We start from the raw sequence: 53782 nt of genomic DNA on the forward strand, positions 1-53782 counted from the left end.
CCACCCTCAACCTCGAAACCCCAGCCAACCGGCTTAACCAGCTGCTACAAGCGGCCTAACCCCCCAGCGTTGCTCCCACCCCTTGACTCCGCCCGCCCAAAACGCGCACTATTGCGACCCAGTTGGGGGAGTGGGCCGGGAGGTCAGCCGCGCGCGGAAGCCTTGAACCGGCGTCGAGAGTTGCTCAAGTGCAGGCGCATCGCTGCGGCGGCAGCGGCGGGGTCTGCCTCGGCGATGGCCTGGTAGATGGAGGAATGCTCGTGGACCACCTGGGCGAAGCGCTCGGGCGAATCGGGCTCGTCGCTGGAGACCAGCCGCGGGCGGGGCATGGTGATCATGGTTTGGCCGAGCGCGGAGATGCAGTCCGAATAAAAGGGATTGCCGGAAGCGGCAGCGATTGCCCGATGGAATTCGAAGTCGGCCTTCATGGCGTGTGCGGGGTGGCCGGAGCTCGCAGTGAACTGTTCCAAGGCTCCCTGGACTGCCTTCAATTGGCGTTCCGAGTGATTCCGCGCAGCCAGTGCTGCCGCTTCGGTTTCCACGCCGATGCGGAAATCAAGCATCTGCAGGCGGTCTTCCATGGTGGCTACGGCACGCGCTCCTGGCGCATGGACGGGCCCGTCATCGGGCGGGGTCAGCGCAAAGCTGCCCCGCCCGCGTTCGGTCTCGACGAGGCCCTCGGCCTGCAAACGCGTCAGGGCGGAGCGGACGACAGTCCGGCTCACCCCGTATTCGCTGATGAGGGTGTTCTCGCTGGGGAGCTTTTCACCTGGCTGGATGGCACCGTCCACAATGCGGTTGCGGAGATCGGCGGCGAGATCCGTAGTCAGGTTGCGGCTCATGGGTTCAAGGTTACGCGCCGAATTCCACGGACTCGGTGGTCCAGGCTCGGGCCTGGTCGCTCAGCGTGACGCCGAGCCCCGGGCGGTCCGGGACGATCATTCGGCCGTTCTTGGTTTCAAGGCGTTCCTCGAACAGCGGGTCCAGCCAGTCGAAGTGCTCTACCCACGGTTCACGCGGGTAGGCGGCGGCGAGGTGAAGGTGGATTTCCATGGCGAAGTGCGGGGCGAGGCCAAGGCCGCGCTCGTCAGCGAGGGCGGCGAGGCGAAGGAATTGCGTGATGCCGCCGACGCGCGGGGCGTCCGGCTGGATGATGTCGCAACTGTTGGCGTTGATGAGGCCCTTGTGCTCGGCCACGGAGGCGAGCATTTCACCGGTAGCGATGGGGGTGTCCAGGACCTGTGCGAGGTGTGCGTGGCCTTCGAAGTCGTAGGCATCCAGTGGTTCTTCGATCCAGATGAGGTTGAACTCCTCCAACTGGCGACCCATGCGCAATGCGGTGGCACGGTCCCACTGCTGGTTTGCGTCTACCATGAGTGGCACGTCCCAGCCGATGTGCTCGCGGATCCCGGCCACGCGGCGGAGGTCCTCCTTGGAATCCGGCAGGCCCACCTTGATCTTGATGCCGCCGATACCTTCCTCGATGGATTGCGTTGCGCGCGCTTTGACTTCGTCCAGGGTGGCGTTGAGGAAGCCGCCGGAGGTGTTGTAGGTCTGCACGGAGTCGCGGTAGGAGCCCAGGAGTTTGGCCAGGGGGAGTCCGGCGCGTTTGGCTTTGAGGTCGTAGAGGGCGATGTCGATGGCTGCCAGTGCCTGCGTTGCCACGCCGGACCGTCCAACAGAGGCTCCGGCCCAGAGGAGCTTGGTGTAGATCTTGCCGATGTCGTTGGGGTCCTCGCCGATGATGCCCTCTGCGACCTCCTTGGCGTGCGCGTATTGTGCGGGGCCGCCGGCTCGCTTGGAGTAGCTGAATCCGATGCCGCTGTGGCCCTGTTCCGTGATGATTTCGGCGAACAGGAACACCACTTCGGTCATCGGCTTCTGCCGGCCGGTGAAGACTTTGGCGTCGCTGATGGGTACGGTCAGGGGCAGTCGGGCTGTGGACAGTTTGACGTGCCGGATGAGGTCTACGGGGCTCAAGGGGTCTCCTAAGTTGTTTTACTTAGGATACAAGTTAGGCACTTGTGCTACAAGAGGATGTGGGACTGTCCCCGTAACAAGCGAGAGGCCGCGACCCGGCGAGGGTCGCGGCCCCTGTATGTAGAGGCCTGCTACTTGATCAGCGCTGCGGCCTGTTCCATGAGGTCGCTGGCCGTGGCAACACCGCTCGCTTCGGCGCCCTTGCCGGAAGCCGTAGCCGAGATCAGTACCCCGTCCTTTATTGCGTAGGCCATGTACGTGGTCTGCTTCGATCCGCTGGCTGAAGACATTTCGGTTTTGTAAGCCACAGTTCCGGGAACCGCGCTGATGCCGTCGAACTTTTCAGTCGAGACATTCATCGATTGACCGGCCATGGAGAGGGTCATTTTCGCGCACTTTTGGGCCTGTGCGCCGCTCTGGTCGATGCTGTCCTGGAGTTTCTGCTTATCGAGTCCGGACGTCAGGGTCACCATGGTCATGACGCCCGATTCAGCATCCAGATCTGCCCCGGCAGCGGTGGTTGAACCGGCCAGTGTCGTATTGCCGCCCAGCGTCGCGAGGTCCTTGCACTCGGCAGGTTCGATCGTGAACATGCTCAGGAGGGCCTTGATGGGATTCTCCTGCGCGAGTTCCTCGCTGGACGCTACCGTCAATTCCTTGCCGGACTTGGGCTTGATCTGCTTGACCAGTCCAATGAGTTCCTCGTTGGTGTACTGCTTGGCAACTGTGGGCGTAGGCGTCGCCGTGGCTTCCGGCGAAGCGGCGTCGGTGGACCCCGTGGACCCCGTGGACCCACTGCAACCGCTCACGGCCATCATGACCAAGGCCGAAATTCCGACGCTCTGCAGCGCAAACTTCTTCATTTCCAAATCCCCCATTGGGTCGTGCTCTTACTGCCAGGCGATTCCCAGCCGAGATAAGACTATCCGTTCCCCCGAGCCGCTAGGCTTGCCACCATGGCGGTCGGGGGAGCGCGCAGTCAGGGAACTGCGCTTTGGGTGGCAGCACTTGGCTTCGTGGTGGTGGTCGCATACGCGGTGGCAGGCGCATTCCAGATCCTTGTTTGGAATCCTTTGGCGGCCGTCCTTGGAATGGCGTTGGCCGACATTTATTCCGCCGTTGATCGGGCCAAGGAGTCCTTGGCGATTCCGCGGGTCCTCGTGTGGAGCGTTGTCGGCATCGCCTCGGGTGCCGCGGTTCTGGTCGCCGCGTTGAGGCGGCCGCTCAGCGTCAGAACCGTTCTGGCGCTGGAGTTGCTTGTGCTGATCCTGGGGGCGCCCAGCCATTGGATGGCGTCCTTTCCGGCAGGCATGGGACTTGCAGACACCTTTGCGATCTCGGGTGGTGACTACTCGCCGTGGGGCCGATTGCTTTATGGGGTGAGTGCCCTGTCCTTGATTTCACTGACGACGCTCGCTTTCCGACGGTCGAGGTCGCGCCGGAAGCCTGAGTGAGGCCGGTTCCCGGAAGGCTGGGGTCTGGCTCCACGGGGCAGCGCGAAGGATAATCCTCACCATGGCCGAACAAAGCGCCCCCATGAACGAAACACCCTTCACCCTGCCCGAGTCCATGAACGGCAAAGCGAGCCCCGCGAAGGCGGCGGTCGGCGATAAGCCGGTGTTCACTTACATCGCCAGCCTTCCGGAGCCCCAGCGCGGCATCGCTGAAGCCATCGATGCCTTGGCCGCAAGAACCCTCCCCAACCTGGAACGCTCCGTCAAATGGGGCATGGCCTACTACGGTGTGGGGGACGGCTGGTGCTTCAGCTCCGGAGGGTTCGCGGGGCACGTCAAGCTGATGTTCATCAACGGTGTGAACCTCAATCCCGTGCCTCCCGTGACGCCGGTGGGAATGGGCAAGGCGACGAGGGGTGTGGAGATCGGGACCCTGGACGATCTCGACGAAAACCAGTTGGCGGACTGGATGAAGCAGGTGGCGTCAGTGCCCGGCGTTGGGGGCAAGAAGCACTAGGAAGGCGTAGCAGGAACGTCGGTGGTGACTGCGGCGTCCGGGCTGCGTCGACCACCCTGCTGGGCCGCGGTCCCCGCCAGCACAACCAACGCGATCCCCACCAACTGCATGGGGGTGGGTGCTTGAGCCAGCACCAACACGCCGATCAACACTCCGAAGGCCGGCTCGATCGACAACAGCGTGCCGAAGGCCGTGTGGGTCATCCGCCGCAACGCAAGCATCTCCAGGCCAAAGGCAATCACCGGTGTGACCAGGGCGATGCCGGCCGCCGCAGGGAGCACCCACCACTCGAAGTGGTGGCCAAGGACTTGCGGAAGTCCTACGGGCAGGGTGGCCAGGGCTGCGACGGGAATGGTGAGCGACAGTCCGCTGATCCCGGAAAAGCGGTCGCCAACGTGTTGTGTCAGGACGTTGTACAGGCCCCAGCAGACGCCGGCGGCCAAGGCAAAACCAACGCCGGCGAAGTCGATCGAGGCTGCCCACGGCTCAGTGAGGAGCACTACGCCGATGAGGGCGAGGAGTGGCCAGACCAGCGCCCGGCGATTCTTGCTCATCACCCCGGCCACGGTGAGGGGTCCCAGGAACTCGATGGCGACGGCGGTCCCCAGCGGGATGCGTTCGACGGCGGCGAGGAAGAATGTGGTCATGAAACCGGTCACCACGCCGAGTGCGATCAACGCCGGCAGGTCGCGCCGACGCAGGGAACGAATGGCCGGACGGCTGATGATCCATAAGAACACCACCCCAAAGCACATACGCAACCAAGCTGTACCCGCCGGGCCGACCTGGTCGATGACGGCAACGGAGAGTGCGTTGGAGAATTGAATGGCCAGCATTGCCGCAACCGCCAGGGACCAGGGTGGGGCCGCGGTGAGCGTCCTACGCATGCGGAGCCTCCGTTCGGTGACCCGCCCCTACGCCCGGCTCGTAGACGGCGAGTGAGAACCGGGTGGGTTCACCGGTGGGGTTTGCGTAGGAATGGGCAACGTCACTGCGGAAGGTGAGTGCGTCGCCGGCTTTAAGTTCATGGCTTTCGGTCCCGACGGCCACCGTGAGGGAACCCATCTGGACCTGCAGCAGCTCACGAGTGCCGGCTGCGTGGGCCTCACTTTCGTGCCGCTCGCCCGGGGCCAGTGTCCAATCCCAGAGCTCGACGACGTCCGGAGACTCGGTGCCTGCGACCAGTACGCCGCGCCCACCGGAAGGCCCGGTCCACAAAACGGCACCTTCGCCGGCCCGGGTGATTTTCGGTGCGCGTGGAGCGGGAGGCTCCACCAGTGCAGGCAGGCCCACGCCCAGGGCATCGCTGAGTCTCAGCAGGGTTCCGATGCTCGGATTCACCCCGCCCTGCTCAACGTTCACGAGCATTCGCCTGCTCACGCCGGCGGCCGCCGCGAGACGGTCGAGGGTCCAGCCCAGGCCATTTCGCTCTTGCCTGACCCGGATCCCAATGGCGCGCGCCAGTGCTTCTGCTCCATCTTCCACGTAGTGCATCATACTGCACTTTTTTGGCACTAAGAAGCTAGTTGATGATCTCCCCGCCCTTGTCACCCAAGAGGACTTTCAGCCGTTCCCGCCACATCTGCAGTGCCTCGGGAGTCAGCCGTGTCCAGTCGTGGACTTCCGCAACCACCTTGAGTGGAGAGCTGCTGCGATAGGAACGAGTGGGGTTGCCTGGGAACTTTTTATCCGTCACGTTCGGATCGTTTTCGAACGGCCCGGTCGGCTCCACGAGGTACACGTGCGGCGTGCCCTCGCCCCCGGCCAGTTCGACGGCGATCTCCGCGGCCAGTCCGGCGCCGTCACGCAGCGCGGTGAAGTAGATATGGTTCATGACCACATCAGGCCGGTAGTTTGACCGAAAGCCGGCGGAAAGGGTTTCCCCCTCCTGCACTTCGGCTCTTGTGCCGTGATAGAAGGGACCGTCTTCCAAAGGTTGGCTCATGAGCACAAGCCTAGGCACACTAGCCGCGCAGTGCCCCGAAACCCGCAATCAGTGCCTCCAGGCCCAGGCTGAACGCAACATCCGTGGGCCGCTCGTGCCTCTCCATGGCCAGCCGGTCCACGGCCGAGGTGAAGTTCGGGACCTGGTCGGCGAGATTGCCGGCGTCGAAAATGTCTTCCGGCGCGGTGACGTCGTACGCAGCCCCGAAAACAAAAGCCTCAAGCGCCACGATCGCGGAGATGATCCGTTCCTCGGGGAAGCCGGCGTCGCGGAAGCCCGCAGTCACGGCCTCGTACATGGCCAGTGTCTTGGGGGCGTTCGCTACGGGGAGTACTGCAATGACAGGAATCAGGGGAGTGTGCTCGGAGAACACGTCCCGGTAGGACCACGCCCAGCGTCGGACCGCGACGTCCCACGGCTCCACGCCGAATGCTGACACATCCACCATTGCCGCCAGATGGTCCTCGAGCAGCAGCAGCACGTCGTCCTTGGATGAAACGTGGTTGTACAGGGCCGACGGGGCAACCCCCAGTGATCGTGCCAACGCCGCCATGGTGAGTCCGTCGTAGCCCTTGGAGCTGATCAACGTGAGCGCCGCCGTCGTAATTCCGTCCTGGTCCAGGACCGCCGCTGTTGGGCGCCCGGCACGCCGCCTTGAGGTGGCGGAGGGGGCTGGTTCGGGTGCGGGCATCGGAGGCCTTTCTGCTGCCTGTGTCCCCAGCATTATTCCATCGGGTCTTCACAGCCGCCGACTTTCGGGCTACTCTGGATATAAATGAATGCCATTCATTTATTGGTCAGCCACCAACGGACGGCCACGGAGAGGACATCATGCAGAATCTTGATCGCGACGTTGTGATCGTCGGTGCCGGGCCGTCAGGGTTGACGGCGGCACGCGAACTGAAAAAGGCCGGACTCAGCGTTGCAGTGCTCGAAGCACGCGACCGCGTTGGGGGCCGGACCTGGACCGACACCATCGACGGCGCCATGCTGGAGATCGGCGGCCAGTGGGTTTCGCCGGACCAGACAGCCCTCATGGCGCTGCTGGACGAGCTCGGCTTGAAAATGTACGCGCGCTACCGTGAAGGTGAATCCGTCTACATCGGTGCAGACGGCAACCCCACCCGCTACACCGGCGATACCTTCCCGGTCAGCGAAACCACCAAGGCCGAAATGGACAAGCTTGTAGCCATCCTTGACGGGCTCGCTGCGGAGATCGGGCCCACCGAACCCTGGGCACACCCCAAGTCCCGCGAACTGGACACCATCTCCTTCCACCACTGGCTCCGCCAGAACTCGAACGATGAAGAAGCCTGCAACAACATTGGCCTCTTCATCGCCGGCGGCATGCTGACCAAGCCCGCCCACGCATTCTCCGCCCTGCAAGCGGTCCTCATGGCGGCTTCGGCCGGCTCGTTCACGCACCTCACGGACGAGGACTTCATCCTGGACAAGCGAGTGATCGGCGGCATGCAGCAGGTCTCGCTGCTCCAGGCAGCTGAGCTGGGCTCCGACGTCGTCCTCAACAGCCCGGTGCGCACCATCAACTGGGACGGCAACAACGTCACCGTGGTTTCCGACGGTGCAACTGTCAACGCCCGTTACGTGATCATGGCCGTTCCGCCGAACCTGTACTCGCGTGTCTCTTTCAACCCGCCACTGCCGCGCCGCCAGCACCAGATGCACCAGCACCAGTCGCTGGGCCTGGTGATCAAGGTGCACGCCGTCTACGAGACGCCGTTCTGGCGTGAAGACGGACTGTCCGGCACGGGCTTCGGCGCCGGTGCCCTGGTCCAGGAGGTCTACGACAACACCAACCACGGCGACACCCGCGGCACCCTGGTGGGCTTCGTGTCCGACGAAAAGGCCGACGCCGTCTTTGAGCTCAGCGCCGAGGACCGCAAGAAGGCCATCCTGGAGTCGATCGCCGGATTCCTGGGTGACAAGGCCCTGACTCCCGAGGTCTACTACGAGTCCGACTGGGGCTCCGAGGAATGGACCCGCGGCGCCTACGCCTCCAGCTACGACCTTGGCGGCCTGCACCGCTACGGCAAGGACCAGCACGCGAATGTTGGCCCCATCTACTGGTCGTCTTCCGACCTCGCGGCGGAGGGCTACCAGCACGTTGACGGTGCCGTCCGCATGGGTCAGGCAACCGCCGCGCGCATCGTCGAAGCCAACAAGCTGGCTTCGGTGGCCGTCTAGCCGCAGAATCAAGCAACCGGCAGTCCGGGGGAAGTGCCGTCCCCCGGACTGCCGGCAGCACTGTTTAAGAATCGAAAGGGAAACCATGCGCTACGTCGTCGGTTACACCGCCAACGCGAGGGGTCGTGACGCCGTCCACCTCGCCATTGCGCTGGCCCGCGGCCAGGACGCCAGCCTGGATCTGGTCCTGGTGGTCCCTGAGGATTCTCCGTTCAACGCGGTCTACCCACCGGAGCCCGGCTACGATTCGATCCTCAACGAGCAGGCGAAGCAGTGGCTCGACGAAGGCCTGGCCTTGGTTCCGGACGACGTTACAGCCCGCGCACACATTCGCCGTGGCGACTCGGAAGCGCAGGCACTGATCGACGCGGCCGTGGAGTTCGACGCTGTCGCCCTGGTAATCGGAGCCACCAACAACGGGCTCTTCAAGCGCTTCACCATCGGCTCGGTAGCGAGTTCGCTGCTGCATTCAGCGCCGCTGCCCGTTGCTTTGGCGCCGCACGGTTACCACCGAACGGACGGCATCACCCGGATCAGCTGCGGTTTCGGCACCAGGCCCGGCGCCGACGAACTGCTCGGAGTTGCTGTCGAGTCTGCGCGGGACCGTCACCTTCCGCTGCGGCTCGTCTCCCTGTTGGCGCTCGACGGCGGTAACTCGCCCGGGCTCGCCGACGCCGCCTGGGTGCATGCCGCCGACCGTCTTGCCGCCGTCGGGGGTTCCGCGTCCGATTCCGGGACCGAGCCCGAAATCGTCGTCGCACAAGGCCGCACCATCGAAGAAGCCGTAGACCGGCTCGAGTGGGAGGACGGCGAAATCCTCCTCATCGGCTCCAGCCGCCTGGCGCAACACCGCGCCACCTTCCTGGGCACCACTGCAAACCGCATCCTGCGTGCCTTGCCAGTACCAATGATCGTGGTTCCCCGCGACTACACGCGACAGCGCTCCTAGCACCCGTCGCCTGAGAGGCAATTCCCATGTCAACTGCACCAAAGACGGTCCAGTCGAAAGATTCGGCCCTGAGTGAGAAGGGGCTGAAAGCCGGATCGGTGGGCCTCATCGGCGCCGTCGTGATTGGCGTTTCCTGCATCGCACCCGCGTACACCCTGACCGCAGCACTCGGTCCGACCGTCTCGGAAGTCGGTGTCCACCTGCCCGCGATCTTCCTGGTGGGCTTCATCCCGATGCTGCTTGTGGCGCTCGGCTACCGCGAGCTCAACAACGCCATGCCCGACGCCGGTACTTCCTTTACGTGGGCCACTCGCGCCTTTGGTCCGTGGATCGGCTGGATGGGTGGCTGGGGTCTGATCGCGGCCACGATCATTGTGCTGTCCAACCTCGCGGCAGTTGCCGTGGACTTCTTCTACTTGATGCTGGGGCAGGTGTTCAGCAACCCGTCGCTGGCTGAACTGAGCAAGATCCTTCCTTTGAACATCGCTACGACGCTGGTCTTTATCGCGGCGGCCTGTTGGATTTCATACCGGGGGATGGAAACCACCAAGGGCGTGCAGTACGTGTTGGTGGCCTTCCAGTTGCTGGTGCTTGGGTGGTTCGCCATTTCCGCATTCGCGCACGTAGCCAACGGCACGGCCTTCGACGCCACGGCCATTTCGCCCGACTGGTTCAACCCGTTCGCCGTCGACTCCTTCACCACCTTCACGGCGGGTGTGTCCCTCTCGATCTTCATCTATTGGGGCTGGGACGTCACCCTGACCATGAATGAAGAAACGAAGAATCCGGAGAAGACACCCGGCCGCGCGGCAACTGTGACCGTGTTGGTGATCGTGATCATCTACATGACCGTTGCCCTGGCCACGTTGTCCTTCGCGGGTGTTGGCGATACCGGCCTCGGTGCAGGGAATCCGGAGAACCAGTCGAGCATCTTCGCCGTGTTGGCCGGTCCGGTGATGGGACCGTTCGCGATCCTCATGTCCTTGGCCATCCTGAGCAGCTCGGCAGCATCCCTGCAGTCCACGTTTGTGTCGCCCGCCCGGACCTTGCTGGCGATGGGCCACTACCGTGCCATCTCGCCCCGGTTCGGCAAGATCAGTCCCACGTACAAGTCGCCGAGCACCGCCACGATCGCCGCCGCCATTGCCGCAGCGGCCTTCTACGTGATCACCCGGACCGTCTCTGAGAACGCCCTCTGGGACACCATCACGGCGCTGGGCATGATGATCTGCTTCTACTACGGCATCACTGCGCTGGCCTGTGTTTGGTACTTCCGTGCAGCCGCCTTCAGCAGTGTCCGGTCGTTCTTCTTCAAGTTCCTGGCCCCACTGCTGGGCGGGGTGATCCTCTTGGTCATGTTCGTGAAAACCGCGATCGACTCCCTGGATCCGGCCTACGGCTCTGGCTCCTCCGTTGGCGGAATCGGCCTGGTGTTCATCCTGGGCATGGGCGTGATCCTGCTGGGCGTGGTGGTCATGCTGGTGATGTACCGGGTGCGTCCCGAGTTCTTCAGGAACTTCTCCCGTACTGGCGCTTCCCGCAGCTAGAACTGCGTTGCGGGGCCCGCTCTGCGCCCTAAAACCACGCGAAGGGGCGCAGAGCGGGCCTCACAACGGGGCTCTCGGGACGCCGGCGGCGCGCTCGGCTTCAGTGAGGGCTTGGGCAAGGCGCTCGACGGCGGCACTGTAGTCGGTGCCGGCGGTCACCTTGCAATATTCCGCTTCGCGCATGGCTTTGGTGAGGGTTGCGGTTTCTGTTACCCGCACGTCCGTCATGGCCGGGTAGTCGATGGTCCGGCCGGGGTCCAATTCGTACTTTCGCCATTGAGCCAGAATGACTTCGTGGTGTGCGGCGTCATCGGCAAAACCTGCACGGCGCCACGGCTCGGCGGCGTGCACGCGCTCAACTTTCCGGGCGGCCGCCAAGGTTCCTGCCGCCGTCGTTCCTGCCAGCGCGACCATCACCAGTCCTGCGGGAGGAGACTGCACGGATGGGACCAGGATGGCCGGCGCGATCACCGCGAGTCCGGCAAACAGGTCCCAAAAGATCGTGTCCGGCTCTGGTCCCCGACCGTGCGTGAGCTTGCGATGCAGGACGAACGTCGTGGCCGCCGTCGCGAGGATGAGGGCCAAACCCCACATGAGCATCGGAGTACCTCCCGGACGCAAAAGGCTGTGTTTTCAGTATGCGTTCCGGTGGGGAGTTTGGGTACAGGGCGATTTCAACATCGTGGACTGGCGTCCCAAATCGGGTAGCTAACTATCGGTACACTCGTGTCAGCGGGCAAAAGCCAGCCGCTTCGTTAAGAACGGAGGACCCGACGGCAATCGGGTCCTGGTTCAGCGCGAAGCGCTCTTTGGTGCGATGTTCAGGGCATACTCCTGAAACCCACACTTCAAGAGTATGCCCCTGCGCGCATCCTGTGCAAGCAGGCTGTGCGGTCGCACCCTGTCTTATGGGAGGGGGTGCACCATGTCTCGACGACTGCAAGGTCCCGAGCCTTGGGGCCGCCTGAACCTGCTGGTCAACATCGCACGCTTTGCGTGGGATGTTGTCCGCACGTTCTGGCGCATGGAACCCTAACGGGTTGGCGACGGCTGCGGGTTTGTCCCGTGGCCGTCGCCGCACACGGCGTTTTGGCTGTCGGTGCTGCGGCGTAGCCTAGGGCCATGAGACTGAAAATGTGCAGCATCCACGTCAAGGACCCCGCGGCCGCCCACACGTTCTACACGGAGACGCTCGGCTTCGACACCCTCATGGCCATGCCCGAGGCGAACCTGTTCATCATCAAGGACCCGGGTGCGGGAGACAGCGTGCCAGGTCTGCTGCTGGAACCCAGCGATAACCCCATCGGTGCGAATTACATGAATGCCGTATACGAAGCCGGGATGCCGGCAGTTGTCCTCGGGGTGCCTGACGTGCGGGCCGAGTATGAGCGTCTTCTCGCCGCCGGCGTGACCTTCAAGGGCGAACCTGCGGAGGATCCGTCGGGTGTCACTGCCGTCTTCGACGACGGCTGTGGCAACTTTGTGATGCTCCACCAGGACTAATTAAAGAGCAGTGGCCGGGACGTTTCCGCCCCGGCCACTGCTCTTGGTTCAGGAGTTGCGCTTGGTTCCCTTGGGGGCCACGCGCTTGGCAGCGGCGTTCTCCCTGGCTTCCTTGGTGGCGGCCTTTTTGCGGGCCTCTTCCTTGACCCGCAAGGTCTCGGCGCGCACAGCAGCGTGGGTGGCGCGCTCAACCACCAGCCACTGCGGGGGAGTTTGCAGCAACTCGGCGATTTCCGCCGTCGTGAGTGGCTCGGTGACGCCACCGCGGGTGAGGCCGCTGATGGAGATGTTGAGCTTCTGGGCCACAACCGGCCGCGGGTGCGGACCGTTGCGGCGCAGTTCGGCGAGCCACTCGGGCGGGTTGGCCTGGAGTTCGGCGTATTCGTCGCGCGTGACGGGTGAGTCCTGGAACTCCTGCGGTGCAGCGGGCAAGTAGATACCGAGTTTCTTGGCAGCTGTTGCCGGCTTCATGGTCTGGGAGTTCTTGGGAGTCATGCTTCAAGGGTATCCGGCCCGGTACTGTGAGTGTGTGCCAGACGCTGAAGAGTCCCCCGAAACACCCGAGCTCCGCTTCGCCTACGTGGCGGGCGTGACGCCCGGAAAGTGGATCCGTCGGTGGGAAGAGCGGATGCCGGATGTTCCGTTGCACGCTTTCATGTCCGACGACGCATCGCAGCTTGCGGTTTTGCGGGACGGTTCCGCTGACCTCAGTTTTGTGCGGTTGCCCGTGGACCGCGACGGCTTGCACGTCATCCCGCTGTACGAGGAACAGCAGGCAGTGGTGGCGCCGAAAGGCCACGAGATCTCGGTCTTCGAAGACGTGGCGTTCGAGGACCTGTCAGAGGAAAACTTCCTGGACGTTGCCGAAATGGGTGGCCCGGACATGGCACTGCAGGTGGTGGCGTCCGGAGCAGGCTTGGTCATCATGCCGATGCCTGTGGCCAGGCACTTGAACAATAAGCAGACTGTGAGCCGGAGACTGTCCGGTGTTCCCGGTACGCAGATCGGCCTCGCGTGGCTTGCGGGCAATGACAGCCCCGTGATCGAGGAGTTCATTGGGATTGTACGTGGGCGGACCGCGCAGAGTTCGCGGCAGCCGTCGGCGCAGCAGAAGAAACCCAAGAAGGCTCCGAAGCCGGACCGGCGGGGCACCGGTGGCGTAAAGAAGCCGGCGGTTTCACAGCGATATGCGCCCAATCCGGACAAGGGCCGTGGGCGGGGTTCGCGGAAGAAGGGGAAGCGCTGACCTATTCGCCGTGGATGGCAGCCTGTTGCTGCTCCGAACGGTTGAGGTAGGCCAAGAGGAGATCGCCGGCCTTGTCCAGTTCGCCATTCTCCAACGCGGAACAGATCTGCTCGTTTTCCGAGAGCCAGTCGACGTAGAAGTGCGCGTTGACCGTGGCCTTGTGGAAGTAGAGGCGCATCTCGGCGAGCACCTGCTTCATGATCGAATTCAGCCTGTTGCTCTCGGCCAGGGCCACGATTGAGCCGTGGAAGTGCTGGTTGGCGCTGCCCAGGCCATCGTTGTCATTGGCGGCTGCGGCCTTCTTCCCCTCCTCGACGGCGGCCCTGACGGCGGCAATGCGCTCGGGTGAACCTCCGGCCCGGATTGAGCTGACCTCGATGGCCCGGCGCACGGTGTAGACGTCGTGGATGTCGCCGGCTTCCAGCGTTGCTACATAAACGCCGCGATTGGGCTGACGGACCAGGAGGCGCTCACTGGCCAGCTCTGCGAAAGCCTCGCGGACGGTGTTGCGGGAGACGCCAAGGTCCTCAGCGATGGTGGCCTCGGTGAGTTTGGCCCCGGGGACAAGGAATCCTTCGGCCAGTTGATAGCGGAGTTCTTCTGCCACCCGCTCTGCCACTGAGGGGACCCGCATGCGCACGCGTGCACGGGCAGTGTCGAAGCCAGCTTGTTCGCTTGCTTGCTGATCTGCACTGGCCATGACACCAAAAGTACACGATTGCCGAAAAGTGGTATCGCTGGATTGTTGAACAATCCCACAACTTGGTGCATCCTTGATGTAACGCACATCACGAGGCAGGGATCACAGCATGGCAATCATTGACCTGAACAGCGACGTCGGAGAGTCATTCGGCCGCTGGACGTTGGGCGACGACACCGCCATGTTCGAATCCGTCTCCAGTGCCAATGTTGCGTGCGGATTCCACGCCGGCGACCCCAGCGTTATCCGTGCCACCAGCGAGAAGGCGGCGAAGGCCGGCGTCGTAATCGGCGCCCACGTCGGGTACCGCGATCTTGCCGGGTTTGGGCGCCGTTTCCTGGACATCGACCCCAAGGAACTCGCGGACGATGTGGTTTACCAGATCGGTGCCCTCCAGGCGTTGGCCGCCGTCTCCGGTACACGCGTCCAGTACGTGAAGCCGCACGGCGGGCTCTACAACGCGATCGTGAAGCACACGGCACAGGCCAAGGCAGTGGTGGAAGCGGTGAAGTCGGTTGACCCCAACCTTCCGATCCTCGGGCTTCCCGGCTCGGAGGTCCTGCGTTTGGCGGAAAAGGCCGGCCTGCGGGCGGTTTCGGAAGCCTTCGCTGACCGCGCGTACAACCCCGACGGCACTTTGGTTTCCCGTTCCCAGCCGGGTGCTGTCCTTCACGATCCCGCTGACGTTGCCCAGCACGTCCTGCGCATGGCAACGGAAGGAACCGTCAAGGCCATTGACGGTTCCACCTTCACCATCCGCGCAGAGAGCATCTGCGTGCACGGAGATTCACCCGGTGCCGTCGCCATGGCCACCGCAGTGAAGTCCGCCCTCACCGATGCCGGTGTCACCATCGGCTCGTTCATCTAGCCAACAGGCCAAGCAGCACCCCTCATCCCCTCCGGAGGAAACCATGACCAGCACCAACAAGGCAGCAAAGGCCGTGACAAGGAAGCCACCGGCCGGCGCCCTCAAGGCATATGTCGCCAGCCTCACCGGAACGTCGCTTGAGTACTACGACTTTGCGATCTACTCGGTGGCGTCGGCCGCGATTTTCCCGAAGATCTTCTTTCCGGCGGGAGACGATTTCGTAGCGCTTATCCTTTCGTTTTCCACGTACGCGGTTGGCTACTTTGCTCGCCCGATCGGTGGCGTCATCTTTGGTCGTTTGGGCGACAGGATCGGCCGCAAGTATGTCTTGGTCTTTACCTTGGTGCTGATCGGCGTTGCTACGGTCCTGATCGGTGCCTTGCCGGACTACTCGGCTATCGGGGCTGCCGCGCCCGCCATATTGGTGCTATTGCGGTTGGCCCAAGGAATCGGTGTGGGCGGTGAGTGGGGCGGCGCGGTGTTGTTGTCCAGCGAATTCGGCGATCCCAACAAGCGCGGTTTCTGGTCTTCTGCTGCTCAGATCGGCCCACCCGCAGGCAACCTGATGGCTAACGGGGTCCTCGCCGTATTGGCTGCTTCCCTGAGCGAAGCTGCTCTCCTTTCCTGGGGTTGGCGCATTGCCTTCTTGTCCTCCGCGCTGCTGGTCATCTTCGGCCTGATTATCCGTTTGAAGCTGGAAGAGACTCCCGTTTTCAAGGCCATCCAGGCGCAGGGCGAACGTCCAAAGGCACCTCTTAAGGAAGTCTTCACCACGCAACCCAAGGCTTTGGTCGCAGCGGCACTCTCCCGCGTTTGCCCGGACATCCTGTATGGGCTCTTCACCGTCTTCCTGTACGTCTACGCCACCAAGGAATTGGGCATGACTACAGGAAACGTGCTGGCCGCGATCCTTATCGGCTCCGCCTTCCAACTGTTCCTTATCCCGCTGGCCGGAGCTCTCACCGACCGCATCAACCGTCGCTTGGTGTACGGAGTTACGGCCGCTGCCACTGCAGTCTTCATCCCGATCTTCTTCTTGATGATCCAAGGAAAATCCACGGTGATGCTGACCATCGGCGTCGTGATTGGCCTGGCGCTGCATGCCTTTATGTACGGTCCGCAGGCCGCCTTCATCACGGAGCAATTCCCGGCAAGGCTCCGGTACGCCGGAAGCTCCCTTGCCTACACCCTGGCAGGTGTCATCGGCGGCGGGTTTGCCCCCATTATCTTCACGGCCCTCTATGGTGCAGCCAACCACGGCTGGTACCTCATCGCCGCCTACCTCCTTCTGGCAGCGGTGGTGACGATCGTGGGAATGCTCATGGGCCGCGACCCTAAGCCGGACGAAGAAGCCCATCTCCTGGAGGGTTCGCACGCCTGACGGCTGGCGAAGTGAATGATGGATACCGTGATGGAAACCGCAACCACCAAGAAGGTCCGCTCCGTGCGGCCCGTGGGCACGCGAGCAGTCCTCGCCGAATTGGACGGACTCCCGGACGTGCTTGCCCTGCAGGCCATGCTCAACAAGTCTCCACTTCCGGGGCAGGTTGACGTACTGGCTGCTGCCGAGACGGTCATGGTGGTGGGCGAATCAGCGTCCGCAACCCGGGCCATCGGGGAGCGGCTGCTGGAGCTGGAGCTCACGACACCGGAGGATACGGATTCCCGACTGGTGGTCATCGAGACCGTTTACGACGGCGAAGACCTCGCCGATGTCGCGGAACTCACCGGCCTGAGCGTAGACGGCGTGATTGCTTCCCACACCGGCCAGATCTGGACCGTCGCCTTTGCCGGCTTCGCTCCCGGCTTTGGCTACATGGTGGGCGAAAACCAGTCATTGACCGTTCCGCGCAGGGCCTCGCCACGTACCGCCGTCCCCGCCGGTTCGGTGGCCTTGGGCGGGCAGTACTCGGCTGTTTATCCGCGGCGTTCGCCTGGAGGCTGGCAGCTCATCGGTCGCACAGGTGCCCGGATGTGGGATTTGGACCGCGCCCAACCGGCGCTGGTTCGGCCTGGCGACAGGGTCCAGTACTGTGCTGTCCGTGAAGTGGTCACCGCCTCCTCGCTCGACTCCGAGTCCGACGCTGAACACCACGCGGCTGCCGGTCTGAGGATCCTCAGCCCCGGAGCGCAGAGCCTCATCGAGGACCTCGGCCGCCGAGGCTACGGCCCCCTGGGTGTGTCCGCCGCCGGTGCCCTGGATCGCGCGTCCCTCCGCCGCGCTAACCGCCTGGTGGGGAACGCGTCGACGTCCGCTGGCATCGAATCCGTCGGAGGCGGGCTCACCGTCGAGGCCGTCGGCGACCAGGTGATTGCCGTGACAGGTGCGCCTACAACGCTGACTGTCCAGTCGCCGTCGTGGGTTGATTCGGACGGACCCGACGGCGGCGAGCAGCCAGGCGCCACACGTTCGGTACCCATGGCCACGCCTTTCGCGCTGCTCGACGGTGAAGTGCTCACGCTGGGCGCGCCAGGTACCGGGTTCCGGAACTATGTGGCCCTCCGCGGTGGGGTCGATGCGCCCCTGGTTCTCGGCAGCCGTTCAGCGGACACCATGTCCGGCATTGGGCCCGCGCCCCTTGTGCCCAGGCAAATACTGCAGGTGGGAACGGAGACGGTGTCCACGGCAGTCGGCAGCCCCGAGCTCCAGCCCGAATTCCCCGGCCAGGGCGTCACTGTCCTTGATGTGGTCGCAGGCCCGCGCGCCGATTGGTTCGATCAGGCTGCCCTTGAATCACTGACCGGCCAGGAATGGGTGGTCACGCCGCAGTCGAACCGTGTGGGAATGCGACTGGACGGCACGCCCCTCGAGCGGAACCGTGAAGGTGAGCTCCCCAGCGAGGGCACCATGGCTGGTGCCCTTCAGATTCCGCCGGCCGGGCTTCCGGTCCTGTTCCTGGCCGACCACCCGATCACCGGTGGGTATCCCGTGATTGGCGTGGTGCGCGACGAGCACTTGGACCTTGCCGCACAGGTCCCCATCGGCGGACGGATCCGCTTCCGCTTCGTCCCCGATTCCCCAGACTTCACCCCGATCCCAGAAAAGTGAGTAATTGATGCGCAAGGTCCTGATTGCGAACCGCGGCGAGATCGCCGTACGCGTCGCCCGAGCGTGCGATGATGCCGGAATCTCCTCGGTAGCCGTTTACGCAGACATCGACGCGGACGCCATGCACGTGGTAGTTGCCGACGAAGCCTTCAGCCTGGGCGGAAACAGCCCGGCTGACACCTACTTGAACATCGGCAAACTGCTCGACGTTGCTTCCCGGTCCGGCGTGGATGCCGTCCACCCGGGGTACGGATTCCTTTCCGAGAATGCGGACTTCGCCCAGGCAGTGCTCGACGCCGGACTGGAGTGGATCGGTCCGTCGCCGGAGTCGATCCGCCAGTTGGGCAACAAAATCACAGCTCGTGAGATCGCCGTGCGGGCCGGTGCCCCACTCGTGGCCGGCAGTGACGGACCCGTGGAGTCTTCGGCCGAAGCCAGGGCTTTCGCCGAGCAGCATGGATTGCCCCTTGCCATCAAGGCAGCCTTCGGGGGTGGCGGTCGTGGCCTCAAAGTGGTCCGCGAGCTCGCCGAAGTGGAGGAAGCGTTCGATTCCGCAGTCCGTGAAGCCGTGGTGGCCTTTGGGCGGGGCGAGTGCTTTGTTGAGCAATACCTGGACCGTCCCCGGCACGTGGAAGCCCAGGTCATTGCGGACAAACACGGCAACGTCGTTGTGGTTGGAACCCGGGACTGCTCGTTGCAGCGCCGCCACCAGAAGCTTGTTGAGGAGGCTCCTGCACCGTTCCTCAGCGAATCCCAACGGCAGCAGATTTACGACGGAGCCAAAGCGATCGTTCGCGAGGCCGGGTACTACGGTGCGGGCACTGTCGAATTCCTTGTCTCAGCCAGCGGGGCCGTGGCCTTCCTTGAGGTCAACACCCGACTGCAGGTGGAGCACCCCATCACCGAAGAAACGGCCGGGGTGGATCTTGTGCAGGAGCAGTTCCGCATAGCCGCCGGGCTGCCCCTGAGCATCACCGAGGACCCCGCGGCACAGGGTCACTCCTTCGAGTTCCGCATCAACGCCGAGGACGTTGGCCGCGGTTTCCTTCCGTCGCCAGGAACCGTTGACTCGGTGGTGGCGCCCACCGGCCCCGGCATCCGCTTGGATTCGGGCGTCCGTGCAGGCTCGATCGTGGCTCCTCAGTTCGACTCCCTGCTCGCTAAATTGGTCGTGACTGGGGCGGACCGCCAGCAGGCCCTGCGCCGGGCGCGCCGGGCCCTGTCGGAGATGAACGTTACGGGGCTGGCCACGGTGCTGCCGTTCCACCGGGCTGTCCTGGAATCGGAGGACTTCACGTCTTCGGAAGGGCTGCGCGTTCATACCCGCTGGATCGAGACCGACTTCGCGGACCAGATCCCTGTTGACCCGGAATACAGTGCGGCGGCTCCGTCCGGTGAGCGGCGGACCATCACCGTGGACGTCGACGGAAAGCGCTTGGCCGTTGGGTTGCCGGCGGACCTCCTGGACGGCTGGGCACGCTCAGGGCAGGGCCTGCCGCCTGTCTCCGGCCTGACCGATACGCCGGGTTCTGTCACCAACGGTGTGGCATCACCTGCCGAGTCGGCCCTCGTAGCAGCAATGTCCGGCACCGTGGTCAAGTGGCTCGTCGAACCCGGAGCCGAGGTTGCCGCGGGGGACCCGTTGGTGGTGCTGGAAGCCATGAAGATGGAAACCCAGGTCCCTGCGCACCGGGCGGGGAAGCTCATGGAAGTGCTGTCAGCACCCGGGGGAGTGGTTACCACCGGCGCAGTCTTGGCTCACATCGAGTAGCACTTCAACGTAATCCAGTCGCCGCAACCCGCGGGCGCCGAGCAGCGCAGGGCGACGGGTGCCGCCGTCGGACGTCTGCGTTCCCTCGTTGCCGGGCAACGGAAGAGCGGGCAACCCGCGGGTTGCCGCGAGCAGCGCAAGGCGACGGGACCGCCGTCGTGCGTTAGTTGCCTGCCGGGGCAGGAACGCCGAGGACGCTGTCCAGCAGCCCGTTCCGGAACTTGCCGGAAGGGTCGTTGGCGTGGACGAGGGCCCGGAAGTCGTCAAAACGCGGGTAGAGGGCAGCGAAGTCGTACAAGCCCGGCGTGAAGAGCTTTCCCCAGTGTGGCCGCGATCCGAAGGGTGCCAACGCCGATTCGAGTTCGGGCAGCACCACTTCCACCTCGGCCTGGAGGGGCTTCCATGTGAAGTGCAGTGCCACGCTTTGCTGCCGGTGGAACGGGCTAAGCCAGAACTCGTCGGCGGCGATCGTGCGGATTTCCGAGATGAAGAGCAGCGGCGCGAGCTTCCCGGAGAGAGCGCGGACCGCCTCGAGTGCGGCTGGAGCTTCACGCAGCGGCAGGATGAACTCGCTCTGCAACTCTTCGCCGTTGCTCGGGGTGAACTCGTGCCGGAAGTGCGGAAGCCGGTCCAGCCACTTACCCGGCTCATCCAGTTGGACGGTGCAGTTCTCGGCCGACATCCCCGGCAACGGATGCAGCGCTGCTGCGGCAGCGGTCGCTCCGAAGAGGTCCGGCAGGGCAGGCTCGGAGTCGAGCGCCTTGAACCAGACCTGGGGGATCGCGTCGCCGGTGTAATCCGTGAAGAAACTGACGCTGTACGCGCTCGACGCAATCGCCTCAAAGTCAACCAGGGCCCGGTCCCACGGCAGGTTGGTGAGGACGCGCTGACACATCTCGAAACTGGGCTGGATTGCCAACTCCAGTCCTGTGACAATTCCCAGGGCACCGAGTCCCACCACGCTGGCGAGGAATTCGTCGTCGTCCCGGGTCAGGGTCACGAGTTCGCCGGAAGGGCGCACCAGGTCGATACCCACGACGGCGGCAGCCAGGGAGGCGTTGTTGACCCCACTGCCGTGCGTCCCGGTTTGGATAGCACCCGCGACGGAGATGTGCGGCAGCGAAGCGAGGTTATGGATGGCGTAGCCGCTCTCTTCCAGAGCCCTGCACAGGGCACCGTAGCTGATGCCGCCGCCCACCTTCACCGTGGTCTTGTCCGCTGAGAGAGCGATGTCCTGGGGGAGGGCGTCCAGCAGGATGTGGGTGCCCTCAGTATCGGCAACGCGGTTGAAGGAGTGACGCGAGCCCAGCGCCTTGATCCGGGTGGCGTCGGCCACCAGTTGCTGGACCTCCTGGACGGAGGTGGGGTGGTAGACATTCGCGGAGGAGTACTCGAGGTTCCCTGCCCAGTTCTTCATCGACTGATCTTCCCATGTTGCTGATGTGTTTAGTTCTGATTGTTAGCGCTAACAACAATGCGCGTCAAGGGACGTCCGCGCTGGGGCGGATAGAGTTCAAGAAATTCGTCCGTTGATCAGGAGCAGCACGTGAGCAAGGCATCCAAGCCCACCATCCGGGATGTGGCCACCGCCGCGAACGTTTCCTTGACCACGGTTTCCTATGTCCTTTCCGGCCGGCACGGCGGAACCACCCGGATCAGCCAGCCCACACAAGAGAGGGTCCTCGCTGCCGTCAAGGATTTGGGCTACGTGCCCAACCAAGCTGCCCGCGGAATGCGCCGCGGAAAGACGGACGTCGTGGCTGTTGCCATTGGAAACCTTGACTGGCCGTGGGACCGCGCCCTTGCCACCGCTGCTGCGAGGATCCTCCCGGACCACGGCTTCCAGCCCGTGATCCTGCTCGGTGACGATTGGCGGAGGTTCGTCATGTCAGGTGGCGCCGACGGTGTCATCATCGGCTTCTTTCCGGAGGCTCGCGAATCGGACCTGACCGTCAGTGAGCTTGCCAGGCGCGGTGTGGCCCAAGTGATCATTTCCGGAAGCCTGAAGCCGGATGGATTCGATGTCCTGGCTCCCGAGCAGGACGCCGGCTTGCAGGAGTGCATTGAGTTCCTCACCGCAGAGCACCGCCGGATCGGGTGCATTCGCAGGGCTGAACCTGAAGGCCGCCCCAAGAGCCGCTTCACCGCGTACGCTGCCGGGCTCGAGAGGGCTGGAATCCGTCTGGATGAATCGCTGGTGCGGACATCGCAGCACCGGCCGCCGATTGCCTACCAATCCGCGCTTGAGCTGCTCCAATTGCCGGACCGGCCCACCGCCATTTTCTGCACCGACGACATGGAAGCCTTGCAGGCGATTCGCGCGGCCTACCGCCTGGGGCTCAGGGTCCCGGAAGATGTCCAGATTGTTGGAGTGGGCAATTCGACTGAGGGCCAGGACTTCGATCCACCCCTCACCACCGTCGGCCCGGAACCGATCTTCGAACAGGTGGTGCGTATGCTGCTGGATCGTTTGGCCGGGAAAGCCCCCGCAGCGGGTGTCCGCGTGGCGAGCCCTTGGAAGCTGCACCGCCGCGGTACTACGCTCGGCTAGCCATCTGCTGCCGTACTTGGGTGGCGCTGCGCCTGCCCCGCTGGGGAGCCTGTGCCGCCGCCACCTACTTTGAGCGCCGCTCTCTCCCACTTCGCGGGTTACTGCGGCGTGCCGCCGAGGCAGTCCGGCCAATGTGGGTCGTGGCGGCCCGCCCAGTGGAAGGGGCGTTAGCCCTTCAGCGGGCGACGAGCCAGCCACGCGGCCACGATCGCCCCGGAGATGTTGTGCCACAGGGAGAACACCGCAGAAGGCAATGCCGCAAGTGGGCTGAAGTGTGCCGTAGCGAGGGTCGCGGCCAGGCCTGAGTTCTGCATGCCAACCTCGAAAGCCAGGGCACGGCGGGCCTTGTCGTCCAGGCGGCCGAGCTTGCCTGCAAGGTAGCCGAGGCCCAGCCCAAAGCCGTTGTGCAGCACCACTGCCAGGAACACGATTCCGCCTGCGGCGACGATCTTGCTTGCGCTGCCGGCCACCACGATCGCAACGATCAGTGAAATCACGACGGCGGACGCCCACGGAAGGGCGGGAAGGACCTTCGCCACCAGCTTGGACAGGAAGAGGCGGGCCAAGAGGCCGGCGATGACGGGAAGCAAGACGGTCTTGACGATGTCCAAAACCATGGCGCCGGCGTCGATGTGGAGGAAGGATCCGGCCAGGAGCAGGGTGAGCGCCGGGGTAACCAGTGGTGCGATCAAGGTGGACACCGAAGCAACCGCAACGGACAGTGCCACGTCACCCTTGGCCAGGAACGCCATGACGTTGGACGCGGTTCCGGACGGAGCGCATCCCACCAGGATCAGGCCCACGGCGAGCTCAGGCGGCAGTTGGAGCAAGACGGCGATGAGCCAGCCGGCGCCGGGCATGATCACGTAGTGCGCAACGATTCCCAACGCCACAGCCCACGGCCGGCGCGCCACGGAAGCGAAGTCCGGCGGCGTCAGGGTGAGGCCCATGCAGAACATGATGACGCCCAGGAGGTAGGGAACGCTGACGCCGAGGGGCTTGAACAGGTCCGGAAGAAGGAAGCCAAGAACGCCAGCAACTACCACCAGGATCGGGAAGATCGTGACCGCGATGCGCGCGATCTTGGCCTCCGCGGCGAGGGCTGCGTTGGCCGGCGTGGTGGTTTCGGAGGGAGAATTCGTTGCCTCAAGCATTCATCCATGCTCACACCCGCGGGTCGGAGAGGGCGAGTTCGTTACTTGCAGCGAGCCGTATATGTCAGACATCCGTCATCCCCACCCAACTGGGTCGCAATAGTGCGCGTTTTGAACGTCCAAAACGCGCACTATTGCGACTCAGATGGGTTAGGAGTTGAGTTTGCCCGCAAGGCGTTCACGCATGCGGATGCTGGCCTCGTTGAGCCCGATGAACTCGACCTCGCGGCCATGATTCCGGTACTTCTCGGTGACGGAATCCAGCACGGCAATGGTGGACGCGTCCCAGAGATGGGAGGCGTGCAGGTCGATGACCACGCGATCTATGCCTTCTGCGGAATCTTTCGCGTAGTCGAACTGCGTGTAGAGATCGTTGGAAGACGCAAAGAAGAGCTCTCCGTTCACGGTGTACGTCGCCACGGTATCGCCGTTCAGCTCCAGTTCGGTCCGCTCCACCGTGGCGAAGTGCGCCACCCGCCGCGCGAACAGCACGCTTGCCGTCAAAACCCCGACGCCGACACCCACCGCGAGGTTGTGCGTCGCCACCACTGCGGCAACAGTGAGCACCATGACCGCGGTCTCGGACTTGGGCAGGCGCTTCAAGGTGGACGGCCGGATGGAGTGCCAGTCGAAGGTAATCAGGGAAACGAAGATCATGACGGCAACCAGGGCTGCCATGGGGATCATGCCCACCACGTCGCCCAGCACCACAACCAGGATGAGCAGGAACACGCCGGCCAGGAAGGTCGAGAGACGACTCCGTGCGCCAGACCCCTTGACGTTGATCATGGTCTGCCCAATCACTGCGCAACCGCCCAGGCCGCCCAGGAAACCGGTGACGATATTCGCGGCACCCTGGCCCCAGGAAACCCGCGTCTTGTTGGAGCGGGTATCCGTGATGTCGTCCACGAGTTTGGCGGTCATGAGGGATTCCAACAGCCCAACAAGCGCCATGGAGAGGGAGAAGGGCGCGATGATCTGGAAGGTCTCCAGGTTCAGCGGCACATGGGGCAAGAAGAAACCGGGCAGGCTGTGGGGCAGTTCGCCCTTGTCGCTGACGGTGGGCACATCGATGCCACCCAACACCGTGACCAGGGTGATCAGCACAATCGCCACCAACGGAGCCGGAACAGCCTTGGTTAACCGCGGCAAGAGATACACGATGGCCAGGCCGACGGCAACGATCGGATAGACCATCCAGGGAACGTTGAAGAGCTCCGGCATCTGCGACATGAACACCAGGATGGCCAGCGCGTTGACGAAGCCGATCATCACGGAGCGAGGAATGAACCGCATAAGCCGGGTCACACCGAGGGCGGCGAGGATGATCTGGAAGACTCCGGCCAGGATAATCGTGGCAATCAAGTAGTCGAGGCCGTGTTCCTTCATGACCGGAGCGATCACCAACGCGACGGCGCCGGTCGCCGCCGAAATCATCGCAGGACGCCCGCCCACAATGGCCGTCACCACACCCATGGTGAAGGAAGCAAACAAGCCGATGCGGGGATCCACTCCGGCGATCACCGAGAACGCGATGGCCTCCGGGATGAGCGCCAAAGCAACCACGAGTCCGGCAAGGGATTCCGTCAGGAGGCGGCGGGGTGAACGGAAGGTCACCCGCAGTGACATGAGTTGCTCGGGAGTCATGGGTCCTTAAAGTGCAGCCTGTTACAGGGCAGTCTGGCGGTAACGCTCAATCTGCTTAAGGCGCCGCTGGAGGCTGTCGCGCCGCGGGTGCGGAACGACGTCGGGTGCCTCGGCAGTGAGATCAATGTGTTCGGTTCCGTACTGCCACAGCAGGAGGTCGTCCAGGAGGCGGTCGGGGCCGGGGGAGTAGCGGTGGTCCAGGGCCTTGCGGACCTCGGTGATCCGGTTGGCACTGAGCAGTCCGGCAAGTTCCACGGTCTTGGTCAGTCCGTGGGCCGCGAGGAGTTCGGCTGCCCATCCCCAGTCATCATCTACTTTACGGTCAACGTGGGGCAGCAGGGTACGCCAAACGTCACGAACGCGGTTGGGAGTGAGCGGCGAGCCACCTTCGCCTTCCAGGTCCCAGTAGCCCCGGACTTCTTCATAGCGCTCGTGGAGATCGGCAAATGCGCTTTCCACGGTCTCCAGCATCGCGGCCGTGGCTGTGAACTGCCGGTCGAAGTGCGGAGTCCATGCACGGGGATCCTCGGCCTTGAAGCGGATGTCGTGCTCGATCTCGCTCCAGGCGTGGGCGAAGACCGTACGGATCTGGCACTCAAAGAAGTAGCTGCCGTTGGCCGGGAGATCAGGGTTGAAGACCTGTTGGTACTCCTTCACGGTCTCGTTCTGGATGGTGCGCAGAATGAGGTGCCGGCTGGAGTAGCCGTAGGTTCCGGATTCGATGGAGCCGATGTCCTTCTCCCGGTCCCCGCGGCAGTCGAAGAGTTGGCGCTGGCGCTTGATGATGTTGGCCACCGCGGCATTCTCGGCAGGGAGCTTGGTGATGACGCGGATTCCCACCATGTCATTCAGGGTCCGGAAGGGGTCCGGAAATTTGAGGACACGCGGGCCGCCGGGCTCGATGGGATCATCCGTGCGCGAGATCTTTTCGCGGAACGAATCCACGGTTTTGGTGCGTCCGGTGACGAACAAAGGCGTCACTTCTGCGTCGTTAAGCATGTCCCGCAACGTCAGCAAAACATCCCGGGTAACCCGCTTGAGGGCAGGGCGGACCCGCTCGTAGAGTGCTACGTTCGCCTCTACCGCTTTGCGCTGATCCGGATCCAGGCTGTCCCAGTTGCTTGCCATGCCCCCAGCTTACGGTGCAGGTCCGACACCGAAGCCGGACACTCCGCCGTCTAAATGCATCTAGCCAAACCAGCGGAACCTCGCGATAGGCTCGGTACAAAGGAGGGCGCAATGTTGCGGCACAAGTACAGCTACGGCGAACACCCCAGTCAGTGGGGCGAACTCTTCATACCTGAACCAAGCAACGGAAACCATCGTGGTCCGGCGTCGATTTCCGGCGGCGTGGCGGTGGTTATCCATGGCGGATACTGGCGCTCACAGTACGGTGCCGAGCTGGGCGAGCCCCTGGCCCGTGACCTGGCGGCCCATGGAATTACCGCTTGGAACCTTGAATACCGCAGGGCCGGCAACGGGGGTGGTTGGCCCCATACCTTCGAAGACATCCTGGCCGGCATTGACCACCTGGCCGAGATTGCCGGCGACCACGAATTGCAGTTGGGCAAAGTGGTGGCCTTGGGGCACTCCGCGGGTGGCCACTTGGCAGTGTGGGCCGCCGGGCGCGAACGGCTTTCGTCGATGGGTAATCCCGACGCCGACCGCCAACTTGTGCGGGGACCGGAGGAGAACGCCGTGCACCTGACGGGCGTGGTCAGCCAGTCCGGTCTGCTGAACCTGGCGGCCGCTGAGCGCCTGAACCTCAGCAACGGAGCGGTCTGCAACCTCATGGGTGGTGACTCAGCCAGATACCCGAAACGGCATAAATATGCAGACCCCATGACATCGCTGCCCATCGATGTTCCGGTATATGCCGTTCACGCCATGGAAGATGAGGACGTCCCGGCCAGCCAGTCGGAGGCCTACGTCGCGGCGAGCAACGCTTCCGGCGGGGCTGCCCAGCTTTTGAGGGTCCCGGGAGACCACTTCGATCTCATCGACCCCAAGGCTGTGGCGTACAAGAAGTGCCGCGAACTCATTCAGAGGCTCCTCTCCTGAGTGCTGGTCGCGGCGGGTCTGCTCTGGCAGAGTAATCCCATGCTGACTGTGATTGGCGAGGCCCTTGTTGACGTCGTCCAGCGCCCCACCGGGATCGAAGCGCATGTTGGCGGGAGCCCGCTCAACGTTGCCGTGGGCCTGGCGCGGCTGGACCACCCCGTGCAGTTCCTGGGACGGTTCGGCCAGGACGCCTACGGCGATTCCGTCGGCGCCCACTTACGGTCCAGTTCAGTGATGGTGCCGATTCCGCCGGACAACAAACCAACCAGCGTGGCCACCGCCCTGATCGACGACGACGGCGCCGCCACCTACACCTTCGATCTCGCCTGGGAATTGCCCGGACTCAGCGCCCGGTTGCCGCTCATGCTGCAGGGCGCCACTTTGCTGCATACGGGTTCGATTGCCACCGCCTTGGAGCCTGGAGCTGCCGAGGTGCTGGCCGCCGTCGAGCATGCCCATCCGAGCAGTACCATCAGTTTCGATCCGAACTGCCGCCCGTCCATCATTACCGATCAGGAATATGCGCGGACGCAGGCCGAACGCTTTGTTGTCCTGGCCGACGTCGTCAAAGCCTCCGACGAGGACCTGGAGTGGCTGTATCCCGGTGTGGATCCTTTGGAATCGGCGCGTCGTTGGCTGTCCTTGGGTGGAAGTGAGGGGCCTGCGCTGGTGGTGGTGACTCGCGGCGTCAAAGGTCCCTGGGGCATTACCAAGGCAGGCGAGGCCGAGGTTCCCGCACCCAAGGTCGATGTAGTGGACACAGTGGGTGCCGGGGATTCCTTCATGGCGGGGCTCCTCTCCGCGATCGTGGACCGGGGACTGGACGGCGCGCAGAACAGGGAGGAATTGCGGGCCATGCCGGCCGAGACTTTGGCTGCGATCATGCAGCACGCAGCGAGGGCAGCGGCCGTCACGGTGTCACGCCCCGGAGCCAATCCGCCGTCGAGGGCTGAACTCAACCACGGTTAGAACGTCAGTGGGCTCCGTGACCGGGTGCCACTTCCTCTCCGGTCTTGACCGGTCCGGGAGGTGTTCCGTCGCCGAAAGGCCGGCCGCCCATCGACTCGCGGCCATGCGGAGTCAGCCATCCTGACAGGTCCGGGCCGGCAGGGATGATCTGTGTGGGATTGATGTCCTCGTGGACCACGTAGTAGTGCTTCTTGATCTGCACGAAGTCGATGGTGTCCCCGAACCCGGGCGTCTGGAACAAGTCCCTTGCGTAGGCCCAGAGCGCTGGCATTTCGGTGAGCTTGTTCCGGTTGCACTTGAAATGGCCGTGGTACACCGCGTCAAAGCGGGCCAGCGTGGTGAACAGCCGGACGTCCGCCTCGGTGATGGTCTCGCCAACCAGGAACCGTTGGGCTGAGAGCCGTTCCTCAAGCCAGTCCATGGCAGTCCAGAGGCGGGAGTAGGCAGCGTCATAGGCCTCCTGCGAACCTGCGAAACCACAGCGGTACACGCCGTTGTTGACCTCGGTAAAGACGCGCTTGTTGACCTCGTCGATCTCGGCGCGAAGGTGCTCCGGGTACAGTTCCGGAGCACCCGGCCGATGGAACTCCGTCCACTCCGTGGAGAAATCCAGGGTGATCTGCGGGTAATTGTTGGTGACCACTGCTCCACTGGGAATATCCACCAGGGCTGGAACCGTGATTCCGCGGGGATAGTCCGGGAAGCGCTGGAAGTAGGCCTCCTGCAGGCGTTCGATTCCCAGGACGGGATCCTTGCCGTCCTGGTCCAGGTCAAAGGTCCATGACCGGGCGTCGTGGGTAGGTCCGGGCTGGCCGAGGCTGATGGCGTCCTCGAGGCCCAACAGCCGCCGGACAATGACGGAACGGTTGGCCCACGGACACGCCCGCGCCGCGATGAGCCTGTAACGTCCGGGCTCCACGGCCCATCCGGGTTCACCGTTCGGTCCCGGAGTTCCATTGCGAGTGATGCGGTCTTCGATGTAGTTGGTGTCCCGGTTGAATTCTCCGCCTGTAACGTATGCGCCTTTGGTGCTGTGCTCTTCCTTCGTCTTTTCACTCATGGACCCACACTATGGCGGACTCCCTGCGGGCCGCGAGGGCCTGCGCCCGAACCCGCTCCGATACCACCCACGTAGACTGGCATCATGCGGCTCGTAGCAAGTGACATAGACGGAACCATCCTCGGCCATGACGGAAAAATCAGCGCCAGGACCATCAAGGCGTTCCAGGACTGCCGCGATGCCGGGGTGGAACTCGTGTTCGTCACGGGCAGGCCGCCGCGGTGGTTGTACCCGCTCCAGGAACAGTTGGGGCACAGCGGGATCGTCATTTGTTCCAACGGCGCCGTGGTGTGGGACCTTGCAACAGAGAAGCCGATCTCGTCCACCGGCCTGGATCTGGCGTCCGTCCTCGAAGCACGCCGCATCATCAAGTCGATCCGTCCAGATGCCTTGTTCGGCGCCGAGACGCTCTTCGGATTCCACCTCGAGCCGGGCTTCATCGAAAACGAAACCAGCGAGCTGCTCGCCGAATTTACCCCCGCACCGCTGTACCAGACGCTCACTGCGGACGACGCCGTCGTGAAGTTCCTGGCGATTACCCGCAATGGCACGCCGGATGAGTTCCTGGCCGAAGTGGCTCCGGCTGTCTCCCACCTGGTGTCCACCACCCACTCGGCGCCGCGGACTGCCCTGCTGGAAATGTCGGTGCCCGGCATCAACAAGGCCGTCACGTTGGCGAAGTACGCGGAGTCGCTGGGGATCGAGGCTGCGGACGTGGTTGCTTTCGGGGATATGCCCAATGACATCGAGATGCTCCGTTGGGCCGGCCACGGGTATGCCATGGCCAGTGGGCACCCCGAGGCCATCCTCGCGGCCGGGCAGCAGGCTCCGCATTTCGATGATGACGGAGTGGCCCAGATCCTCGAGGCGAAGCTGACCGGGCAGACCGTCTAAAGACTTATGGGTGCCGCACGCCTTCTCCGGCCAGGATGGCGCGGTACCCCTCTGTGTAGCTGGGAAACGTGAACTGGAAACCGGTGGACCTGAGGCGCCGGTTGGAACAGCGTTTGTCGCCCGCACCGCCGTCGGACGCCGGCCCCACGGGCGGTTCCGGAAGCCGGAGTTCAGCGGCGAGGAAACGCAAAACGTCGCCCAACTCTGCCGACTCGTCATCCACGCCGAGATACACGGGTCCGGGGTCCGGGGACATGGTGGCGAGGTGGACGATCATGGCTGCAGCGTCGTCGCGGTGGATGCGGTTGGTGTGCTTCGGCTGACCGGGAATCACCGCCTTGCCCGAGCGGACCTGGTCGATCAACCGCGTGCGTCCAGGGCCATAGATCCCGCCGAGCCGCACCACGGTGGCGTGCGGGTGACGTGAGAAGAACAATTCCTCAGCCTCCAGCAGGATCCTTCCACTGAACCTGTCCGGCTCGGCGGGGGTGGATTCGTCCACTACCGCGCCGCCGGCATCCTTGTACACAGCGGTGGAGGACACGAAGATGATCCGCTTCGGCGCCACCTGTTGGCGACCGACGGCGTCCAGCACGTTCCGCAGGCCGTCCACGTACGCGGCGCGGTAAGCCTCCTCGGTGGAAGCATCAGCGGCCAGGGCCACGACCACGATGTCGGCGTCGGGCACCTCCGGAACGTCGATGGCCACGTCAGCCTTCACCCCGCGGATTTCCGGCGGCAGCTTCTCCGGAGACCGCCGTATCCCGTACACCTGGTGGCCCGCCGCAGCGAATCGCAGGCCGGCTTCGGTTCCCAAGTCGCCGCAGCCGGCAATCAACACAGTCATTCCCTTAGTTTGCCAGCCGCGCAGCCGTCACCGACTTCCCAGACTCCATACAACCGCCGTTCAACTTGTGCCCATAGGCTTCCAGCCAAGGACCCGTTCGCATCGCGTCCCAGCAGTTGGAATCCAGGGGGCAACCATGGCCAAGCGCCGAATCAACGACTTCACTTCCGCGCCGGTTCGTCGCATCGAGCCGGACCACCATTGGCGTTCACTCCGCCGCGGCGATCGAGTCAGCGTCACGCTGACCCCCGGTTTCGCGGAACACGGCGTGGTGGACGACGTCACGGGGGATGCCACTGCAGTTTGGGTGGAGCTCGACGGCGGTCGCGGCCGGACGCTGGTGCACGTCAGCGACGGCGTGGCGATCGTCCCGCAGGAGTCCTGAGCACGCTCTCCCGACTGGAGCAGTCAGTTACGCTACGGGTGTGACGCTGCCCTACTTCCTGCGCAAAGACGGCTCGGCTGGGCCCTTGGCCTTTGCCCACCGGGGCTTCTCCCTGGACGGCCTGGAAAATTCGATGGCAGCGTTCCGCGCAGCCGTTGAGCTGGGAACCGTCCACCTTGAAACGGACGTCCACACCACAAAGGACGGCGTCCTGTTGGTCTTCCACGATGAGTCCCTGGACCGGGTGACCGATTCCACAGGGCGTATCGCTGAGCTGACGGCGGGCGAGGTCTCCGCAGCCCGTATTGGAGGGCGTGAGCCGGTACCCACGTTCGATGAGCTCGTTGTGGCCTTCCCGCAGGCCAGGTTGAACCTGGACGTGAAGGACTGGAATTCAGTGGTTCCCTTGGCGGAGGCCATCGAGCGCCACGGTATCCACGGGCGCGTGCTGGTGACGAGCTTCTCCGAGCGTCGTCGCAGGGCGGTGTTGAAGAAGCTCAGCGAGAGGACAGCCTCTTCGGCGGGGAGCACCCTCACGGCGCTGTTCGTCTTCATTGGCCCTGTCCTTCCCGCGCCGTTGGCACGCAGGCTGCTTGCCGGCGTCGACGCTTTCCAGGTGCCTGCCCGCTACGGCCGGTTCCCGGTAGTCACCCGGGGCTTCGTCCGCCGGGCTCATCGCGTGGGCCGGCAGGTCCATGTGTGGACCATCAACGAACCCGGTGAGATGAACCGTTTGCTGGACCTTGGCGTGGACGGACTGGTTTCCGACCGGCTGGACCTGCTCAAAGAAGTCCTCATCAATCGACGCCAGTGGGTTTAGCGCGGGAGCGCTAAACCGCGCCGGTGAGAGAGCGTTTGCCTGAAGGGGCGATTCCGTGAGAGAGGATCGGACGCTCTCTCACGGAATCGCCCTTTCTGCCGGACGCTCTCTCACGGAATCACCCTTTCTGCCGGACGCTTTCTCACGGAATCGCCCTTTCTGCCGGACGCTCTCTCACGGAATCGCCCTTTCCGCCGGACGCTCTCTCACGGAATCGCCCTTTCCCCCGGACGCTCTCTCACGGAATCGCCCTTTCTGCCGGACGCTCTCTCACGTAATCGCCCTTTCCGCCGGACGCTCTCGCAGCTACTCCCTCTCGATGGCCGCCCGGCGCTGCTGTACCGCCCTGATCCGGGACAGGTCCAGTTTGGCGGAGCGATCGAAGGTGAAGATCCCGTTCTTTTCCTGGAATACATCAGTGAGCTGCGTGTAGCAGTAGCCGAACATCTCCGGGTTATCCAGCAGAACGCCGCAGAGGCCTTCGAACCGCTCGTAGAACTCCTCCTCGCTGGCGACGCGCTGACCATAGCCCCAGGACGTTTCGACGTCGTTGCCCGCGGCTGCCGCTTGCCGGGCCTCAGCCTCGTTCCACCAAATGCCGCCGAACTCGGAGACAAAGAAAGGCTGCCCGTTGTAGGGAACGGAGTACTCCACTCCATCATGCGCGCGGTTTACGAAGGGCTTGCCACCGGCCAGGCCCGCCTGCTCCACGCGGAAGGTGTCCGGGTCCTGCTCATACGAATGCGAGTCGTAGATGTCCGTCTCCCGGACCCGGTGGGAGTATCCGGAGGCGTCGATGACGGGCCGCGTTGGATCGGCGAGCTTGGCGGCCAGGAACATGGCCTGGGTGACGTCGTCCAGCACCGTGATCCTGTCATGCAGATGCTGGTGGGTTTCATTGAGCGGGCACCAGCCGATGATGCTCGGGTGGTTGTAGTCGCGCTGGAGGACTTCCAGCCACTGCGCCACAAAGCTTGCTGTGGGCTGTTGGTTGTGGCCAAGGGTGCCACCGCCGGAGACACCCCAATCGCCGAACTCGCCCCAGACCAAGTAGCCCAAGCGGTCCGCGTGGTAAAGGAACCGCTCTTCGAAGACCTTCTGGTGGAGCCGTGCGCCGTTGAAACCAGCAGATTTGGCCAGTTCGATGTCCATGACGAGCGCGGCATCATCCGGCGCGGTCATGAGGGACCCGGGCCAATAGCCTTGATCGAGAACCAGGCGCTGGAACACGGCCTTCCCATTGATGCGGACCACCTTGCCGTCCAAGGCTATGGAACGGACTGCCGCATAGCTGCTGACTTCATCCACTGTTTGCCCCACGTCGTTCTTGAGTGTGACCTGGAGGTCATACAGGAACGGGTCCTCGTGGGACCACGGACGGAGCTGCGCTTCAGGGATCTCGAACCGAAGCGCGGGGGAAAGGTCGACGTCGGCCCTCGCCGATGCCTCCATCCGCACCTTGGATTGGGGGTTGGTGAGGACGGCTTCGACGGTGTGGCCTGTGCGGTTCCGGGAGACGGGCACCTCAAGTGTCAGGCTGGAATCGGCCAGGCCAGGGGTCATGCGAAGGCGCTTGATGTGGACATCCGGAACTGCTTCCAGCCACACCGTCTGCCAGATGCCCGTGGTGCGCGTGTACTGGCAATGCGTGTTGTTGTACCAGGTGGCTTGCTTGCCCCTGGCCTGCATGTCGTGACGGGAATCGCGTGCCCGCACCACGATGTCGGCGGCAGCGCCGGGTTCGGTGACTTCGCTGAGGTCGGCGGTGAAGGGAGTGAATCCGCCCCTGTGCCGGGCAACTTCCACGCCGTTGACCCATACCGTTGCGTCGTGGTCCACGGCTCCGAAGTGCAGCAGGACTTTGAGGCCTTCCCAATCCCGCGGAATGCCCACGCTCTTCCGGTACCAGACGGCCTCCATGAAATCGACGTTCTCCACTCCGGAGAGCGCAGATTCCGGCGCAAACGGGACCAGAATTTCCCCGGCGAGTTCACGCGTCAGGAGGCCTCGCTCCAGACCTGAGTCTCCGGCGTCGATCTCGAAACCCCACGTGCCGTTGAGGTTGAGCCAGGTGTCGCGGACCAGTTGGGGGCGGGGGTGTTCGGGCTTGGGGAGGGCGGTCTCGGTCAAGATATCTCCTTCTGAAGCGGAAAGAATCATCATTTACAACGTTAGAATCTTCGGCGTTCCGATTCCAAGGGTTCTTTCAATACAGCTTTGACTGAATACATGATTGGCTGTACTTTGAGGCAATGGAAACGCTCACGCAAGCTCCCGTGTTGGCCCGTTTCGGGTACGCCGTATCAGACCCCACCCGTGCCCGGATCCTCCTGGCCTTGTCCGAGACGCCGGCCTACCCTTCCGATCTGGCAGACACTTTGGGCGTTTCGCGGCAGAGCATGTCCAACCACCTGACCTGCCTGCGTGGCTGCGGACTGGTGGTTGCCGTGCCCGACGGGCGCAGGAGCCGCTACGAACTCGCGGACGCGCGGCTCGGCCACGCCATCCGGGACCTGCTGGGAGTGGTCCTGGCGGTGGACCCGTCCTGCTGCGCGCCGAACGGAGAGTGCTTCGCGTGACACTTGCTGCTCTTAGCGTGGACCGACGCATTGTCCTGACCCGACGGATCAGGCTCTTCGCCGCCGCCACCATCACTTACAACGTCATTGAGGCCGTCGCAGCACTGTGGGCCGGTGGAGTGGCCGACTCCTCCGCGCTCCTGGGCTTTGGATTGGATTCCGTCATTGAGGTGACCTCGGCGCTCGCGTTGTCCTGGCAATTTTCCGCCAAGGATCCTGAGCGGCGCGAGCACCTGACCCTGCGGATCATCGGCATTTCCTTCTTCGCTCTGGCTGCCTTCGTCACAGTGGATGCGGCCAGATCGCTGTTGGGGGCGGGGGAGGCCCAGCACTCGACGGCAGGACTCGTGATCGCAGCGTTGAGTCTCGCGATCATGCCCGTGCTGTCCTGGGCGCAGCGCCGCGCCGGCAGGGAATTAGGTTCCCGGACCGCCGTCGCCGATTCGAAACAGACGCTCCTCTGCACGTACCTGTCCGCTGTCCTGCTGGTGGGCTTGCTGCTGAACAGCACGCTTGGCTGGTGGTGGTCGGACGCCATGGCGGCGCTGGTGATCGCAGGCATCGCCGTTCGTGAAGGCTTCAATGCGTGGAAGGGCGATGTGTGCTGTGCGGTGCCGGCCGGCCGCCAGGGAGACGTTGTGGCTCAGAGCGTGCCGGACGCTTGCTGTGACGACTGCTCCAATGACCAGCCAAGCAACGTGTCAGTGACCCTCGGCAGCAAGCCGGCTGACCGATGAGCGTGGCCGTAACGGGCCGGCGCGTCCGCCTTGCCATCTGGATCCTCCTGGCAGCGGTGATTGGGGTCGGAGCCGTCTCCTATGCCGTCATCACGTCCAGCAAGCCGGAGCCGCTCGCGGCAGCGGACGCGCAGCTCGTCCGGGCCGACAGCCACCGCGTCACCAGTCCGCCCGCCGAGAAGGCCCAGCTGGTGGAGTTCCTGGATTTCGAGTGCGAATCCTGCCGTGCCGCCGAACCCTTGCTGGCTGAGTTGAAGAAGGAGTACGGGGACCGGATCTCGTTCATCCACCGCTATTACCCGCTCCCTGGCCACAGTAACTCCGGGACGGCTGCCGTCGCTGTCGAAGCGGCTGCGCAACAGGGGAAGTACCAGGAAATGGCCGCCAAGCTGTTCCAAACACAGCCGCAGTGGGGTGAGAAAACGGACTCCCAGGCAGGGCTGTTCAGGACATACGCACAGCAACTCGGCCTGGACATGGCGCGCTACGATGCTGCCCTCGCCGACCCCTCGGTGAAGGACAGGATCAGTCGCGATGTCGCCGACGGCCGGGCGCTTGGCGTTACAGGCACGCCCACGTTCTTCCTCAACGGCAAGAAACTCACCCTGGACACGGAGGAGCAGTTCCGGCAGTTGCTGGACGAGGCCATCCAGGACTAGCCCGCCGTGAGAGGCTGGACCTACGCGTCCAGCCTGCGAGCCAAGGAGATTCACGTGACCCAGTACCGTTTGGCCATCCTTGACGACTACCAGCAGGTCTCCGGCGACTACGCGCCGTGGGAGTCACTGCTCGACGACGGCGTGAAAGTCACGGTTTTCAGTGCACCTTTCGTTTCGGAGGAGCAGGCTGTGGCCGCCTTGGCGCCCTTCGACATCATCGTGGCCATGCGTGAGCGGACGCGTTTCCCGCGGCGCGTCCTTGATTCACTGGTCAATCTGAAGCTCCTGGTCACCACCGGCATGGCGAATGCTGCCATCGACATGGAAGCCGCCTCCGAGCGGGGCGTTGTTGTGTGCGGCACCGGCGGATCACCGGCGGCTGCGCCCGAGATGACCTGGGCATTGCTGCTGGCCTTCGCCCGGAACCTGGTGGTAGAGGAGAACTCGTTGCGCGCAGGCGAGTGGCAATCCGCCGTCGGATTTGAACTGGAAGGCAAGACCCTCGGGATTGTCGGCTTGGGAAAGATCGGTTCGCGCATGGCGCGGTATGCCCAGGCATTCGGCATGGAGGTGCTCGCCTGGAGCCAGAACCTCACGGCCGAGGCCGCATCGGCGGCCGGCGCGCGCAAGGTCACCAAGGAGGAGCTCTTCCGGGAGTCCGACGTCGTCACTCTCCACGTGCGTTTGTCGGAGCGGACCGAGGGCATTGTGGGAGCGAACGAATTGCGGCTCCTTGGCCCGGAAGGACTCCTCGTGAACACCGCCCGGGGCCCCTTGGTGGATGAGGCTGCGCTCATACGTGCCTTGGACGAGGGCTGGATCCGCGGCGCTGCATTGGATGTCTACGACGAGGAACCGCTGCCAGCCGGACACGCTTTGCTGCGTTCGCGGCGGACAGTGCTTTCCCCGCACATCGGCTATGTAACGCATGAGAGCTACCGGCAGTTCTACGGCGGAGCATACGAGGATGTGACGGAGTGGCTAGCGGGCTCGCCGGTGCGGGTGCTGAACGGCTGACCCCGGCATCACGGAGGGCACCTGTCCGCGCCGCATGCACCCGTTCTGCTCAGGCGGCGCACCTGTTCGCGCTGTGTGCTCCCGGTGTTACGGGTGCGCTTGGCGGAAACGGTAGCGACGCCCTCATGCTTTGGGGCAGGGCTACCGTTAGCGCCGCATGCACCCGTTCGCGCCGCGCGCACCCCTTGTGCTCAGGGGGCGCACCCGTTCGCACTGGGTGCTCCCGGTGTTACGGGTGCGCTTGGCGGAAACGGTAGCGACGCCCTCATGCTTTGGGGCAGGGCTACCGTTAGCGCCGCATGCACCCCTTCGCGCCGCGCGCACCCTTGTGGCCAGACGGCGCACCCGTTCGCACTGGGTGCTCCCGGTGTTACGGGTGCGCTTGGCGGAAACGGTAGCGACGCCCTCATTCTTTGGGGCAGGGCTACCGTTAGCGCCGCATGCACCCCTTCACGCCGCGCGCACCCCTTCTGGTCAGGCGGCGCACCCGTTCGCGCCACACGCCCCCGGTGTTACGGGTGCGCTTGGCGGAAACGGTAGCGACGCCCCCAGCCCCCATGAACCCATCGCCCGAGGACGGAACATTACGCGCTCGGCAAGCGCTTTCCCACGCTAGCTGGCATGATATATCTCATGCGTATCCTCATTGCCCCTGACAAGTTCAAGGGATCCCTGACCGCCGCCGAAGCCGCGTCAGCCATGGCCGAAGGCGCCCTCCGTGTCTACCCCGATGCCGTAACCACCCAGTTCCCCGTGGCGGACGGCGGCGAGGGCACCCTCGACGCCGCCATCGCCGCAGGCTTCGAGGAAAGGAACAACGCCGTTGTTGGTCCCATCCTCAAGCCGGTTGGAGCGTCCTGGGCGCTCAAGAAGGAGTCCGGCGGGACCACCGCCGTCATCGAAACCGCCCAGGCATCCGGCCTGGCCCACATGGAACCCACCCCGGAGAACTCCCTTCGCGCGCACAGTTACGGTTGCGGCCAGTTGATCGCCGCGGCGCTCGACGCTGGTGCTACCGAAATCGTCTTGGGCCTTGGCGGTTCTGCCATGTCCGACGGCGGTAGTGGTGCCCTGCGTGCGTTGGGGCTCAAACCCCTCGATGCCGCGGGAAACGTCGCGCCGTTGGGCGGAGGCTCCCTGATCGATGTCGTTTCCCTCGATGTCTCCGAGCTGGATCCGCGCCTTTCGGGCGTGAAGTTCCGCATCGCCGTCGACGTCCGGAACCCGCTGTACGGCGCGGAAGGTGCCGCGCATGTCTTCGGCCCGCAGAAGGGCGCCGATGAGGATGCGGTGGAAAAGCTCGACGCCGGTCTACGCAACTGGGCGTCGCTCCTTCGGGAAGCCACCGGCCGTGACGTCAACGTGCCGGGAGCCGGAGCGGCAGGCGGGTTCCCGGCGTCGTTCCTTGCCTTCACCGATTCCGCGCTGGAAGGTGGCTTCGCCTTGGTCGCCGGCCTGACCGGGCTTGCCAAACACTTGGGCGAAGCTGACTTGGTGATCACGGGCGAGGGTTCCATGGACGAGCAGTCGCTTACGGGCAAGGCGCCCATCGCTCTCGCTGATGCCGCAAGCGTCCACGGGATTCCGGTGGTGGCTGTTGCCGGCCGGATCACCGTAACGCCGGAAGACCTGGCGAAGCACGGGATCGTGGCGGCTGCCCAGTTGCTGGACGTAGCCCAGCGCAAGGACGGTGTCCCGGACATTGCCGACGCGGTTGCCAACGCCGGCAAGTACGTGGCGTGGGCCACCAGCCAGGTCCTCGAGGGCGCGTAACGCCTATTGCCGGTAGCCCTCGACTTCGCTGACGGGACGGGCTTCGGCGTCATCAGGGTTTTCGCCGGCGTCGCGCTTGGCGCGGCGTTGGCGGAGCAGGTCCCAGCATTGATCAAGCTGGGCTTCCACCTGTGCCAGCCGGGCTTTGCCGTCCTCCGGAGTGGAGGCATCGCGGAGCTGGTGCTCCTCTTCCACCAGTGACTGGATGCGTTCCAGGATGTCCTGATTGTCCATGCTTCTGACTCCTACGCTTGGTGGGACGGTTATGTTTGAACGTAGTCCTGCTTAAGTTGCACGTCTACCGGCATACTGGGCACATGGAGTTCACCACCACCATCGTTGGCGATGGCAACAAGGCCGGCATCGTCGTACCCGAGGAAATCGTCGAGGCGCTGGGCGCAGGCAAACGGCCGCCTGTGGTGGTGACGATGAATGGCCAAAGCTATCGCAGCAGCATCGCGGTGATGGGCGGAAAGTACATGGTGGGCGTCAGTTCGGCCAACCGCGAGCTGACCGGTGTCTCGTCCGGGGACACGCTCGAGGTGGGCCTCGAAGTCGACACCCAGCCCCGCGTCGTCGAAGTTCCGGAGGACCTCGCTGCCGCCCTGGATAGCGAGCCTGACGCCAAGGCCTTCTATGGAACCCTCAATTACAGCGCGCAGCGGCGTTATGTTGAGCCGATCGGGGACGCCAAGACCCCCGAGACGCGGGCACGCCGCATAGCGAAGGTCGTGGCGGACCTGAAAGCCGGGAAGAAGTAGTCCGTCCCGGGGCCTTTATTCTTTCCGCAGGCTGTACGTGGTCACTACGTTGCCCTTGCTGGTGGCGTATTGGTCCTCAAGCACCAGCCGGTGTACGGGGTCGCCCTCTTCGAAAATGCGGCGCCCGCTGCCGGCAATCACTGGATGCGTCATGAGCGTCAGCTCGTCAAGGACGCCGGCGAAGAACAGTTGACGGACCAGGGAGATACTGCCGCAGACTGCGATCTCGCCGCCGTCACGCGACTTGAGGTCGGACACGAACTCCTCCACATCGCCCTCGATCAGATGGGAGTTCTCCCATTCGAGGGGTCCATCGAGGGATCGTGAGGCCACGAACTTTTCGACGGGGTTGATGAACGCCGCGAAATCCTCGTCCCGGGAGGCGTTCGGCCAATACTGCGCCCATTCCTGGTAGCTCACTCGGCCAAGCACCACAGTGTCCACGGTGTTGATCATCTTGGTCAGGCCCTTGCCCAGGTCCTCGTCGAAGCTGTCGAACTGGAATTTGAACGGATCCTGAACCACGCCATCCACGGAGTGAAAGAGTCCGGCAGTGACTTTGCGCATGTGTAGCCTCCAAATCGATTGTCAGGAGTCACGTTAGGCGGCGGGGAGGGATGAAGGAAGACCTCGGACGTTTGACCAGGCGTTTTCCGGTGCGGAACCCCCGCTGATGGCGCAGTAACTAAGCCGCCCGGCCTGCTGTGGCAAGGTGGCGACTCGGCAGCGCTGTGACGTTGTCGAGTTCCGGCAGGCGGAGGGGCACTTCGTAGAGCTCTGAGTAGACCTGCAGTTCATTCAAGGCGTCCGCATCAACGATTGCCTCGGACAGGTCCATCTCCACATCCAGTCCGCCACCCAGGCTCTTGGTGCGCTGAACCACCGGGTAGAGCCCTTGGATGCTCGACGTCGTCACGTGACCGGTTGCTGCGATCTGGATTTGTTCGCCGTCTACATCCACTCGAACAACTACGGAGAGCTTCTCGCTGGCCAATGTGTTGCCTTTCCTTGGTGTGCTGCCACGCTGCAGCGTCCCCCAGCCTAGGCATCTAATGTGATCTACGCAACATTACGACGGTGTAATTTTGCTGGGTTGCTTGTTTGGTGGGTCGGGTGCGCAAGGCGGGTGCCGCCGTCGTGCTTTACGGGAAAGTACGACGGCGGCACCCGCCTTGCGATGCTGTGGTGCGGTGACCGCTACGCGGTCTGGCAAGCATGCTGGCCCTCGGAGATTTCCTCGACGACCTTGCTGTTGAAGGCCGGGAGATCGTCCGGGTTGCGGCTGGTGACGAGGCCTTGATCCACCACCACTTCCTGGTCGCTCCAGTTGGCGCTGGCATTCCGAAGGTCCGTTTGGAGCGTGTGGTACGACGTGACGTTGCGGCCCTTGATCACGCCGGCTTCGATCAGGATCCACGGCCCGTGGCAGATCGACGCCACGGGCTTGTGCTGCTCGAAGAAGGCCCGCGTGAAGTTCTGGGCGTCCTTGTCGACGCGCAGGTGGTCTGCATTCACGACGCCGCCCGGCAGAACCAGTGCGTCGAAGTCCGAGGCGTTGGCGTCGGCGACGGCCAGCGTTGCGTCGAAGGTGTCACCCTTGTCCACGCCGTTGAAGCCCTGGATCTTGCCTTTTTCGGGCGCAATAAGGGTGGGCTCGCCGCCGGCTTCCTCCACGGCTTGCCATGGGCTGGTCAGCTCTACCTGCTCCACGCCATCGGTCAACAGGAAGGCGACTTTCTTGCCTGCGATACTGTGCTCTGACACTGTTCCTCCTCCTTGTGCGGCCGGCTTTTTGGGCGCGTGCCGCTGCTGCGAGAGTTGTTTGTCTGACGCGATCCAGCCTAGGGATAGCGGAGTTAGTAAGCAAGCTGACTAATTTCCACATGGGGAAGCGCGAACTATTTATATCGATTAACGATAGTATTTTCCTGTTGCTCGATAAAAGGAGAAATCTGGTGGGAAAGCTGGCAGTTCTCGCGCTGCGCGTGGTGATGGCCTTGGTCCTTGGTGGCTCCGTGTTCGTCCAGGTGGTGATGGTGCCATTGCTTTCCGCTGACTTGGTGGAAGCGGGAGCACCTGACGGGCCTCGGGTCGCACTGCTGGTGATCGTGGTGCTGGGGATACTGTGCGTTCAGGTGGTCGCCGTTTGCGTGTGGCGCCTGTTGACGATGGTGCGTCGTGGGACCGTGTTCTCGCACGGGGCGTTCCGGTTTGTGGACATTATCTTCTGGGCTGTTTCGCTTGCCGCCGTGCTGGTGTTCTCTCTTGCGGTTTTGTCGGCTCCGGGTGACATTGCTCCAGGCGTGGTCCTGTTGGTCTGTGGGGCGGCATTGATGGTGGGTGGCGTAGCGCTTTTGGTGTTGGTGCTGCGGACATTGCTGGCGCAGGCAGTTGCGCGCGATCTGGAAGCGGCGGGCATGCGTGCCGAGCTCGACGAGGTCATCTGATGCCGATCATCGTGGATATCGACGTCATGCTGGCCAAGCGGAAGATGCCTGTGGGAGTCCTGGCCGAGCGCGTGGGAATTACCCCGGCGAACTTGGCGGTACTGAAAAACGGGCGGGCCAAGGCTGTTCGCTTCACCACGCTGGAAGCGCTCTGCGAGGTGCTCGAATGCCAGCCAGGGGATCTGCTGCGGTGGGAGGCGGAGGTTCCGGAAGGGGTCCTGCCGGGTTGAGAGCGGATGGCGGCTGTACGTGTGCCGAGCAGGCCCTATCGCGTACTTTTGTACTCGATAGGGAGGTAACCCATGGAAGATGGCCAGGACAGCAGAGATGCTATCGCCGGGATTGATTCGTTGGACGCCCGCGCGAATCACACCGAGGTCGAAGACCTGTTGCGTGGGCGCGGATGGACTCCCTGCGGAGCCGGCGACTGGGCGATTGCCCTTCGCTCACCGGATGGCAACGCCGTGGCGCGAATCAGTCCGTTCGATCCTGTGGGGCCATTCACGGCCGCGTTCTACCGTGAAGCCGCAGGTACCGGGCGGGTGCCGAAGCTGTATTTGCACCGCCGCCTGGCGGGTGGTGGGGACCTGCAGCTGATGGAGTGGCTGGGTCCCGTGACTTTTGAGGAAGCGGCTGGATTTTGGCGCGAGCTCACTGCGGGTAACAGCGAGCTGGCGCCCCTTTCCCGTACCCTGCACGACGTCCACCAGCGGGCACAGCGCGAGCTGCCGTGGTGCGGTCCCTTGGATGACAACCCAAGCAACATCATGCGCTCAGCCAATGGACCCCTGGTTCTGGCCGACCCCTTCTATGCGGACGGTCCCAATCTCTACGCCACAGCGGCGAGCAACCCGGAGGTCGTGGCCGCAAGGATTCCCCGCGCCGAGAGGCAGTTCATCACGGAGATTCCCTTGGCAGCTTCAGGCCCTTGGGACCCCACAGACCGGGAGAAGATTCGAAAGGGCCTGGAGGCCGCGGACGCCAAGTTCCGCTGAGGCCCCTACTTCTTCTTCCCGCTCCGCTTCGCCGCCGCATTCATGGCCGACTTCACCGCAGGCGGCAGTCCTGCGGTCTCGGTCTCCGGCTCAGCCACGGTTCCACGCCAGCGGGCCAGGCCCTTCATGCCGTGGTAGATCACCAGGGCAGCGGCGGATCCCAGGGCGATGCCCGTGAACTTCAGTTCGCCGATGGTCCAGGTGTAGTCAGCGATGCCGATGATCAGGGCAACGGCGGCGGTGGTCAGGTTGATCGGGTTCGAGAAATTGACCTTGTTCTGGACCCAGATTTTCACACCAAGCACGCCGATCATGCCGTACAGCATGGTTGCCGCGCCGCCCAGTACACCGGCGGGGACGGTCGCGATCAGCTCGCCGAATTTCGGCGAGAAGCTCAGCAGGATGGCGAAGACGCCGGCCACCCAGTAGGCCGCCGTCGAGTAGACCTTCGTGGCCGCCATGACGCCGATGTTTTCCGCGTAGGTGGTGGTGCCGGAACCGCCGCCGAAGCCGGCAAGTACCGTAGCGGCACCGTCGGCCATCAGCGCGCGGCCGGAGACGCCGTCGAGGTTTTGCCCGGTCATCGCGGCCACCGACTTTACGTGGCCCACATTTTCTGCCACCAGCACCAGCACTACTGGTACAAACAGACCCACCACTCCGATATGGAATTCCGGCGTGTGGAACGTCGGGAGGCCCACCCAGGCGGCGGCATCCATCTTTTCGTAGGAAACCTCGCCTCGCATCATCGCCACGACGTAGCCCACCACAACACCCACGAGGATGCTCAACCGGCCCAGGATTCCGCGGAACAGCACGGAAACCAGGATGATCGTCACCAGCGTGACGAGTGCGGTGACGGGCGCGGCGTCGAAATTGTTCTTGGCTGCCGGAGCGAGGTTCAGGCCGATCAGCGCGACGATTGCGCCGGTCACGATCGGCGGCATCAACCGGTTGATCCATTCGGCGCCGAACTTCTGGACAACGGCGCCAATGAGCGCCAGTACGACGCCGGCGAGCACCACGCCGCCCAAAGCTCCCCCCACGCCGTACTGGTCTTGGGAGGCGAGGATCGGAGCGATGAACGCAAAGCTCGAACCAAGGTAGCTGGGCACCCGGCCCCGCGTGATCACGAGGAACAGGAGGGTGCCGATGCCGGAAAAGAAGAGCGTGGTGGCCGGTGGCATGCCCGTGATGATCGGGACCAGGAAGGTGGCTCCGAACATCGCAACCACGTGCTGCATGCCGATGCCGATGGTCAGAGGCCAAGCCAGACGCTCGTCGGGTGCCACCACGTGGCCGGGCCGGATGGTCTTGCCATTGCCGTGGAGCTTCCATTTGATGCCGAGCATGCTCATGGCGTGCCTTCCTCAGAAGAAATGTTGGGGTTCGGTGCAACATTACCGCCGTTGCGGGGCCCGCTCTACGCGCCTCGCACGCGCAGTGGAGCGCAAACCGGGCCTCGCAACGCCGGGTGTGCCAAACGTCACGTGCCGTCACGGGAAGAGGACAGGCGAACTTGAAGTTGCAACCATGGAAAGCAGAAGAGCCCAGCCACCCCAAGAGGCGAGGGCACAGCGAAAGGTTTATCCATGACGATTGCACACGAAGAAGCAGTCATTGACGCCGCCGCAGTCGACGCCATTTTTGCCGAAGCCCGCACCGCGAACAGCTTCGCCGGCGAAGTGACCGAAGAGCAGGCCCGCGCCATCTACGAGCTCACCAAGTTCGGTCCCACAGCTTTCAACTCCCAGCCGCTCCGCGTGACCTACGTCCGCTCCGACGAGGCCCGCGCCAAGCTGGTTGACCACCTTTCCCGCGGGAACCAGGCTAAGACTGCTTCAGCTCCGCTGGTCGCCGTCCTTTCCTACGACACCGACTGGCAGGGACAGTGGGACAAGTTCCTCCCCGCCTACGGCGCCCCCAAGGCCATGTATGACGACAACGCCGAACTCGCCGCAAGCACCGGCAACAACAACGCCCACCTGCAGGCCGGCTACTTCATCCTCGCCGTCCGGTCGCTCGGCTTTGCCGCCGGCCCCATGACGGGCGCCGACTTTGCGGCCATCGACGCAGAATTCTTCCCGAACGGTGACCAGAAGAGCTTCCTCATCGTCAACATCGGCCAGCCCGGCCCGGACGCCTGGGGCGAAGCCAAGCCGAAGTTCGCATACGACGACGTGGTCCGCACCGTCTGATTCCAGTCCTTCCACGGCAACGCTCCTGCACCCAAGTGCAGGAGCGTTGGCGTTTAAGGGGCGTTCGGTGAGAGAGCGTCCGGGGGGAAGGGGTGTTCGGTGAGAGAGCGTCCGGGGGTGGGATGGTCTCTCACCTAACCGCCCTTTTGGGAGAACCCTCTCGCGCCCATCTGTACTCAAACCGCCTAGGCGATGACCCCGTCCACCAGGGCCTTGGCCTCGTCCTGGACCTGCTTCAGGTGGTCGGCGCCCTTGAAAGACTCAGCGTAGATCTTGTAGACGTCCTCCGTGCCGGAGGGGCGGGCCGCGAACCAGGCGTTTTCCGTGACGACTTTGAGGCCGCCAATGGAGGCGCCGTTGCCGGGAGCTTCAGTGAGCTTCGCGGTGATGTCCTCGCCGGCCAGGGACGTCGCGATGACGTCGGCGGCGGAGAGCTTGCCCAGCTTGGACTTCTGCTCGCGGGTGGCAGCAGCATCGATGCGGGCGTACACCGGAGCGCCGAACTGGTCGGTCAGGCCCTTGTAGAGCTGGGAGGGGGAGGAACCCGTGACGGCCGTGATCTCGGAGGCGAGCAGGGCCAGCAGGATGCCGTCCTTGTCCGTGGTCCAGACGCTGCCGTCGCGCTTGTTAAAGGAAGCGCCGGCCGATTCCTCGCCACCAAAGGCGCCCTCGCCGGACAACAGGCCGGGCACGAACCACTTGAAGCCAACAGGGACCTCCACCAGCTTGCGGCCGAGTCCGGCAGCCACGCGGTCGATGATGGAGGACGAAACCAACGTCTTCCCGACTACGGACTCAGGGTTCCAGCCGCTGCGGTTGCGGTAGAGGTAGTCGATGGCGACGGCAAGGTAGTGGTTGGGGTTCATGAGCCCACCGTCCGGGGTGACGATGCCGTGGCGGTCGGCGTCGGCGTCGTTTCCGGTGGCAACGTCATACGCTGCGGTGCCGTCGGCGCCGAGCGACATGCGCTTGATCAGCGAAGCCATGGCCGACGGCGAGGAGCAGTCCATACGGATCTTCTCGTCCCAGTCGAGGGTCATGAAGGCCCACTGCGGATCCACGGTAGGGTTCACCACCGTCAGGTTCAGCTGGTGGCGTTCGCCGATCTCGCCCCAGTAGTCAACGGAGGCGCCGCCCATGGGGTCGGCTCCGATCCGGACGCCTGCGTTGCGGATGGCGTCGAGGTCCAGCACGGAGGGCAGATCGTCAACGTAGCTGCTGAGGAAGTCGAACTTTCCCGTGGTGTCTGCGGCCAGCGCGTCATTCAACGGAATGCGCTTGACGCCGCGGAGACCGTTCTCCAGGAGCTGGTTGGCGCGTTCGGCAATCCAGCCCGTGGCGTCGGTGTCTGCGGGGCCACCGTGCGGCGGGTTGTACTTGAAGCCACCATCTGCCGGCGGGTTGTGGCTCGGCGTGACCACGATGCCATCGGCCTGGGGAGTGCCTGGCGCAGCTTCGCGGTTGTACTTGAGGATCGCGTGGCTCAGGGCGGGGGTGGGCGTGTAGCCGTGGCGGGCGTCCACCAGGACGGTCACGCCATTGGCGGCGAGGACCTCCAGTGCGGAGTTTTGCGCGGGTTCGCTGAGCGCATGCGTGTCCCGGCCAATGAAGAGCGGCCCGGTGATTCCCTGGCGTCCGCGGTACTCGACGATTGCCTGCGTGATCGCGAGGATATGGGGTTCGTTGAACGACGCCTTCAGGCTGGAACCGCGGTGCCCCGAGGTTCCAAAAGCCACGCGCTGGGCGGGATCGCCCAGGTCCGGAGCTACATCGAAGTACGCGTCCAGCAGGGCTGTGATGTCAACAAGGTCCTGGGGAAGGGCAACTGTGCCCGCTCGGCTAGCCATGTCCAACAGCATGCCAGACCGTTCCGCCCGCCGACAGGAAATGTCCGTGATGCGGCCCCTAATGACGTCGAATGGCGGTCAGGTGGAACAAAAGGACTAAAGATTCACGCCGGCTTTACGTTGCGGACAGCTTCTTGATTAAGCAAAAAAGAGCCCTTGAGGCCGGTGGATCCGACTGGACCACTGGTCGTAAGGGCCGTGACGAACTAGACGGCCGTGTAGCCGCCGTCAGCCAGGACGTACGAGCCGGTCATGAAGCTTGCCTTGTCCGAAAGCAGGAACGTGGTGACGTTGGCGATTTCTTCCGGGCGGCCCAGGCGTCCCAGTGAATGCTTCGCTTCGAGTCCGCTGATCACTTCCTTGGGAGCGTTGGCCAGCAGAGGGGTCTCGATGTAGCCCGGACCGATCGCGTTGATGCGCAGTCCCTGGGCTCCGTATTCGGCGGCGGCGTTCTTGGTCAGGCCCACAACGCCGTGTTTGGCCGCCGTGTAGGCGGCGTTGCCCAAGGCGGCAACCGTGCCGTGGATTGAAGCCATGTTGACGATCGCACCCTCGGCCGCGCCCGCTTCGAGGATGGCCGGGATCTGGTAGCGCATGCCGTAGAGCACACCGCTGAGGTTGATGGCGATGACCCGGTCCCAATCTTCAAGGTCCACTTCGCCAACGGGGGCGTTGGCGCCACCGATGCCGGCGTTGTTGACTGCATAGTTCAGGGCACCATAGGTGTCGACGGCAAAGTCGACGGCCTTCTTGCTGTCTTCGGCTACCGCGGTGTTGGCTTTGAACGGAACTGCGCTGCCGCCCGAGGCCGTGATTTCCTCGGCAACGCGGGTGGCTGCATCAAGATTGACGTCCACCACAACCACGTTGGCGCCGTTGTTCGCGAGGTCCTCGCTGATCGCTTCCCCGAGACCCGAACCGCCGCCGGTGACGAGTGCGGTTTTGCCTTGGAAGTTACCCATGATGTCCTCCTTCGCGGGACCGGAGCCCGCTGATGATCGTTGTAGCGCTGCTTACGTCGCTCTTAAAGCCAACCCACTACATAAGAGGCGTATTCCATGCATATGCATGAATCGCGTCACAGCCCCGCATCCCGCTGGCCACAGCAATACTCCCTACTTATGCGGGGCCTTCGGCGGCGGTAGGGTTGGGATCAAAGACCATGCACACAGGGGGATACCTATGTCAGAGCAACCAGCCAAGGGCAACGAAGACAAGCCCGCGGGTTACGAACCGCCGCAGTACGTTCCGCCCGCAGAATTCAGCGCACCGGGCCAGGGCAGCGCGGTGCCGCCGCCGCCGTCGTACGAATCAACAACCCAGGCCGACGCCACCCAGCCGTTGCCGCCGTACGGGCAAAACGCCTACACGCAAAACGCCCAAGGCCAGAGTGACTTCTACACCCAGCCGACGCCGCCTTCGAGTACGCCGCCTGGCAGTTCGTACACGCCGGGTGACTACAGCCAGCAGCCCCCGTCGCCGTACAACCAGCCGGCCACCTCCTACAACCAGCCGCCGAGCCCTTACCAGCAGCAGCCCTACGGCCAGCCGAACCCGTATGGACAGCCCGCCTACTACGCCATGCCCTCGCAGCCCAAGGGCTTGAGCATCGCGAGCATGATCTGCGGTATCGCCACCTTGGTTGGCTTCGGCTTCTTCATCCTCCCGCAGATCGCGGCCGTGATCCTGGGCCACCTCGCACTGAACCGCGAACCCGCGGGCAAGGGCATGGCGATCGCGGGCCTGGTGATGGGATACATCGGTGTGGCGCTGGCCATCATCTGGATCATTTTCATCGTGGTTTTGGGCGCCTCGAGCCGCTACAACTACTAAAAGCGAACGACGGCGGCCCTCGCCTTCGGTTGGGATTCCCACCGAAGGCGAGGGCCGCCGTCGCGATTTAACGCGTGCTACCGGACGCCTGCCATCAGCTTCTTGATCGCCGGAGTCGAGGCGGCCAGTGCTACCGCGAGCACTACTGCAACACCGCCGATGCCCAGGAAGTAGGGGAGTTCGTCGTCCGGGTTGTAGAGGCCCGCGAGGATGCCGGCCAGGGTGGTGCCGAGCGAGACCGAGAGGAAGAACAGCGCCACCATCTGGGTGTGGAAGGCCTTCGGCGCAAGCTTGGTGCTCACGGAGAGCCCGATGGGGGAAAGGCACAACTCCGCCATGGTGAAGAGGAACAGGATGCCCACGAGTGCCAGGAGCGGGGTCTTGCCGTCGCCTGCCAGCGGGATGAATGCCAGGAAGGCCAGCCCCATGATGAACAAGCCCATGGAGAACTTGAACGGCGAACTCGGCTGCTTGGAGCCCAGCTTGGTCCACAGTGCAGCCATGACACCGGCGAAGATGATGATGAACACCGGGTTGATGGACTGTACCCACGCGGCAGGCATTTCCCAGCCAAACAGGTTGCGGTCCAGCTTCTCCTCCGAGTAGACGGCAATGAACGTGAACTGCTGCTGGAACAAAGCCCAGAACGCGGCGGATGCGATGTAGAGCGGGATGAACGCGAGCACACGCTTGCGCTCAAGGCCCGTCACCAAAGGACTCCGGAAGATCAGGAAGAGGTAGATCACCGAGGCGCCAATAGCCGCGTAAGCCATGCTGCGCGCAAGGTTGTCCGCGTTCACGGTGCCGGTACCGAGCAGCACGCCGATCACCACGAGGATCGCGAGGAAGATCAGGCCGTACTTTGTCCGGTCCTTGGCGGGCAGCGGGTTGGGGACCCGGTGGGCTTCCTCCGGCAGGCGCTTGCGGCCAAAGGCGTAGATGACCAGGCCGATGGCCATGCCCACGGCTGCCGCGCCGAAGCCCCAGTGGAAGCCATGGCTTTCCTGGAGCCAACCCGTGACCAGCGGGCCGATGAGCCCGCCGATGTTGATGCCCATGTAGAAGATGGAGAAGCCGGCGTCGCGGCGTTCGTCCTTCTCGCTGTAAAGGGTGCCCACCAACGCCGTGGCGTTGGCCTTCAGGCCACCTGAGCCGACTCCCACCAGCACCAGGCCGGCGATCAGGCCCGGAATGCCGGGGATGAGCGCCAGGGCGATGTGGCCCATCATGATCATGATGGCCGAGCCGAAGAGCACCTTCTCTGATCCGAAGATGCGGTCAGCGAGCCATGCGCCCAGGATGGTGGACAGATAGACGCCACCGCCGTACGCGCCCACCAGGCCGGCCGCGAGGCCCTTGTCGATGGACAGGCCGCCTTGGTCGGCCGTGAAGTACATGTAGTAAAGCAGGATGCCCTGCATGCCGTAGAAGGAGAATCGCTCCCACATTTCCACGGAGAAAAGGCTGGCCAACATCTTTGGGTGGCCGAAGAATGACGTATCGCCCGGGGTTTTGGCAGGCGGAGCCGTGGTTTGAGGTGTGCTCATTTCCTCAATGCTGGCACTGACTGCGGGCATTGTCACATCGACCAATGCCCCTGGCAACCGCATTCCATATGCTAGACGCCCGAATTTATGCAGCCTCCAGCGCTGCCGCCACCTGGAGAAGTTGCAGCTCGGATCCCCTCCTGCCAATGAGCTGGATGCCCATCGGCATACCGTTCTCCGTGGTGTGGACCGGAATGCTGATCGCAGGGAGGCCGCACACGTTCACCATGGAACTCCACGGCGCGTACTCACACTGCCGTTTGTAGTCCTCGTCTGCATCCCCAGCCCACTCACTCGGCCACGGCTCCCCGCTGTGCCCGCCGCTGGTGAACCATCCGATGGGCCGGGGCGTCTGGGCCAAGGTGGGCATGAGGATCACATCCCACGGGGAGTACTGGGCAATGGTGTCGTGAGCGAACTGCCGAAGGAACGCCAGCGCTTCACCCACCTTGGCAGCGCTCCGCTGTTGTGCCCGACGCCGGAACGTCCGGGTCAGCGGGGTCAGCAGCGCCTCACGCTGGGGTGCTATCCGGGCACCCCCGACGCCGGCAGTCCAGGCTGCGGTGAAAGCTTCCGGATAACGGTTGTCATAGCGGACCTCCGCTTCGCCGACACGATGGCCCGCCTTTTCGAGCAAGTCGCGCCCGACGTTCAGCGCGTCGAGGGCTTCTGCTTCGATCTCGAACGAATAGACGCCGGCCCACGGACTGTCCAAGGTCACGCCGATTCGCAGGGGTCCCGGCGCCCTGTTGACGTTGCCGAGGTAGCCGCCGTCGGGCTTGTTTTCCGCCGGGACCAGTGCGTCCAGCAGCAGTGCGGCATCCGCGGCGTTCTTCGCGAGGGGTCCGGCGACCACCAGCTTGGCAGCGTCACCCGCGCTCGCCCCAGACGGTACCAGCCCCCGGCCCGGCTTGAGGCCCACCAACCCGCAGGCACCGGCCGGGATGCGGATGGACCCGCCGCCGTCGGTACCCGGCGCGAAAGGCACCATGCCCGCCGCAACCGCGGCAGCGCTTCCGCCCGAAGAGCCACCCGAGCTGCGGGCCAGGGAATGCGGATTGCGCGACGGCGGTGCCACGCGGTTTTCGCTGTAGGCCGTGAGTCCGAATTCCGGAACCTGGGTCTTGCCCAGCGAGATGACCCCCTGCGCCTTCAAAGTGGCGGCCAGGGCGCCATCCTCGGGTGCCGGCTTGTGCTCCAAGGCCGCGCTGCCGTGCGTGGTGGGAACGCCGGCCACATCCGTGAGGTCCTTGAAGGCAAGGGGCATGCCGTGCAGCAAGGGGAGCTCGCTGCGCTCGCCGTCGGCATGGCGTTGGTCCGCTGCCGCGGCGGCGGCCATCGCGTGCTCGGCGGTCACGGTGATGAAGGCACCCAGGTGTCTGTTGCGGGATTCAATCACAGACAGGAAGTGACTTGCGGCCTCACGCGCAGACAGGTCGCCGCCGGCCAGGGCATCGCGGAGTTCAACTGCCGTCAACGCTGCGATCCCCGACTGGTTGCCAGGGGATGAATCAGCCAAGGAAGCGCGACTCCAACCGTTCTTCGATGGCAACGGCATCCACGCTTTCGCCGGCTCCTGCCGTCACGCGGAACGCTGCCTTGTTCTTCACGGAGGAGACCACCTCCACCAGTTCCGTGCCCCGGTAAACCAGCCCCACTCCGTCGTCCGTGCAGTGGGTCTCGCCCAAGATGCCGTCAGCTACCAGCTTGTGGACCGTCGGGCGGCGGCGCAGTTCGGAGTCGAAGTGCACGCCATTGTGGAACGGGAGGAATCCCAACGAGTTCGTGACGGGCCTCAACCCGGGGCCGAAGGAGTCGGTGACGCCGCCCTTGAACCAGCAGATGGAACCGGCTGATACACCGGCCAGGATGACGCCGCTCTCCCACACCTTCTTGAGGATGCGGTCCAAGCCATGGGCGCGCCACACCGCCAGGAGGTTCACCACGGATCCGCCGTTGACCCACACCACGTCCTGCTCCAACAGGTACGCCTCTGGATCCTCGACGTTGGGCATGGTGAACAGGTTCAGGTGGCTCAGGTCGAAGCCCGCAATCCGTGCTGCCTGGTCGACTTCCGCGGCCCACCATCGTTGGTCCCCGCCGGCGGTGCCGATGTGGGCGATCCTCGGCGCCCTGCCCGTGACACCGGAGAGTTCCACGGCGTAGTCCACCAGTGAGTCGAACTCGATCCGCGTGCGGCTGCCCTGCCTGTACCCGCCGGACGTGGCAAGAATAGTGGGTTGGACAGCAGCCATGGCCTGCTCCTTACTCCTGGGTTGCGTCGGTGGGAGTGACTGGCACCCAGTCTTCGCGGGAAGGCGCCGGCATGCAAGGAGGTCCCGCCCTGCGGGCGCGGCGTGTGCCTCCCGGGCACTAGGCTGGATGCAGATTCCGTGAACCGATGGAAGGGACTGCCGTGAGCGACTTCGAAACAGTGACCGTGGGCGACATTCCGGCCGACGCCAGCATCCTGGACGTCCGCGAAGACTACGAGTGGGTTGCCGGCCACGCCGAGGGTGCGCGCCACATCCCCATGGACCAACTCCCCGCGCGCCTGGAGGAATTGGACCCGGATGACGATTTGTTCGTCATCTGCCGCACGGGCGGCCGCTCGTTCCGGGTGGTGCAGTGGCTCGTGGCCCAGGGCTACACCGCCGTTAATGTGGCTGGCGGCATGGACATGTGGTTCGAAGCAGGCAGGCCGATGACCTCCGACAACGGCCTCAAGCCGGTCGTCCTCTAATAACGGGCAAGGAATATATTGATGCCTGCAGTTCCCACCTATACGTTCCTGGGCCCGGAAGGGACGTTCACCGAGGCTGCGCTCATGCAGGTCCCGAGTGCTTCGGAAGCTACCCGCGTCCCGTGCACCAACGTCAACACCGCCCTTGACCGCGTGCGTGCAGGTGAAGCTGACGCTGCCATGGTGCCCATCGAGAACTCGGTGGAGGGAGGCGTTACGGCAACCCTCGACGCCATTGCCACAGGACCGGAGCTCCGCATCCTCCGTGAGGCGCTGGTTCCCATCACGTTCGTGCTCGTGGCGAGGCCCGGTGTCGACCTTTCGGACATCCAGCGCATCTCCACCCACGGCCACGCGTGGGCGCAGTGCCGCCTCTGGCTGGACGAACATATTCCCCAAGCGGACTATGTTCCGGGTTCATCGACGGCCGCTGCCGCCATGGGCCTGCTGGAACCGGACGCGCCCTACGAGGCTGCCATCTGTGCACCGCTGGTTGCGGCCGGGCAGCCGGGGCTGAACGTTCT

57 protein-coding genes (1 of these 57 cut by a window edge) are annotated in these 53782 nt (G+C 64.0%); 30 read left to right on the forward strand and 27 right to left on the reverse strand.

Features of this window, described 5'->3' with window-relative positions; translation table 11 throughout:
• Positions 1-143 precede the first annotated feature (143 nt).
• From ACIQT2_RS19665 to ACIQT2_RS19675, 3 genes are all read right to left on the reverse strand, one after another.
• Positions 144-842, reverse strand: coding sequence for a FadR/GntR family transcriptional regulator (locus ACIQT2_RS19665; RefSeq protein ID WP_402949814.1), 699 nt, complete (start codon positions 840-842; stop codon positions 144-146).
• Positions 843-852: 10 nt separating this feature from the next.
• On the reverse strand, positions 853-1980 hold the full coding sequence (locus tag ACIQT2_RS19670) for a mandelate racemase/muconate lactonizing enzyme family protein (RefSeq protein WP_402949817.1): 1128 nt from the start codon (positions 1978-1980) through the stop codon (positions 853-855).
• Positions 1981-2111: 131 nt separating this feature from the next.
• The gene (locus ACIQT2_RS19675) at positions 2112-2843 is read right to left on the reverse strand and encodes a hypothetical protein (RefSeq protein ID WP_402949819.1); all 732 of its coding nucleotides are present in this window, start codon (positions 2841-2843) and stop codon (positions 2112-2114) included.
• Positions 2844-2978: 135 nt separating this feature from the next.
• Here ACIQT2_RS19675 and ACIQT2_RS19680 point away from each other — a divergent pair, with 135 nt between their 5' ends.
• On the forward strand, positions 2979-3434 hold the full coding sequence (locus ACIQT2_RS19680; RefSeq protein WP_402949822.1) for a hypothetical protein: 456 nt from the start codon (positions 2979-2981) through the stop codon (positions 3432-3434).
• 61 nt (positions 3435-3495) lie between these two features.
• Complete coding sequence (locus ACIQT2_RS19685; RefSeq protein ID WP_402949825.1) at positions 3496-3951, forward strand: DUF1801 domain-containing protein; 456 nt, start codon at positions 3496-3498, stop codon at positions 3949-3951.
• Here the strand turns inward: ACIQT2_RS19685 and ACIQT2_RS19690 are convergent.
• From ACIQT2_RS19690 to ACIQT2_RS19705, 4 genes are read right to left on the reverse strand one after another with little or no spacing between them, the layout of a single operon-like run.
• Entirely contained in the window at positions 3948-4838 is an 891-nt protein-coding gene (locus tag ACIQT2_RS19690) for an EamA family transporter (protein WP_402949828.1), read from the reverse strand. The two genes, ACIQT2_RS19685 and ACIQT2_RS19690, sit on opposite strands and share 4 nt — an antisense overlap.
• The gene (locus ACIQT2_RS19695; protein ID WP_402949831.1) at positions 4831-5436 is read right to left on the reverse strand and encodes a helix-turn-helix domain-containing protein; all 606 of its coding nucleotides are present in this window, start codon (positions 5434-5436) and stop codon (positions 4831-4833) included. Before ACIQT2_RS19695 ends, ACIQT2_RS19690 begins: the two co-directional genes overlap by 8 nt.
• Before the next feature lie 37 nt (positions 5437-5473).
• Positions 5474-5896: an NAD(+)--rifampin ADP-ribosyltransferase gene (gene arr, locus ACIQT2_RS19700; protein WP_402949834.1), complete on the reverse strand. Its 423-nt coding sequence runs from the start codon at positions 5894-5896 to the stop codon at positions 5474-5476.
• 19 nt (positions 5897-5915) lie between these two features.
• Complete coding sequence (locus ACIQT2_RS19705; protein ID WP_402949836.1) at positions 5916-6620, reverse strand: TetR/AcrR family transcriptional regulator; 705 nt, start codon at positions 6618-6620, stop codon at positions 5916-5918.
• A gap of 107 nt (positions 6621-6727) precedes the next feature.
• Here ACIQT2_RS19705 and ACIQT2_RS19710 point away from each other — a divergent pair, with 107 nt between their 5' ends.
• From ACIQT2_RS19710 to ACIQT2_RS19720, 3 genes are all read left to right on the forward strand, one after another.
• Positions 6728-8101, forward strand: a complete 1374-nt coding sequence (locus ACIQT2_RS19710; protein WP_402949839.1) for a flavin monoamine oxidase family protein — start codon at positions 6728-6730, stop codon at positions 8099-8101.
• Positions 8102-8186: 85 nt separating this feature from the next.
• Positions 8187-9050, forward strand: coding sequence for a universal stress protein (locus ACIQT2_RS19715; RefSeq protein ID WP_402949841.1), 864 nt, complete (start codon positions 8187-8189; stop codon positions 9048-9050).
• Positions 9051-9076: 26 nt separating this feature from the next.
• Complete coding sequence (locus ACIQT2_RS19720) at positions 9077-10597, forward strand: APC family permease (RefSeq protein ID WP_402949844.1); 1521 nt, start codon at positions 9077-9079, stop codon at positions 10595-10597.
• A 60-nt stretch (positions 10598-10657) separates the two neighbouring features.
• On the opposite strand, the gene ACIQT2_RS19725 is transcribed toward ACIQT2_RS19720, so the two are convergent.
• Positions 10658-11191 (reverse strand): hypothetical protein, encoded by a 534-nt coding sequence (locus tag ACIQT2_RS19725; protein WP_402949846.1) that lies wholly within the window; start codon positions 11189-11191, stop codon positions 10658-10660.
• 528 nt (positions 11192-11719) lie between these two features.
• Between ACIQT2_RS19725 and ACIQT2_RS19730 the strand changes: the two genes are divergently transcribed.
• Complete coding sequence (locus ACIQT2_RS19730; RefSeq protein ID WP_402949849.1) at positions 11720-12100, forward strand: VOC family protein; 381 nt, start codon at positions 11720-11722, stop codon at positions 12098-12100.
• 48 nt (positions 12101-12148) lie between these two features.
• Here ACIQT2_RS19730 and ACIQT2_RS19735 read toward each other — a convergent pair whose 3' ends face one another.
• Entirely contained in the window at positions 12149-12595 is a 447-nt protein-coding gene (locus ACIQT2_RS19735; RefSeq protein ID WP_400334835.1) for a DUF5997 family protein, read from the reverse strand.
• A gap of 34 nt (positions 12596-12629) precedes the next feature.
• On the opposite strand from ACIQT2_RS19735, the gene ACIQT2_RS19740 reads away from it, so the two are divergent.
• The gene (locus ACIQT2_RS19740; protein ID WP_400334833.1) at positions 12630-13346 is read left to right on the forward strand and encodes a LysR family transcriptional regulator substrate-binding protein; all 717 of its coding nucleotides are present in this window, start codon (positions 12630-12632) and stop codon (positions 13344-13346) included.
• A gap of 1 nt (position 13347) precedes the next feature.
• On the opposite strand, the gene ACIQT2_RS19745 is transcribed toward ACIQT2_RS19740, so the two are convergent.
• The gene (locus ACIQT2_RS19745) at positions 13348-14046 is read right to left on the reverse strand and encodes a GntR family transcriptional regulator (RefSeq protein ID WP_400334831.1); all 699 of its coding nucleotides are present in this window, start codon (positions 14044-14046) and stop codon (positions 13348-13350) included.
• Positions 14047-14155: 109 nt separating this feature from the next.
• On the opposite strand from ACIQT2_RS19745, the gene ACIQT2_RS19750 reads away from it, so the two are divergent.
• The 4 genes from ACIQT2_RS19750 to ACIQT2_RS19765 are packed head-to-tail and all read left to right on the forward strand — an operon-like array spanning position 14156 to position 19734.
• Positions 14156-14914 carry a LamB/YcsF family protein gene (locus tag ACIQT2_RS19750; RefSeq protein ID WP_402949854.1) on the forward strand — a complete coding sequence of 253 codons (759 nt, stop codon included), beginning with the start codon at positions 14156-14158 and terminating at the stop codon, positions 14912-14914.
• Positions 14915-14957: 43 nt separating this feature from the next.
• On the forward strand, positions 14958-16295 hold the full coding sequence (locus tag ACIQT2_RS19755; protein WP_402949856.1) for an MFS transporter: 1338 nt from the start codon (positions 14958-14960) through the stop codon (positions 16293-16295).
• Between the two features lie 18 nt (positions 16296-16313).
• Complete coding sequence (locus ACIQT2_RS19760) at positions 16314-17963, forward strand: carboxyltransferase domain-containing protein (RefSeq protein ID WP_402950006.1); 1650 nt, start codon at positions 16314-16316, stop codon at positions 17961-17963.
• Positions 17964-17970: 7 nt separating this feature from the next.
• Positions 17971-19734 carry an acetyl/propionyl/methylcrotonyl-CoA carboxylase subunit alpha gene (locus ACIQT2_RS19765; RefSeq protein WP_402950009.1) on the forward strand — a complete coding sequence of 588 codons (1764 nt, stop codon included), beginning with the start codon at positions 17971-17973 and terminating at the stop codon, positions 19732-19734.
• 163 nt (positions 19735-19897) lie between these two features.
• Here the strand turns inward: ACIQT2_RS19765 and ACIQT2_RS19770 are convergent, their stop codons facing one another.
• A complete protein-coding gene (locus ACIQT2_RS19770) occupies positions 19898-21151 on the reverse strand; it encodes an FAD-binding protein (protein WP_402949859.1) in 1254 nt (417 codons plus the stop codon).
• A 129-nt stretch (positions 21152-21280) separates the two neighbouring features.
• On the opposite strand from ACIQT2_RS19770, the gene ACIQT2_RS19775 reads away from it, so the two are divergent.
• Positions 21281-22285 (forward strand): LacI family DNA-binding transcriptional regulator, encoded by a 1005-nt coding sequence (locus ACIQT2_RS19775; RefSeq protein ID WP_402949862.1) that lies wholly within the window; start codon positions 21281-21283, stop codon positions 22283-22285.
• Between the two features lie 167 nt (positions 22286-22452).
• Here ACIQT2_RS19775 and ACIQT2_RS19780 read toward each other — a convergent pair whose 3' ends face one another.
• The 3 genes from ACIQT2_RS19780 to ACIQT2_RS19790 form a co-directional block, all read right to left on the reverse strand.
• Entirely contained in the window at positions 22453-23439 is a 987-nt protein-coding gene (locus tag ACIQT2_RS19780) for a bile acid:sodium symporter family protein (RefSeq protein ID WP_400334821.1), read from the reverse strand.
• Between the two features lie 150 nt (positions 23440-23589).
• Positions 23590-25086: a SulP family inorganic anion transporter gene (locus ACIQT2_RS19785; RefSeq protein WP_402949865.1), complete on the reverse strand. Its 1497-nt coding sequence runs from the start codon at positions 25084-25086 to the stop codon at positions 23590-23592.
• 21 nt (positions 25087-25107) lie between these two features.
• A complete protein-coding gene (locus ACIQT2_RS19790) occupies positions 25108-26214 on the reverse strand; it encodes a GTP pyrophosphokinase family protein (RefSeq protein ID WP_400334817.1) in 1107 nt (368 codons plus the stop codon).
• 111 nt (positions 26215-26325) lie between these two features.
• On the opposite strand from ACIQT2_RS19790, the gene ACIQT2_RS19795 reads away from it, so the two are divergent.
• Entirely contained in the window at positions 26326-27147 is an 822-nt protein-coding gene (locus ACIQT2_RS19795) for an alpha/beta hydrolase (RefSeq protein WP_402949869.1), read from the forward strand.
• A 39-nt stretch (positions 27148-27186) separates the two neighbouring features.
• On the forward strand, positions 27187-28116 hold the full coding sequence (locus tag ACIQT2_RS19800) for a carbohydrate kinase (protein ID WP_402949872.1): 930 nt from the start codon (positions 27187-27189) through the stop codon (positions 28114-28116).
• Positions 28117-28120: 4 nt separating this feature from the next.
• Here the strand turns inward: ACIQT2_RS19800 and ACIQT2_RS19805 are convergent, their stop codons facing one another.
• Entirely contained in the window at positions 28121-29176 is a 1056-nt protein-coding gene (locus tag ACIQT2_RS19805) for a glutathione S-transferase family protein (protein ID WP_402949875.1), read from the reverse strand.
• 84 nt (positions 29177-29260) lie between these two features.
• Here ACIQT2_RS19805 and ACIQT2_RS19810 point away from each other — a divergent pair, with 84 nt between their 5' ends.
• Positions 29261-30070, forward strand: a complete 810-nt coding sequence (locus ACIQT2_RS19810) for an HAD family hydrolase (RefSeq protein ID WP_402949878.1) — start codon at positions 29261-29263, stop codon at positions 30068-30070.
• Between the two features lie 4 nt (positions 30071-30074).
• On the opposite strand, the gene ACIQT2_RS19815 is transcribed toward ACIQT2_RS19810, so the two are convergent.
• Positions 30075-30917, reverse strand: coding sequence for an SDR family oxidoreductase (locus ACIQT2_RS19815; protein WP_402949881.1), 843 nt, complete (start codon positions 30915-30917; stop codon positions 30075-30077).
• A gap of 136 nt (positions 30918-31053) precedes the next feature.
• On the opposite strand from ACIQT2_RS19815, the gene ACIQT2_RS19820 reads away from it, so the two are divergent.
• Together ACIQT2_RS19820 and ACIQT2_RS19825 are read left to right on the forward strand one after the other, a co-directional pair.
• Complete coding sequence (locus ACIQT2_RS19820) at positions 31054-31302, forward strand: hypothetical protein (RefSeq protein ID WP_402949884.1); 249 nt, start codon at positions 31054-31056, stop codon at positions 31300-31302.
• Between the two features lie 40 nt (positions 31303-31342).
• Positions 31343-32122, forward strand: coding sequence for a glycerophosphodiester phosphodiesterase (locus tag ACIQT2_RS19825; RefSeq protein ID WP_402949886.1), 780 nt, complete (start codon positions 31343-31345; stop codon positions 32120-32122).
• Between the two features lie 306 nt (positions 32123-32428).
• Here the strand turns inward: ACIQT2_RS19825 and ACIQT2_RS19830 are convergent, their stop codons facing one another.
• Positions 32429-34282, reverse strand: a complete 1854-nt coding sequence (locus tag ACIQT2_RS19830) for a glycoside hydrolase family 2 protein (protein ID WP_402950012.1) — start codon at positions 34280-34282, stop codon at positions 32429-32431.
• A gap of 92 nt (positions 34283-34374) precedes the next feature.
• Between ACIQT2_RS19830 and ACIQT2_RS19835 the strand changes: the two genes are divergently transcribed.
• The 5 genes from ACIQT2_RS19835 to ACIQT2_RS19855 all read left to right on the forward strand — a co-directional run bounded on the left by ACIQT2_RS19835 (position 34375) and on the right by ACIQT2_RS19855 (position 38887).
• Positions 34375-34701 carry an ArsR/SmtB family transcription factor gene (locus ACIQT2_RS19835; RefSeq protein WP_402949888.1) on the forward strand — a complete coding sequence of 109 codons (327 nt, stop codon included), beginning with the start codon at positions 34375-34377 and terminating at the stop codon, positions 34699-34701.
• Positions 34698-35438 carry a cation diffusion facilitator family transporter gene (locus ACIQT2_RS19840; protein ID WP_402949891.1) on the forward strand — a complete coding sequence of 247 codons (741 nt, stop codon included), beginning with the start codon at positions 34698-34700 and terminating at the stop codon, positions 35436-35438. The genes ACIQT2_RS19835 and ACIQT2_RS19840 overlap by 4 nt, the downstream gene beginning before the upstream one ends.
• Positions 35435-36097, forward strand: coding sequence for a DsbA family protein (locus tag ACIQT2_RS19845; protein WP_402949894.1), 663 nt, complete (start codon positions 35435-35437; stop codon positions 36095-36097). Before ACIQT2_RS19840 ends, ACIQT2_RS19845 begins: the two co-directional genes overlap by 4 nt.
• Positions 36098-36151: 54 nt before the next feature.
• Complete coding sequence (locus tag ACIQT2_RS19850; RefSeq protein WP_402949897.1) at positions 36152-37114, forward strand: D-2-hydroxyacid dehydrogenase family protein; 963 nt, start codon at positions 36152-36154, stop codon at positions 37112-37114.
• A 633-nt stretch (positions 37115-37747) separates the two neighbouring features.
• Positions 37748-38887 carry a glycerate kinase gene (locus tag ACIQT2_RS19855; protein ID WP_402949900.1) on the forward strand — a complete coding sequence of 380 codons (1140 nt, stop codon included), beginning with the start codon at positions 37748-37750 and terminating at the stop codon, positions 38885-38887.
• A gap of 3 nt (positions 38888-38890) precedes the next feature.
• Here the strand turns inward: ACIQT2_RS19855 and ACIQT2_RS19860 are convergent, their stop codons facing one another.
• A complete protein-coding gene (locus ACIQT2_RS19860; protein WP_400334792.1) occupies positions 38891-39121 on the reverse strand; it encodes a DUF2630 family protein in 231 nt (76 codons plus the stop codon).
• A gap of 83 nt (positions 39122-39204) precedes the next feature.
• Between ACIQT2_RS19860 and ACIQT2_RS19865 the strand changes: the two genes are divergently transcribed.
• On the forward strand, positions 39205-39648 hold the full coding sequence (locus ACIQT2_RS19865) for a YdeI/OmpD-associated family protein (protein WP_402949902.1): 444 nt from the start codon (positions 39205-39207) through the stop codon (positions 39646-39648).
• Between the two features lie 15 nt (positions 39649-39663).
• Here the strand turns inward: ACIQT2_RS19865 and ACIQT2_RS19870 are convergent, their stop codons facing one another.
• The 3 genes from ACIQT2_RS19870 to ACIQT2_RS19880 all read right to left on the reverse strand — a co-directional run bounded on the left by ACIQT2_RS19870 (position 39664) and on the right by ACIQT2_RS19880 (position 41412).
• Positions 39664-40215, reverse strand: coding sequence for a dihydrofolate reductase family protein (locus tag ACIQT2_RS19870; protein ID WP_402949905.1), 552 nt, complete (start codon positions 40213-40215; stop codon positions 39664-39666).
• A gap of 118 nt (positions 40216-40333) precedes the next feature.
• Positions 40334-40642 (reverse strand): hypothetical protein, encoded by a 309-nt coding sequence (locus ACIQT2_RS19875; RefSeq protein ID WP_402949907.1) that lies wholly within the window; start codon positions 40640-40642, stop codon positions 40334-40336.
• Between the two features lie 203 nt (positions 40643-40845).
• Positions 40846-41412 (reverse strand): type 1 glutamine amidotransferase domain-containing protein, encoded by a 567-nt coding sequence (locus tag ACIQT2_RS19880; protein ID WP_402949910.1) that lies wholly within the window; start codon positions 41410-41412, stop codon positions 40846-40848.
• Positions 41413-41603: 191 nt separating this feature from the next.
• Here ACIQT2_RS19880 and ACIQT2_RS19885 point away from each other — a divergent pair, with 191 nt between their 5' ends.
• The 3 genes from ACIQT2_RS19885 to ACIQT2_RS19895 all read left to right on the forward strand — a co-directional run bounded on the left by ACIQT2_RS19885 (position 41604) and on the right by ACIQT2_RS19895 (position 43090).
• Positions 41604-42095, forward strand: a complete 492-nt coding sequence (locus ACIQT2_RS19885) for a DUF2975 domain-containing protein (protein WP_402950015.1) — start codon at positions 41604-41606, stop codon at positions 42093-42095.
• Positions 42095-42325 (forward strand): helix-turn-helix domain-containing protein, encoded by a 231-nt coding sequence (locus ACIQT2_RS19890; protein WP_397325978.1) that lies wholly within the window; start codon positions 42095-42097, stop codon positions 42323-42325. The genes ACIQT2_RS19885 and ACIQT2_RS19890 overlap by 1 nt, the downstream gene beginning before the upstream one ends.
• A gap of 72 nt (positions 42326-42397) precedes the next feature.
• Positions 42398-43090, forward strand: coding sequence for a hypothetical protein (locus ACIQT2_RS19895; protein WP_402949913.1), 693 nt, complete (start codon positions 42398-42400; stop codon positions 43088-43090).
• 5 nt (positions 43091-43095) lie between these two features.
• On the opposite strand, the gene ACIQT2_RS19900 is transcribed toward ACIQT2_RS19895, so the two are convergent.
• Positions 43096-44448, reverse strand: a complete 1353-nt coding sequence (locus tag ACIQT2_RS19900) for a uracil-xanthine permease family protein (protein ID WP_402949916.1) — start codon at positions 44446-44448, stop codon at positions 43096-43098.
• Between the two features lie 234 nt (positions 44449-44682).
• On the opposite strand from ACIQT2_RS19900, the gene ACIQT2_RS19905 reads away from it, so the two are divergent.
• Positions 44683-45288, forward strand: coding sequence for a malonic semialdehyde reductase (locus ACIQT2_RS19905; RefSeq protein WP_402949919.1), 606 nt, complete (start codon positions 44683-44685; stop codon positions 45286-45288).
• Between the two features lie 185 nt (positions 45289-45473).
• Here the strand turns inward: ACIQT2_RS19905 and pgm are convergent, their stop codons facing one another.
• Together pgm and ACIQT2_RS19915 are read right to left on the reverse strand one after the other, a co-directional pair.
• A complete protein-coding gene (pgm, locus tag ACIQT2_RS19910) occupies positions 45474-47135 on the reverse strand; it encodes a phosphoglucomutase (alpha-D-glucose-1,6-bisphosphate-dependent) (protein ID WP_402949922.1) in 1662 nt (553 codons plus the stop codon).
• A 206-nt stretch (positions 47136-47341) separates the two neighbouring features.
• A complete protein-coding gene (locus tag ACIQT2_RS19915) occupies positions 47342-48097 on the reverse strand; it encodes an SDR family NAD(P)-dependent oxidoreductase (protein ID WP_402949925.1) in 756 nt (251 codons plus the stop codon).
• Positions 48098-48317: 220 nt separating this feature from the next.
• Here ACIQT2_RS19915 and ACIQT2_RS19920 point away from each other — a divergent pair, with 220 nt between their 5' ends.
• The gene (locus ACIQT2_RS19920) at positions 48318-48968 is read left to right on the forward strand and encodes a DUF4190 domain-containing protein (RefSeq protein WP_400334761.1); all 651 of its coding nucleotides are present in this window, start codon (positions 48318-48320) and stop codon (positions 48966-48968) included.
• A gap of 77 nt (positions 48969-49045) precedes the next feature.
• Here the strand turns inward: ACIQT2_RS19920 and ACIQT2_RS19925 are convergent, their stop codons facing one another.
• The 3 genes from ACIQT2_RS19925 to ACIQT2_RS19935 are packed head-to-tail and all read right to left on the reverse strand — an operon-like array spanning position 49046 to position 52770.
• Positions 49046-50545: a peptide MFS transporter gene (locus ACIQT2_RS19925; protein ID WP_402949929.1), complete on the reverse strand. Its 1500-nt coding sequence runs from the start codon at positions 50543-50545 to the stop codon at positions 49046-49048.
• 55 nt (positions 50546-50600) lie between these two features.
• Complete coding sequence (locus tag ACIQT2_RS19930; protein ID WP_402949932.1) at positions 50601-52034, reverse strand: amidase; 1434 nt, start codon at positions 52032-52034, stop codon at positions 50601-50603.
• Positions 52027-52770: a Type 1 glutamine amidotransferase-like domain-containing protein gene (locus ACIQT2_RS19935; RefSeq protein ID WP_402949935.1), complete on the reverse strand. Its 744-nt coding sequence runs from the start codon at positions 52768-52770 to the stop codon at positions 52027-52029. The genes ACIQT2_RS19930 and ACIQT2_RS19935 overlap by 8 nt, the downstream gene beginning before the upstream one ends.
• A gap of 161 nt (positions 52771-52931) precedes the next feature.
• Between ACIQT2_RS19935 and ACIQT2_RS19940 the strand changes: the two genes are divergently transcribed.
• Both ACIQT2_RS19940 and pheA read left to right on the forward strand, forming a co-directional pair.
• Positions 52932-53258 carry a rhodanese-like domain-containing protein gene (locus ACIQT2_RS19940; RefSeq protein WP_402949937.1) on the forward strand — a complete coding sequence of 109 codons (327 nt, stop codon included), beginning with the start codon at positions 52932-52934 and terminating at the stop codon, positions 53256-53258.
• 21 nt (positions 53259-53279) lie between these two features.
• Positions 53280-53782 carry the 5' portion of a prephenate dehydratase gene (gene pheA, locus ACIQT2_RS19945; RefSeq protein WP_402949940.1) on the forward strand. The gene runs 430 nt beyond the window's last position, so 503 of the gene's 933 nt are visible here — the first part of the coding sequence; the start codon lies at positions 53280-53282; the stop codon falls past the right edge of the window.

Origin of the sequence: Paenarthrobacter sp. NPDC090522 (assembly GCF_044769225.1) — a bacterium.
In the GTDB taxonomy this organism is placed as follows: Bacteria; Actinomycetota; Actinomycetes; order Actinomycetales; family Micrococcaceae; genus Arthrobacter.

Excerpts from the sequence above, each read along its gene's own strand:
- ACIQT2_RS19665 (WP_402949814.1), bottom strand. The coding sequence starts at position 842 with ATGAGCCGCAACCTGACTACGGATCTCGCCGCCGATCTCCGCAACCGC.
- ACIQT2_RS19675 (WP_402949819.1), bottom strand. The coding sequence starts at position 2,843 with ATGAAGAAGTTTGCGCTGCAGAGCGTCGGAATTTCGGCCTTGGTCATG.
- ACIQT2_RS19685 (WP_402949825.1), top strand. The coding sequence starts at position 3,496 with ATGGCCGAACAAAGCGCCCCCATGAACGAAACACCCTTCACCCTGCCC.
- ACIQT2_RS19690 (WP_402949828.1), bottom strand. The coding sequence starts at position 4,838 with ATGCGTAGGACGCTCACCGCGGCCCCACCCTGGTCCCTGGCGGTTGCG.
- arr (WP_402949834.1), bottom strand. The coding sequence starts at position 5,896 with ATGAGCCAACCTTTGGAAGACGGTCCCTTCTATCACGGCACAAGAGCC.
- ACIQT2_RS19705 (WP_402949836.1), bottom strand. The coding sequence starts at position 6,620 with ATGCTGGGGACACAGGCAGCAGAAAGGCCTCCGATGCCCGCACCCGAA.
- ACIQT2_RS19710 (WP_402949839.1), top strand. The coding sequence starts at position 6,728 with ATGCAGAATCTTGATCGCGACGTTGTGATCGTCGGTGCCGGGCCGTCA.
- ACIQT2_RS19715 (WP_402949841.1), top strand. The coding sequence starts at position 8,187 with ATGCGCTACGTCGTCGGTTACACCGCCAACGCGAGGGGTCGTGACGCC.
- ACIQT2_RS19720 (WP_402949844.1), top strand. The coding sequence starts at position 9,077 with ATGTCAACTGCACCAAAGACGGTCCAGTCGAAAGATTCGGCCCTGAGT.
- ACIQT2_RS19725 (WP_402949846.1), bottom strand. The coding sequence starts at position 11,191 with ATGTGGGGTTTGGCCCTCATCCTCGCGACGGCGGCCACGACGTTCGTC.
- ACIQT2_RS19730 (WP_402949849.1), top strand. The coding sequence starts at position 11,720 with ATGAGACTGAAAATGTGCAGCATCCACGTCAAGGACCCCGCGGCCGCC.
- ACIQT2_RS19735 (WP_400334835.1), bottom strand. The coding sequence starts at position 12,595 with ATGACTCCCAAGAACTCCCAGACCATGAAGCCGGCAACAGCTGCCAAG.
- ACIQT2_RS19745 (WP_400334831.1), bottom strand. The coding sequence starts at position 14,046 with ATGGCCAGTGCAGATCAGCAAGCAAGCGAACAAGCTGGCTTCGACACT.
- ACIQT2_RS19750 (WP_402949854.1), top strand. The coding sequence starts at position 14,156 with ATGGCAATCATTGACCTGAACAGCGACGTCGGAGAGTCATTCGGCCGC.
- ACIQT2_RS19755 (WP_402949856.1), top strand. The coding sequence starts at position 14,958 with ATGACCAGCACCAACAAGGCAGCAAAGGCCGTGACAAGGAAGCCACCG.
- ACIQT2_RS19760 (WP_402950006.1), top strand. The coding sequence starts at position 16,314 with ATGGATACCGTGATGGAAACCGCAACCACCAAGAAGGTCCGCTCCGTG.
- ACIQT2_RS19765 (WP_402950009.1), top strand. The coding sequence starts at position 17,971 with ATGCGCAAGGTCCTGATTGCGAACCGCGGCGAGATCGCCGTACGCGTC.
- ACIQT2_RS19770 (WP_402949859.1), bottom strand. The coding sequence starts at position 21,151 with ATGAAGAACTGGGCAGGGAACCTCGAGTACTCCTCCGCGAATGTCTAC.
- ACIQT2_RS19780 (WP_400334821.1), bottom strand. The coding sequence starts at position 23,439 with ATGCTTGAGGCAACGAATTCTCCCTCCGAAACCACCACGCCGGCCAAC.
- ACIQT2_RS19785 (WP_402949865.1), bottom strand. The coding sequence starts at position 25,086 with ATGACTCCCGAGCAACTCATGTCACTGCGGGTGACCTTCCGTTCACCC.
- ACIQT2_RS19790 (WP_400334817.1), bottom strand. The coding sequence starts at position 26,214 with ATGGCAAGCAACTGGGACAGCCTGGATCCGGATCAGCGCAAAGCGGTA.
- ACIQT2_RS19795 (WP_402949869.1), top strand. The coding sequence starts at position 26,326 with ATGTTGCGGCACAAGTACAGCTACGGCGAACACCCCAGTCAGTGGGGC.
- ACIQT2_RS19800 (WP_402949872.1), top strand. The coding sequence starts at position 27,187 with ATGCTGACTGTGATTGGCGAGGCCCTTGTTGACGTCGTCCAGCGCCCC.
- ACIQT2_RS19805 (WP_402949875.1), bottom strand. The coding sequence starts at position 29,176 with ATGAGTGAAAAGACGAAGGAAGAGCACAGCACCAAAGGCGCATACGTT.
- ACIQT2_RS19810 (WP_402949878.1), top strand. The coding sequence starts at position 29,261 with ATGCGGCTCGTAGCAAGTGACATAGACGGAACCATCCTCGGCCATGAC.
- ACIQT2_RS19815 (WP_402949881.1), bottom strand. The coding sequence starts at position 30,917 with ATGACTGTGTTGATTGCCGGCTGCGGCGACTTGGGAACCGAAGCCGGC.
- ACIQT2_RS19820 (WP_402949884.1), top strand. The coding sequence starts at position 31,054 with ATGGCCAAGCGCCGAATCAACGACTTCACTTCCGCGCCGGTTCGTCGC.
- ACIQT2_RS19830 (WP_402950012.1), bottom strand. The coding sequence starts at position 34,282 with ATGATTCTTTCCGCTTCAGAAGGAGATATCTTGACCGAGACCGCCCTC.
- ACIQT2_RS19835 (WP_402949888.1), top strand. The coding sequence starts at position 34,375 with ATGGAAACGCTCACGCAAGCTCCCGTGTTGGCCCGTTTCGGGTACGCC.
- ACIQT2_RS19845 (WP_402949894.1), top strand. The coding sequence starts at position 35,435 with ATGAGCGTGGCCGTAACGGGCCGGCGCGTCCGCCTTGCCATCTGGATC.
- ACIQT2_RS19855 (WP_402949900.1), top strand. The coding sequence starts at position 37,748 with ATGCGTATCCTCATTGCCCCTGACAAGTTCAAGGGATCCCTGACCGCC.
- ACIQT2_RS19860 (WP_400334792.1), bottom strand. The coding sequence starts at position 39,121 with ATGGACAATCAGGACATCCTGGAACGCATCCAGTCACTGGTGGAAGAG.
- ACIQT2_RS19865 (WP_402949902.1), top strand. The coding sequence starts at position 39,205 with ATGGAGTTCACCACCACCATCGTTGGCGATGGCAACAAGGCCGGCATC.
- ACIQT2_RS19870 (WP_402949905.1), bottom strand. The coding sequence starts at position 40,215 with ATGCGCAAAGTCACTGCCGGACTCTTTCACTCCGTGGATGGCGTGGTT.
- ACIQT2_RS19890 (WP_397325978.1), top strand. The coding sequence starts at position 42,095 with ATGCCGATCATCGTGGATATCGACGTCATGCTGGCCAAGCGGAAGATG.
- ACIQT2_RS19895 (WP_402949913.1), top strand. The coding sequence starts at position 42,398 with ATGGAAGATGGCCAGGACAGCAGAGATGCTATCGCCGGGATTGATTCG.
- ACIQT2_RS19900 (WP_402949916.1), bottom strand. The coding sequence starts at position 44,448 with ATGAGCATGCTCGGCATCAAATGGAAGCTCCACGGCAATGGCAAGACC.
- ACIQT2_RS19905 (WP_402949919.1), top strand. The coding sequence starts at position 44,683 with ATGACGATTGCACACGAAGAAGCAGTCATTGACGCCGCCGCAGTCGAC.
- pgm (WP_402949922.1), bottom strand. The coding sequence starts at position 47,135 with ATGGCTAGCCGAGCGGGCACAGTTGCCCTTCCCCAGGACCTTGTTGAC.
- ACIQT2_RS19915 (WP_402949925.1), bottom strand. The coding sequence starts at position 48,097 with ATGGGTAACTTCCAAGGCAAAACCGCACTCGTCACCGGCGGCGGTTCG.
- ACIQT2_RS19920 (WP_400334761.1), top strand. The coding sequence starts at position 48,318 with ATGTCAGAGCAACCAGCCAAGGGCAACGAAGACAAGCCCGCGGGTTAC.
- ACIQT2_RS19925 (WP_402949929.1), bottom strand. The coding sequence starts at position 50,545 with ATGCCCGCAGTCAGTGCCAGCATTGAGGAAATGAGCACACCTCAAACC.
- ACIQT2_RS19935 (WP_402949935.1), bottom strand. The coding sequence starts at position 52,770 with ATGGCTGCTGTCCAACCCACTATTCTTGCCACGTCCGGCGGGTACAGG.